This is a genomic window from Spirochaeta thermophila DSM 6578, from assembly GCF_000184345.1.
GTDB lineage: Bacteria > Spirochaetota > Spirochaetia > Winmispirales > Winmispiraceae > Winmispira > Winmispira thermophila.
In genome coordinates this window covers 977,363-1,032,947 of record NC_017583.1, presented here as the reverse complement: position 1 = coordinate 1,032,947, position 55,585 = coordinate 977,363, and the positions used below count along the sequence as shown (strand labels likewise).

Below are 55,585 nucleotides of genomic sequence, written 5' to 3'. Positions count from 1 at the left end.
CGTCGAGCCCTTCTTTCACCTCACCGGCATAGAGGAGTCGCAGGCGAGCCCTCAAGAAGAAGGCATCGGGATCCTCGGGGTTCACCGAGGTGAGTGTGGAAAGGAGGGTGAGGGCATCGGCGTATCGCTGGGCCGCTTCATACGCCCGGGCGAGCGCGCGGAGCAGATACGGATCCTTGGGATACGAAGAGAGTGCCGTCTCCCCGAGGGTGACGGCCTCCTCGTCCGTGGGAGCGGTCTCGAGCCGCAGGATGGCATAGAGGAGCAGCACCTCCTTCTTCTCCGGAGAGATCTCGTACGCCTCCCCTGCGTACGCGAGGGCCGCACTCACATCACCCTCTTCCATGCGGAGACGGGCGAGGTTGTAGAGAATCGTGACATCGCCCGGCGAGAGCTCGAGCGCCCGACGGTAGAAGTCCTCGGCGGTGTCGGGATCCCCTTTGCAGATGAAGAGGTAGGCCAGGGTGGAGAGGACCATGGTGTTCACAGGATCCCTCTCGAGCAGTCCCTCGAGGAGGGCCTCGGCCCGGTCGTACTCACCCGTCCGGATGTAGGTGCGGGCGAGGTTGTACTCGATACGGGGGGTGTGCGGGGAGAACCTCAGTGCCTGGGTATACGCCCCAACGGCCCGGGAGAAGTCTCCTTCCTCGTAGTAGGCGTTGCCGAGAGAGAAGTATGCCTCTGCGAGATCGGGCCGGGGGGAGGAGGCACAGGAGGTCATCACGAGAAGACAGAGGATCGCCGCCGGGACGAGGCCTCGTACAGCCATGAGAGGAGCCTATCCAGGCCCGCGGAGGAAAGTCAAGGGAATGCGTGGGAGGAGTCAAGACCGTCTCTTTGCAGAACCTGCCACCTCTGCGATCGCATCCAACACCTCACGGACATCTCGATCCACGTCATCGGGGGAGATGAAATCCGCGAGCACATGGTAGTTGGTCTTCGCCATTTCATTGCGTAGTCCAATCCTCTCGTAGAAGTTCTTGAACAGCGGGGCAAGGAATTCGTCACTCGCTTTGAGATCCCCACCCCATGGATCTTTGCCCAGAGTCCTCAGTGCGGCTTCGATCTCTTCAATGGCCTTCTCCATCTCTTCACGCCATCGAGCCCCAAACAGCTCGCCGCTATGACGCTTCCCCTCCGCCTCGGCATATGCGAGGAGCACCTCCTTGCGGCAGATGTAGTTCTCTATTTCCCTCTTGGACCACATGACATGTCTCAGATCGGGATCCTGAGGCAATGCTCTGTCAAGACGATCATACACGGCGATACCGACAAGATCCTGTTTGGCTTCCCGAAGTGCATAGAAGTGTTCCTCTGCTTTCCGTGGCTGATTCCCTACGTAGTGGACAAAGGGACGCTCCAACACCTTCTCAACCGGATGCCCCAGTTTCCGGGCGAGGGCCTTGAGTATAGCCAAATCCGTAGAACCTTCAAGGTACAAGACCCATCCCGTGGTCTCGGCCAGATAGTATTGGTCGTGACCGATGTCGCGCAATGCCTTCAACAGCTGGCTTCCCCGGTCATCAACTCGATGGGGCCTTCCGACGAAAGCTATGACCAGATCCCGTTGTGCTGCTTCATTGAGAAGGATTTCTGAGTGACTCGCTGCAATGATCTGACTGTTGGTTGCCTCCGAGTGTTCACACAACAACTCGTAGATCTGCCTCTGCCGGAGAATCTCAAGGTGCGCATCAGGTTCGTCGAGCAGGAGCACAGATCCTGTGTTGATCGCCATATATGCGAGCAGGAGCAGTGTCTGCTGCTCGCCGCGTCCCGTAGCCGAAATTTCGAGTACCGTGTTGGAGGGAGCAGAGTAATCGAGAGTGATCTCCCCGCGTTCCAGGTTGTACTTGGGATCGTTGAGTCTCGACCCAAAGAGACGATACATGTCTTCTTTTATCCTCTCCCACTTTTCCCTCCCGTTCTCACTTTGCAGAACTTGCCAGCATAGATTCCGTAACACCTCGGCCGTGCGGCCTTCTCCCAGCCTCACCCGTATGGATCCCAGCTCAAGACGGTCTTCCCGGGCTGCAAGACCTGACATCGGGGGAAGATAGGCGATCTGAAGATCCTTGAGATGGGCGGGTACATCGAGCCGCCGTCTGTTCGGACCGAGCGGAGGACGACAGTAGATGGATTCTTCGTTTGCATAATCGAATTCCAAACGACACTCCCACAGGTTCGTGTCCACACCCTCCACCCCAATCTCGATCCTCACATTCCGGGTCTGGGCCCTCCCTCCTATCCGCTCTCCCTCTCTCACATGGAGATCCCTCCACAATAGTTTCGCCGAGGGCACGGGGATGGATATGAGATCCTGCCGGCTGATCGTCACCCCAGCCCGTTTGGAGGGGACATCCTGGGTTCCCCTCTTCTCGAGCCATCTCTTCACGCCGAGATCCCACAAGGCGATCGCTTGGAGAGCGGAGGTCTTTCCCGAGTTGTTGGGCCCGACGAACACCACCCGCTGTGAGAGGTCGATCTCACATTCGTCCAACACTTTGAAATTCCGTACGCAGAGCTTTGTGAGCATTCCCTTCTCCTCGGCAATGGAAAGGGTACATCCCCAGTCTATCCCACGCCCCTGCACAATGCAACAGGATCCTCTCCACGAAGCCGGTCCAGTAGCGACAATCATTTTGGAAAGTTCTCTCCACTTGTTTTTCCTCTCGATACGCTCTATGTTGTATGGGTGCACCGTGCAGATTCATATTAGAGAAGGAGGAAACGGCATGACCGTACGGAAACGCGTGCTCATGGTGGCGCTCCTGACGGCAGTGGCCCTCAGCGCTCACGGATTCGGCATCGGCCTCGCATTCGGACTCGAACCGGTCGGAGGGCTCCCCGGTACCAACGCCTTCCTGTCCGTGAAACCCAACGGCTCCCCTCTCCTCTGGGGGCTCGGATTCACGGTGGGGTCCGAGCAGGTCTCCATCGGCCTCACCGGGGACTACTGGTTCACAAACGAGCAGCTCGTGGGCGTGCTCAACTACTACCTCGGGTTGGGGTTCTACGTGGGATACGCGAGGATGAACGACGAGAACGACATCCAGCTGGGGGGGAGGGTGCCCATCGGACTCAACATCTTCCCTTTGAGTCCGCTCGAGCTCTTCCTCGAGCTCGCTCCCACCTTCACCCAGAGGATCGCGGATCCCTTCAAGTTTCCGGATTTCAACTTCGGGCTCCAGGGATCCCTCGGATTCAGATTCTGGAGCAGGTGACACAGGGAGCCCCGCGTAGGCGGGGCTTTTTCGCTTGCCGGGACATGAAAAAAGCCGCCATCTCCGATGGCGGCCAGCGTCTCCTAGGGGATTCGAACCCCTGTTACAGGGATGAAAACCCTGTGTCCTAACCCCTAGACGAAGGAGACATGTATCGCCGAAGCTTGAGCCGCACAGGATTCGAACCTGTGACCCACGCCTTAAAAGGGCGTTGCTCTACCAGCTGAGCTAGCGGCCCCCCGCGACGGCGTGGACTATACACCAAGGCCTCCAGAATGTCAACATCCAGCCCCCCCTGGGCACTGTCAAGGGGGAGTGTTGAAATTGAGCTGGAGTTGATAAGGGGTGCATCTCCCCACCTCTTGTATCACCTGCATGCCCACCACGTAGAGGCCTACCACCTCATCTGCATGGGCACGGCTCATATACCCAGGATACCTCCGCAGAAAGCTCCTCATGTGACGAAACATGTTCTCCGCAAGGTTGCTCGTCCTCACCTTCTCCTTCCACTCATAGGGTAACTCCAGATAGGAGAAGAGCCGCTCCTTCCGCCACAGGAGAGCAGCCGTCATCCGGGGAGCCTTCGGCGCCCACTTCTTCACGAATGCCTCACACGCACCCTCTGCCTCCTCCTTCCCTCCTGCCTCAAAGAGCTTCCAGTACTCCGCTCGAAAAGCTCGCCTCTCCTTCTGGAGGTCTGCGTTCTTCCCCTTCCGTTCCCCCATATCCTGCAGGAGCTTCTGTTCAAGCGTCCGCTGCAGGTGCCACAGACATATCTGCTTTTTCGCCTCGGGATACACGGTCTCCACCGCCTGCCAGATGCCTTCTGCCTCATCGGCCACCACCAGCTCCACCTCCTCAAGCCCCCGCTCGTAGAGCCCGGTAAGGAGTCGCTCGTAGCTCGCTCGGTCCTCACGCGCTGCAACGATCCAGTCAAGCAGCTCGTGTGTCCCGTCCTCCTTCACCCCCACGGCACTTAAGACCACCAGCTTCTTCTGATCGCTCCCCCGCCTCTTGGCCCATACCCCATCCAGCACAAGGGCCTTCACCCCGCTGAGGGGCCGCTTCCGCCACCGCTCTTTCTCTTCGCGAAGACGTCTGATGAGCCTCAGCAGGGTCTGCGGGTGAGCCTCTCCTATCCCCAGCTCCCGTAAGAGAATGGTCCACGTCCGCGCACTCATCCCTCCCACATACCCAAGCAGAAGTTCCTCGGTGAGGGCCTTGAGCCTGTGCTCATAGGTCACCAGCCTCACCTCTTTCCCGCAGCTGGTACGGATACGCGGCACGCGTACCTCAGTAAGGGTTCCCCATGGGACCTGCACGGTCTTCCACTTCCTGTAGCCGTACCGGTAGTAGGAGACGTCCTCAGGACCTCCTCTGGCATATCGGTCTCTTCCCACTACCGCATCTCTGAGTGCCTCAAGGAGGCGCTCCAGGTAGCTCTTGTACGTCTGGAGGACGTGCTCCCGTACCTGGTCTTCCACTTGCCTCATCAGGCGAGAAAGGGTAGAGTGTGTCGCAGGTACATGTGTCATGGGGTATCTCCTCCTTAGCTGTAAGTGTGTGTTGGTGGGAGATACCCCTTATCTTTTTTCCCCGCCTTTTTCAACACTCGATGTTACAGTCCCCTCTTTCCCTGGAATACCGGAGCTTGCATATCGGCAGTGGATGGACTAGGCTCTTAATAGGGAGACCACATGATGCCATCGAGAAAAAAAATCGTCTATCTCTTCAAACACAAAAGTCTTATGAGAGACAAGGTGGAGGAGGAACTCGCCTTCCTCCGCTACTCCATGGAGGCCCTCGAGCGCATCCTCGTGCTGTATCAGGACTTTCTCATAGAGGCACCGCATCTCTCACAGGACGAGATCGAGGAAGAATCCGCCCACCTCCAGGAAGAGCTCTCCACCTACAACATCGACTTCCTCGCCCATGAAGCCGTGAGGAGCATCGAGCAGATCTCCTCATACACCTCCCATCTCTGCGAGATCTACCGTCTCACGCTCTCGCGACTTCTCAAGAAAAAGCAGTTCGGAGAGCGGCTCCTCCATGTGCGTAAGACCCGGTAGAAGGCATGTCCCCCGGAGGCTGCTCACCCTCCACGTTCCCCTCCTCGACGGGGTGCGGAGGAGAGGCCCGAGAGAGGCAAGGAAGTCCTCGCGCGGAACGGTGACCGCCCCCATTCTCAGGAGATGATCGGTGGGCACCTGGCAGTCGACGAGGGTGATGCCCAGCCTGAGGAAGAGGGCCCTGGAGAAGACGAGGGCCGCCTTGGAGGCATTGTCCACCAGGGAAAACATCGACTCGCCGAAGAAGACCCGCCCGAGGCTCACACCATAGAACCCTCCCACGAGCGCTTCCCCTCTCCAGACCTCCACCGAGTGAGCGTAACCCAGGTGATGGAGGCGGATATAGGCATCGTGCATCTCCGGTGTGATCCACGTTCCCTCCTGTCCCCGCCTGGGTACCGTCGCACAGGCGTGGATCACCTGTTCAAAGGCGAGATCTGCGGAAAACCGGAAGTCGCTGCGTCGAAGGTCACGCCTCAGACGCTTGGAGATGTGGAGGTCGTTCGACCAGAGGATGCAACGAACCTCGGGCGACCACCAGAGGATGGGATACCCCTCCTCGTACCAGGGGAAGATCCCCTGCTCGTAGGCCGAGAGAAGCACGCCAGGCGAGAGATTGCCCCCCGCCGCCACGATATCCTCGTCGGCATCCAAGGGAGAAGGAAACAAGATCCGTTCCCTGTGGGAAAGGTAGGCCACGCCCTCAAGATACGGGATCGGTCGTCTCCTCCTCATCCTCACACCTCACCACCACATCGTCGTCTTCGATGTCGGCGACGGCCTTCCCGCCCTCGGAGAGGGGACCGAAGAGCACGGCATCCACGAAGAAGCCCTTGATCTTCTCCTCTACGAGCCGGGCGATGTTCCGCGCCCCGAAGACCGGCGAATACCCGTGTTCCGCGAGCCATCGCACGCATCGATCGGTGACCTCGAGCGTGACACCCTTCTCCGCGAGCTGCTCCTGGAAGAGTCTGAGCTCCTTTCTCACTATCTGCTCCACGATCTCGGGGGCCAGACGCTTGAAGACGATGACCTTGTCGAGCCGGTTCCTGAACTCAGGACTGAAGAGCTGTTCCACGGCATGTATGATACTCTCCTCCTGCATCACACGCTCTCCGAATCCTATCATCCTCTGACCGAGCTCCCGTGCCCCGGCATTCGAGGTCATGATGAGGACGATGTTCCTGAAATCCGCCTTCTTGCCGGTGTTGTCGGTGATGGTGGCGTAGTCCATGACCTGGAGCAGGACATTGAAGATATCGGGATGGGCCTTCTCTATCTCGTCGAGGAGGAGCACGGCATGGGGATGTTTACGCACCGCATCGGTGAGAAGCGCGCCCTCCTCATATCCCACATAGCCGGGAGGGGAACCGAGGAGACGAGAGACGGTGTGCTTCTCCTGGTACTCGCTCATGTCGAACCGGAGGAGGGGCACTCCCATGATGTCGGCGAGCGAGCGGGCGAGCTCGGTCTTCCCCACCCCGGTGGGGCCCACGAAGAGGAAGGAGGCCACCGGCTTGTCGGGCCTCCTGAAGCCGGCCCGGGCCCTCTTGATGGCCTGGACCACGGCCTCCACGGCCTCGTCCTGACCGAACAGGCGTGCTTTCAGCTCCTGCTCGAGGTTCCGGAGTCGCTCCCTCTCCGACGTAGAGACCGTGCGTTCGGGGATGCGGGCGATCCTGGAAACCACCCTCTCCACATCGTGCACCGTCACTTCGACGGGCTCCCCGGCCTCGACTCCTTCGCGGTAGGTCCTCATGCGTATGTAGGCCCCTATCTCGTCGATCACGTCGATGGCCTTGTCGGGTTGATGTCGATCCGTGATGTACTCCGTGGAGAGTCGGACCGCCGCCTCGAGGGCTTCACGGGAATACCGTACGTTGTGGTATGTCTCGTATCGGTCCGTGATACCCATGAGGATCTCGAGGGTCTCCTCCGGGGTGGGCTCGGGCACGTCGATCTTCTGGAACCGGCGGGCGAGGGCCCTGTCCTTCTCCAGGAATTTCCGATACTCCTCGTAGGTGGTGCTCCCTATGCATCTGATCCTGCCTGAAGCGAGTACAGGCTTGAGGATGTTGGAGGCATCCAGGGCGCCTCCCGTGGTGGCTCCGGCGCCCACTATCGTGTGTATCTCGTCGATGAAGAGGATGGCCCGTTCCTCGGCGAGGAGGGCCTTGATGACGGCCTTGAGACGCTCCTCGAAGTCCCCCCTGAAACGGGTGCCGGCGATGAGCGCGCCCATATCGAGGGCATAGATCTTGTACCCCTTCAGGATCTCAGGGACCGTTCCCTCCGCGATCCTGAGGGCGAGCCCCTCTGTGAGCGCCGTCTTTCCCACCCCCGCCTCCCCCACGTGAAGCGGGTTGTTCTTGAACCGCCGGCAGAGGACTTGTATGGTGCGCTCGAGGAGATCCTCCCTCCCGACGAGAGGCTCGATCCCCCCTTCCCTCGCCCGCTGGACCAGATCCACGGCAAAGGCCTCCAGGGGGTTCGAGGCGCTCCGTTTCTTCCTGGGTTCCCTGTCTTCCTTGGGCGATTCCTCCACCTCGGGGGTCTCCTGCTCCTCCCTCGCCCTGGTGACCGCCTCCAGCAGCGTCACGCGCTTCACCCCGAGCTCCCGGAGGATGTGTCCCGCATAGGTGTACTCCTCGTCGTAGATCGCCACCAGGAGCATACCGACGTCGATCTCTTCGCGGGAGGCGGCTTTGGTCTGGAAGTACGCCCGATCGATCACACTCTGGAATCCGAGAGACTGTTCCGGCGGATCGTTGCTGAGCGGCACCTTGGTCGAGAGATACTTTTCGAGAGGACGGGCAAGAGCCGGGATGTCCACCTCGCAGTACTCGAACACGCGCTTCACCATCTGAAACTGAAGCGAAACATAGAGGATGTGCTCGGGGGTCACGTACTCATGGCGTCTCCCCCTCGCATCCTCATAGGCCGCATAGAGTATATCCTGTACCTCAGTACTCAGCTTCATCCTTCCTCCTACGCCTTCTCCACGGTGCACCTCAGAGGGTGACCGGCTTCACGTGCACGTCTGTGTACCTGGGCGACCTTGGTCACGGCGATGTCATAGGGGTAGGTCGCCACCTTTCCCTTGCCCGTGCGGTGTACGGTGAGCATGATCTTCGTGGCCTCCACTCTGTCCTTGTGGAAGATATCCACGAGGATGTCCACCACGAACTCCATAGGCGTGAAATCGTCGTTGAGGAGGACCACCCAGTACATCTCGGGTTCCGAAACCTCGGTCTCCTCCTCCACCGCCTCCTCTTCTTCAAAGAGCGGCGTCCATTCCTCTGCCACGGTTCCCTCCCTTGCGGCGATATCCTCCATGACGGTAGAACTGCACGTACGCACATTCCCTGGGCATGTACCTGGCCCACAGGGCATGGAATATCGTCACCTTCCTGCACTCCCTACACACCTTGAATCGACGTTCGTACACCGTGCACAGATTCGTCTCACTATTAAGATAGCGACACGGAGAAGAATAGTCTATGAAGACCGTGCCATCGGGCTGGACCTCCTTGGTGTAACAACACCTCCCGCAACGGTTGCACAGGTCCTCCCACTCCTTCCTGCCGCGGACGAGGTAGTACCAAAGAGCACCGATCATTGCGCTGGTCCGAAGTACCCCGATTCGTCCCGTCCGGAACGACTGAAGAAGCGCACCTCCACTTCCACGGGGATGAAGGAGCGGCCGAAATCGGGGTTGGAAATCGAAGTATACGAGAGCACGTATCGCCCCGAGTGCTGACTCCCGATCCTCTGTGCAAGATCGGAAAGGCCTCGGGGGGCCGAGGGATCGAACACCTCGCCGCCCGTCTTCTCGACGAGGTAAGCGAGCTCGTCGGGGATGGTGCGTCCACCCGACATGTCGACCACGTGGAGGGTGATCTCGTTCTGGAGGAAGAGGCCCAGAATGGTGTCGATGCTGTACGAGGAAAAGGCGCCGGGAGGGAAGGCACCCGAGGAGAAAAAGACCACCGCTCGTTTGCCCCGATACTTCAACACCTGGAAGGCCGCCTGCCTCAAGGCGAGATCCGGCCTCCAGCGTGAGGGGAAGGCCCCTTCCACCAGGCGGTCGGGGGAGAGCGGCTCTTCCTGACCCGACTCCGCAAGGAGGACCGGCTCGTCTTTCGCGGCGAAGACCGCCACCGATCCCTGAGAAGAGAGAGAAGGGAGAAGGGAGGCGACGAGTGAAGAGAGACGGCCCGCATACCTTCTCATTTCCGGGGAGTGCTCCAGGATCAGGGCCACCTCGCTGCGGGCGCTCCGATCCGCCTGGAAGACCAGCCGGACCTCTCCCGGGTTTCTCCCCCCCTCGGTGAAGAGGAAGTTGGAGTTCTCCAGTCCCACGAGAGGCCTCCCGTCCCGATCGCGCACGGCCACGTCCACGAACACCTGCGGGAAGTCGCGCGCATCCACCCGCTCCACGTCCACATAGAGCCCGCCGTAGACCGCCGCCACCTCCACCATGAAATGCACCTGGTTGGTATCGATGTCGCTCACCACCAGATCTCCGTTGGGGGTCCGCGCCATACCCATGAGACGCCTGGCCGAGAGCTCACCCACCCGGGCGAGGGACCCCGTGGACGGATCGTAGAGGAGCAGTCGATCGCCCGCCGTGAGGAAGAACCGTCCATCCGAAGGGTACAGGGTCTCCACCTCACGGAAGAGCCCCTTCCCCATCTCCCTCAGGTAGTTCCCCTCGGTATCGAAGACCACGATGCTCCCCCGCGCGGTATCGGCCACATACACCTCACCTCCTCGAACGGCGATCCCTCTCGGCCCCTGAAGCCCGGAGAAGTCGCTCCCTCCCGTCCCGAAAGAGAAAAGGAACTCCCCCTCGGGGGTGAACTTGCTCACCCTCCGGTTTCCCCACTCGGTGACATAGACATATCCCTGTTCATCGAACGCAAGGTACTGAGGGCCGAGAAGCGCACCCGGGCCCATCCCCCTCTTGCCGAAGCTCCGCACCCTTCGGCCGTATCGATCGAGCACGGAGATCCTGTCCGCCATGAACTCCGACACATAGAGGAACCCGTCCGGAGAGAGCTTCACATCGAAGGGGGCCGAGAATCCCCCGAGCTCGCCTTTGAAGCTCTGTATGAACCTGCCGGTGGGGGAGAGGTGTACCACCTCGTTGCTCCCGAAGGCAGCGATCCATATCGAACCGTCGGGTCCCACGTCAACACCCGCGGGGTTCCGGAAGAGGATCCGTTCCCCCTCCCTCGCCTCCTTCTGAAACACGGACACGAACGAGATCCGGTAGTCTTCCTCAAGGAGCACACCCACCCATCTCTTCACGGTTTCGTACTTGTACTGAAGGTACGGGGGTGCATGACCGTGGGAGAGGACGTACTCCCACTCTGTGAGCGCTGCGTCGTAGAAACCGGACCTGAGGTAGGCCCTCCCCAGCCAGAGATGTGCCTGGAGGAGGTCGGGGCGATAGGAGAGACTCTTCTGAAACGAGAGGATGGACTCGTGGAGGAAACCGAGATGGAAGGCCCTCACCCCCCACCTGAACTCCTCCTCGGCCCTGATGCCTTCGATGGAAACCTCCTGTGCGAGGAGACCTCCGGCGAGCCCAAGCCACAAGACGAGCCAGCGCATCCTCATGGCCTCTCCCCCACGATGATCTCGTAGTGTTCCCTTATGGTCGGAGAGTCGGGAGCAAGGGCGTGGGCCACCCTGATCACATTCCTCGCCTCCGCGAACTGACCGTTCTTGTAGAGCGCCCATGCGAGGGAGTCCTGGTACGCGGGGTTACGGGGCGCCTTCTGGACCGCCTTCCTGCAGTACTTGAGGGCGAGGGAGAGCCGCACCCCCTGTTCGGCGAGGAGGTAGCCCATGGAATTGAGGGCACTCGGGTTGTCCGGATCGAGGGAAAGCGCCTTTTCCGCGGCGCTGAGACTCTCTCTCAGCTCACCGAGCATGTACCGCACATGAGCGAGGGCGTTGTAGACCGTGGCGGACTCGAATCCCTCCTCGACCACCCGCTCGAACTCGAGCTGGGCCAGCTTGTAGCGTTCGGTAAGTGAGTAGATGTATCCGATGAGCATACGAACCTGGTACCGCTTGAGTGGATGCGTATCGGTGGTGAGAACCTGCTCCAGGTAGAGGAGGGCCTCCTCGTACTCCCCCAGACGTGCGTAACAGAGTCCCATGTAGTAGGCCTGGTCTGAGGGACTCAACCCCTCGGTTCCGTCGGAAGAGAGGAACTCCTGGAGGGCTTCCCGGTACTTCCCTTCCTGAAAGAGCTGTTTCCCGCGCTGGAAGGGGCTCTCCACCATGCGTCACTCCCCCAATCGCGCCTGAAGGGACATCAGGCTCCTGTGACATACAGGATGCACCAGAACAGGGGAAATGGAAATCCCCCCCTCGTCCACCACGCTGCAATCCAGCGGCATATCCTCTTCGAAACCGCAGCCGGGGGCTTCCGAGACGTGCACCGCGGTACCGTAGACGATGAAGTAACGGGAACCGTCCGGTCCTTCGAACCGTTGCACCGAGTCCGAGTAGACCCTCCGTGCAGGTCGGGTGACCACCACGCGGGGGGACCGGGACTGGAGGTTGGGTGCGTTGATATTGAAAAAGAGATCCGGTTCCCAGGCATCGACCAGGCGCTCCAGGGCCTCGCGTATATAGAGCGCGAACGGCTCGAACGCATAGGGCGGAGAGTCCGCAAGAGAGACCGCGAGTGCCGGGAGGTCCATGAGGGCGGCCTGGCGGGCAGCGGCCGCGGTTCCCGAGTAGAGGATGTCGGTTCCGAGGTTCGGGCCGGGGTTGATGCCGGAGACCACCACATCCGGCCTGGTCTCCGGGCTCATGCAGGCGACCACCACGCAGTCGGCCGGAAACCCCCCACACGTGTATATCCCCGGGGCGCGTTCCCTCACCCGGATGGGTGTCCTGAGGGTGATGGTCTGTGATGTGCCGCTCATCTCCTGCTCAGGGGCCATCACCACCACCTCGTAACGATCTTTCAGTGCCTCATGGAGGGCCCACAACCCCGGGCTCTCGATCCCGTCGTCGTTCGTGAGGAGCACCCGCATCAGGAGATCACCTCGACGCCATCGGAGGGTCTGCACTCATACACGTCGGCCGTGAAACCGAAGATCCGCTCGTACTCTTCCACCCTCTCACGATAGAGGGAGACGGCCCGCTCCTCCAGGAACGTCACGATGCACCCACGGAGCCCCGTCCCCACGAGTCGCGAACCGTATACATCGGGCACCTCGAAACAGCGTTTGGCGATCCAGTCGAACTCCGGGCAGGAGACCTCATAGTTGTCCCTGAGGCTCTCGTGCGACCGGGAGAGCACCCTCCCGAAGAGCACCTTGTCTCTCCTCTGAAGCGCATGCCGGGCCTCCTCCACCCTGAGGAACTCCTCCACCACGTGGAGGGCCTTCCGCCTCACGTGCTCGGGGATGCGACCCATGGAAGATCTGAGCTCCTCCACCGAAAAGTCGCGGAGCGACCGTCGCCCCTGTTCCCGGAGGAAGTCTGTGAGGAACTCTTCGAACTCCTCGTCCATTCCCCCGTACTCCTCGGTGAGGATATGCTCGGGCACATTCGCATCCGTCAGGAGAAACGTCGTCCCCGGGAATCCCAAAGGCAGCACCTCGGTCTCCCAGGTTCGGGTATCCACCATCACCAGATGATCCCTCTTCGCGTGGAACATGGTGAGGAAATCCACGCGTCTGGGCACGGTGCCGAGATACTCCTCCTCTCCCGCCTGGATGAGATCGATGAGCTGCGCCTCGGAGATGTGCACCCCGCTCAAGGTCGCGAGAGCTACCGCAAAGGCCAGTTCCATGGCGCTCGAGGAAGCCAGACCGATCTGCGGTTTCACCGTGGAATAGATGGTCACCTCGAGGCCGTGCGGGGGAGCCCCCCAGTCCAGAAGCTGTGCATAGAAACCCTTGAGATAGTTCGCCCACCGGTCCTCTTTCCTATATTTGAGGTTGGGTATGCTCGTCTTCTTCCTCTCTCGGAGGGAGGCGGAGTAGAACCTGAGGGAGGAGTCCTTTCTCCTCGAGATAGCCACATCCACCCGGTGGGAGGCGGCGAACTGGATGGCCCGGCCCTCGTGTTCCTCGGTATGTTCACCGAGGAGACTCACCACACCGGGAGCCGAGACCGCTATCTCTGGGAGGACTCCATATTCCTCTCTATGGAGCTCCCGGATATCAGACATGCCCACGTCCTCCTGGTACGCTTTTCCCCATATTACCCGAAAAAACAAATCTATTCAATAAAAAATCGTTATTCTTTTACAGTACAAGAGATTTCCAGGGGGAAACCCGATGGGGCGACCGTAGGCCACACTCTTCGCCAATAGGATCCTCGGGCCCCTCGTTCCCCAATCCCAGAGACACCACCTCATTCCCCTCTCTCCCCGAGTCTATCGAGGAGAAAGACGAGGGCCTCCGCAAGATGGGAAGAAGCGCGGCCGAGGAAGGCCGCGAAGTCCGAAGGGGCATTGCCGTCCGCCCTGTCGGAGATGATCCTGAGAAGGAGGAAGGGCGTCCGGTTCACCGTACACACCAGCCCTACGCTCGCGCCCTCCATCTCCACTACATCCCCTCCGAGCTCCTCGATGAGGTAGGCCATCCGCCCCCTCTGCGCCCCTGCCACGAACTGGTCCCCGGTGAGGACCCGCCCTTCCCACACCCTTCCCCACGAGGGCGTGAAGCCCTGCATGAAGGCACGCAGACAGGGGTCTGCCTCCAGCACGTGGTAAGGGGTGAACGGGACCTTGCCCCGAGGTATCCCCAGGGCCGTGGCGTCGAGATCGTGCTGCATGCAGTCACGAGAGACCACGAGATCCCCTATGTCGTAGGAGGGGTTGAGGGCTCCCCCTATGCCGGTGAAGATCACCGCCTGCGGTGTATATACCTCGAGGAGGTGCTGGCAGACCATGGCGGCGAGGACCTTGCCGACCCCGCTCTTCGCCACCACGAGATCGAGGGATCGATAACGCATCCGGTAGATGGGGAACCCGTTCCAGTCCTCTTCGGAGATGACATGGAAGACGTCCCGGTATGCGGCGATCTCCTCGTTCATCGCGCCGAGTACAAGATACATACCCATTCTCCCGCCGGTACCATTCCTATACGATCACCTTCCGACCTGTCAACACAGTATACGTGCCTCACCCCGCCGGAACGAGACCTCCGCCCCCTCACCCCTTCACCTCCCCCACTCCCCTATGCTACAACACCCCCATGCGCTCTCTCCACATCGCCCATATCCGCGCCCGCCTCCTCTCCGAGCTGCGCGCCTTCTTCCGCGCACACGACCACCTCGAAGTGGACACCCCCCACCTCGCCCCTTACCTCATCCCCGAGGCCCACATCCGCCCCTTCACCACCACCCACCACCCTCTCCACGACACTCCCCGTGCCCTCTCCCTCCTCCCCTCCCCCGAACTCTGGATGAAGCACCTCCTCGCCCAGGGATACGGCGACATCTTCCAGATCTCCCACGTCTTCCGGGACGCCGAACCCCCCTCTCCCCGGCACAGCCCCGAGTTCACCATGCTCGAGTGGTACACCACCGGCTCCACCGCCGACGACCAGATCTCCCTCACCGAGGAGCTCTTCGCCACACTCGCCCACTCCCTCGACGCCCCCCACCTCTCCCCCCCCTTCCACCGCCTCACCATGGAAGAAGCCTTCACCCGCTACGCAGGCTTCTCCCTCGAGGCACACCACTCCCGTGAGGCCCTCGCCTCCCACGCCACGCGACTCGGCCTGGAAGTCTCCCCCCGCGAGAGCGCGGAGGACCTCTTCCACCGCATCTTCCTCACCTTCGTGGAACCCCACCTCCCCATCGACCGCCCCCTCGTCCTCACCCACTACCCCACCCTCGTCCCCACCCTCGCACGCCCCATCCCCGACACGCCCTGGCGCGAACGCTGGGAACTCTACGCAGGGGGGATGGAACTCGCCAACTGCTATACAGAGGAGACCGACCCCGTCCGGGTGGAACGCTTCATGGAAGGCGAACTCACGAGGCGAGGCACCTCCACCCCTCCCCCCCCTCCCGACTTCCCTGCCACGTGTGCGCGGATCCCCCACCCCACGAGCGGCGTGGCCCTCGGCGTGGACAGACTCCTCATGTACCTCACCGGCGAAAAGGACATAAGGGGGGTGATCTTTTTCCCATTATCTGATACTATAGAAGAAATAGTGGACTAAAAACTTAATGATTATCGAACGGAGAAGCTGAAGGATATGATCAAGGCAGGAAGCATCGACAAAGGCATGTATCTCCTGTACAAAGGAGAGCCCTACTTCGTGGCCGAGCGGGAGTTCGTCAATCCCGGCAAAGGATCCGCATTCGTGCGGCTCAAACTCAAGCACGTGAAGACCGGGCTCGTACTCAGAGAGACCATCAAGACGAACGACTCGGTGGAAGAGGCCAACATCGAGGAACGACGCGCCCAGTACCTCTACAGCGACGGCACATCCTTCCACTTCATGGACAACGAGACCTACGAGCAGTTCGAGATCCCCATGGAAGGACACGAAGAGAAGGGTCACTATCTCAAGGAGGGCGAGGTGTACGACCTCGTCTTCTGGAACGGCGCCCCCCTCGACGTGAAGCTCCCCCCGAAGATGGTCCTGGTGGTCACCGAAGCCCCCGAGGCCCTGCGGGGAGACACGGTGAGCAACGTCACCAAGACCGTCACCTGTGAGACCGGACTCCAGGTGAAGGTGCCCATCTTCATCAAAGAGGGAGAGAAGATCCTCGTCAACACGGAGACCGGCGAGTACGTGGAGCGCGTGAACACCTGACCCAGGAAGGAACGGCGGTGCCTGCAGGCAGCACTCGGAGAAGAAGAGCACGACGGAATCTCATCGACGACATCACGGCCCTCACCGGTAACACCCCCCTCTATCGGCTCAGCCGGATCTCCGAAGAAGAAGGCAACACCCTCCTTGCGAAGCTCGAGTGGTACAACCCCACCGGTTCGGTGAAGGACCGGATGGTGGCCCACATCCTCAGCCAGGCCGCCTCCTCGGGAAGGATCAAACCGGGCGACACCATCATCGAACCCACGAGCGGAAACACCGGGGTGAGCCTCGCAGCCTTCGGAGCGGCCCGAGGCTACCGGGTCATCCTCGTGATGCCCGACACCGCCCCGGTGGAACGGCGCCACATGCTCGCAGCCCTGGGTGCCCGTCTCGAACTCACCCCCGCCGAGCAAGGGATGCGGGGGGCCATCGAGCGGGCCGAGGAGCTCGTAGAGGAGATCCCTGACAGCTACATGCTCAGCCAGTTCATCAACCCCGGCAATCCGGAAGCCCACTACCAGACCACCGGGCCCGAGATCTGGTACGACACCGAAGGACAGGTGGACATCCTGGTGGCCGGCATCGGTACAGGCGGCACCATCAGCGGAGCGGGGCGCTTCCTCAAGAAAAAGAAACCCGAGTGCCTCGTGATCGGCGTGGAGCCCGCCGAGTCCGCCGTGATACACGGCGGAGAACCGGGCAGGCACGGCATCTCCGGGATCGGAGCCGGCTTCGTCCCCAAGACCCTCGATCTCAAGGTGGTGGACCAGGTGGTCACCGTCTCGAGCGAGGAGGCGAAGGAAGGGGCGAAACGCATCGCCCGCGTGGAAGGCCTCCTGGTGGGCATCTCCTCCGGGGCCGCGCTCATGGGCGCACTCGCATATCTCTCATCTGCGGGCATCAAAGGCGCGCAGGTGGTCATCATATTCCCGGACAGCGGGATACCATACCTGAGCACGGGGTTGTACCGATGAGAATCACCACAAAAGGTCGATACGCCATCAGGGCGATGGTGAACCTCGCCCTGAGCACGGAATCCAAGCCCATACCCATCAAGAAGATCGCGGAAGAGGAGAGCATCTCCCCGGAGTTCCTCGAACAGATCTTCTTCAAACTGCGCAAGGTGGGCATCATCGATTCGGTGAGGGGGCCGGGAGGAGGATTCGTGCTCTCGCGACCTCTCGAGAGCATCACCATCAAGGACATCTTCGACGCAGTGGACGAAGGCCTCGGCATCACCCCCTGCACCGAGGAAGAAGGCAAGTCCGGGCCCGAGCTCTGTGAGAAAGCCGAACGCTGCCTGCTCTACGAAGTCTGGAAAGAGACCGCCTCCCACCTCCGTCAGTACTTCGCCTCCATCACCCTCAAGGACCTCATCGACAAGGCCAAGAAGGGCATGTACGAAGCCATCGTGGAAGGACAGGACTTTTCGATTTAGCACACCTGAAACCTGAGATTCGTTCTCTAGGGCCCCTGCAGGATACCACCTGTCTTACTCTTCCATGCCTTCGATCTTTCCAGGCAGTTTGTGGATGTACACATCCCGTTGGGGATAAGGAATCTCAATACCATTGGCCTTGAAGGCCTCCCATATCGCGAAGTTGATCCAGCTTCGGGCGGGGTACTTCTCGTCGACGTTCGAGATCCAGGTGTAGAGGGTGAAGGTGATGCCCGAATCGTCGAACGAGTTGAGGTAGACCACCGGCGGCCTGTTCTTCACCCTGTAGGGACAGCGTTCCCCCACCTCGAGGAGCACCTTCTCCACCAGGCGCACATCGCTCTTGTACGAGACCTGCACCGGATTTCGGAGCACCACCCTCCGGTCGTAGTGAGAAAAGTTGTAGACCGCCTCCTGGACGATCTTGGAATTCGGCAGGATGATGCTCTCGTTGAAGAGGGTGTTCACCACCGTGGTGAGCATACGTATCTCATGGACCGTTCCCTCTATGTCGCCGAACAGGATACGGTCTCCCTCCTTGATGGGCCGGGTGGAGATGATGATGAGCCCTGCGAAGAAGTTAGCCACCACCGACTGGAGCCCGAATCCGATTCCAAGACCGAGCACCCCGAGGAGCACCATCAGCGAGGAGAGGTTGATCCCTATGAACGAGAGTCCCACCAGAGAGACGAAGACGATCGTGAGGTAACGGGCCAGGTTCACCAGGGTGAACCGACGCGACGGATCCATTCCCTTCACACGCTGGAGGATGGAGTGCTCGAGCATCCGACGCATCAGGTTTCCACTCACCGTGGCGGCATAGAACACGGGGATGAGGAGGATGAGAGTGATGAGAGAGATGCGGGTATCCCCCGTGCTGTAGAGGGGTTCGTTAAGCACGGCGTAGATCTTCCCCAGGTACTCACCGAGCCTCGTACCGAAGAGGCCGAAGATAAGGAAGAAGGCGAGCAGTCCGAAGACCACCCGGAGCGACCGCCGGGTCCAGCGGAGGATACGCCTCTTCGTCTCCTCCTTGAAGCTGCTCCTCTGAAGAAGCCTGGCAAAGACGAAGCTGAGTACCCTGTAGAGGAGCACCGCACCAACCAAAGGGATGAGGAAGGAAAGGATCACGTCTCCTACGGTGAAGGGAAAGTCGAGTCCCCCGATGCTCAGCGGCTTCGAAAGGAAAGTGATCAACGCCTTCCACATCTCGTCCATCAGGTCTCCTCTACGAAGGCGCGCATCCTCTCCTCTTCCCCTTCGGTGATGAGCCCCATGCCCCTGCACACCGGGAGGAACTCGCGGATGTGGGCATAGGCGTGGAGACGGATACCGACCTCTTCCATCTCCTTGCGTCCCCGCACCCCGCGCTCCAGAAGTACCACGAGGTCTTCAACCACAAGGCCTGCATCCCGGAGTACCGTGGCCGCCTCGATCTTCGAGCCTCCTGTGGTGATGAGATCGTCCACCAGAAGGACGCGTTCCCCGGGCTTCCACTCCCCTTCCACCCTGTTGCCCGTGCCGTAGCCTTTGGCGTCGAGTCTCGGATAGATGAGCGGCTTCCTTAGATGGAGCGCAAGCCCCGCGGCGATGGGAAGCCCGGCCGTGGGGATCCCTGCAATACGATCGAATCCGAGCCCTCGTGCGAGCGAGGCGTAGGCGCTGATCACCTTGGGGAAGAGCTCGGGGAACGAAGGGACGCGGCGTAGGTCGATATAGAACGGAGACCGCTTCCCCGACTTGAGGACGAAGTCGCCCACCTTGAAGCACCCGGCCTCCACCAGTCCCTTCAGTACACGCTCCTTCAGCCCCTCACCCGTCCACCCGCGGCCCGCCGCCTGCGCATCCCGTATCTCCTCCACCACCTGCGCCGCCGCTTCTCCCGGATCCTCGGCCCGGGCGATCCCCCGCGCCACCACCACCAGCACCCCCAATCCCTCCGCATCCATCCCCGCCCACACCGCATCCCCCGCACTCCCCCCCTGCGCCCCCACCCCCGGGGCGAGGAACCACACATCCGGGAACCGCTCACGCAGGAGAGAAAGGGCCTCGGGCGTGTTCCCCGCCACCACGAGCCCCACCTCCCCGTCCCACCGCACCGCCTCGTCGGCCACCCTGAGGAAGAGCGGCTCTCCTTCCACCTCCAGCTCCTGGAACCGCCCGGCGGAAGGGTTGCTCGTCCGACAGAGCACGAAGACCCCCTTCCCCTCATAGGCGAGGAACGGACGTGCCGCATCCTCACCCATGTAGGGCGAGAGGGTCACCGCATCCACCCCCAGCCACTCGAAGGCCGCACGCGCGTACGCCTCGGCCGTGGCTCCGATGTCGCCACGCTTCACATCCAACACCACCAGGGCATCGGTCCGCTGGTGGACCAGTTCCACCGTATCCTTGAGCGCCCGCATCCCCTCAGTCCCCCACGCCTCGTAGAAGGCACTGTTCGGCTTGTAGGCCACTGCATAGGGGGCGGTCGCCTCCACGATGCGGAGATTCTCCCTCATGAGGGCCTCGTAGGGGTCCTGCGTTCCCTCCGGAAGACGAGGATCGAGCCCCACACAGAGGAGGGATCGTTTTTGTCTTGCCCGGTCGGAAAGTGCCTCGAAAAATCCCACGGACGCGCTCCTTTTCAGTATACTCACAGTGTAATGCTTATAACACGGAGAGCATACCTGGTGCAATGAGGAGCCGTTGCAACCCCGCGTTCCGCCTCGTTCCGGCGATGGCTGTGCTCATCGCCCTACTCTCCTGCAGAGGAGGTCCTGACGTGTCCACACATCCCACACCGGTACATCCGGATCAACACTTCATTCAGGTGGGGGAGTTGACCATCTCCTACTTCGACCTCAACCCCACAGCGAGAGGACTCCCTCTCCTCTTCATCCACGGATACAACGGCAGCGGTTACGAGGCCATCCCCCTTGCCGGCGAGCTCCGTGAACACCGGATCATCGCCCCCGACTGGCCGGGTTCCGGCTACTCATCCAAACCCACCGACCCCTCGTTCTACCGGGTCTCTTCCTACACCCCGCTCTTCATCGAACTCATGGAACGCCTCGACATTCCCCGGTACCTCGTGATAGGCCACTCCCTGGGGGGGAGGCTCGCCTCACATCTCGCCGCCTCGGCGCCCGATCGCATCCCCGCCCTCGTGCTCATCGGACCCTACGGATTCGCGGTCCAGGACGACAACTTCCTCTTCCTCCTCACGAGACTCGGTCCTCTCGTGGACCTGGGCTTTTCCTTCAACAACCCTGCGATCGCCCGTACGAGCATCAAGCAGAACGCCTTCACCTCTCCCGAGGCAGTCCCCGAGGACTACCTCGAGTACGTTCTCTCCTCACTCTTCGAACAGGGCGGAAACGAAGCCCTCAAGCTGGTCACCAAACACCTCATCCACGACGGATACCTCGAGGACGTCCTCCCCAAGATCACGCAGCCGGTGCTCCTCCTGTGGGGACGGGATGACAGAGTGATGCGGATCCACCATGCCCCGGAGTTTACGAGACGCCTCGGCCTCTGCTATTTTTATTCCATGGCACATATGGGACACATGCCACACATGGAAGCGCCCCATACCGTGGCCCGCTATATCGAGGACTTCCTCGAGCGGGTGGTGATCTTTTCCCGGGAAGAGGTGCGCCATGGATCGGGAAATGCTTGAGACTCTCCTCGAACGAGCGGCAACCTTGATCAAGACATCCTCCTACACCGTGGGATTCACCGGCGCCGGTATCTCACATGAGAGCGGGGTCCCTACCTTCAGAGGACCCGACGGCCTCTGGTCACGTTACGACCCGAAGGTACTGGAGATAGACTTCTTTTTCCGCCATTCGAAGGAGAGCTGGGAGGCCATACGGGAGATGTTCTTCTCGGTGGACCATCCCCCGGAACCCAATCCGGCCCACGTCCTCCTCGCCCGTATGGAGGCACAAGGACTGCTCCATGCGGTGATCACCATGAACATCGACAACCTCCACCACCGGGCCGGATCACGGAATGTGATAGAATACCACGGCAACACCCGGGAGGCGGTCTGCACCCTCTGCAGGAGGCGGTACACAGCCCGGGAAGTGTTCGAGATGGAGGCCCCCCCACCTGTTCGTGCGGAGGTCTCATCAAACCGGACTTCGTCTTCTTCGGCGAGGCGATCCCGGCCGAGGCCTACACCAGAAGCGTCGATGAAGCCCGCAAGGCCCAGTGCCTCCTCGTGATAGGGACCGCCGGAGTGGTGTATCCCGCTGCATCCATTCCCCACATCGCCGAGCGGGCCGGCGCCCATATCATCGAGATCAACCCGGAACCTTCGTCCTACACCGAAAGGATCACCGAGGTCTACCTCCCCTTGAGGGCGGCCGAGGCCGCCATCCTCCTCGCCCGCCATCTGGAGATCGATCTGGACCTCTAGAGAAGGAGCCCTACGGGATCATGAGCGCATGATCTCTATTGGAGTGCAGGATCGGTTCAGTCCTGGTCAAAGGAGGAGCGTCTCCCTTCACCTATCGTAACGCCTCCTTCGGGGGGCTGCGGGTCCTTCGTCGCGGACCGCCTCCGAGCCCTCCTCCACAGCCAGGTCCCCATCCCTACCGAACACACCCCCGAGAGGAACACCGCCGGGAACTCGAACGACGGATTTCCACCTGACGTCGGCCCCCCCAAGGGCAGGAGGCCGTTTTCAAGGAGCACGATGGTCATGTTGTAGGAGAAGTGGAGCACCCCCGAGGAGAGGATGGAGCCGGTGGCCGCATAGACGAGCCCGAGGGCAAGTCCCACCGCGAAGAGGGAGACCACGCCGAGAAAACTACGGTGGAACAGGGAGAACACGCCCGACGAGATGAGCACCGCTGCCCACAGAGGCATCCTTCGCTGAAGAGTCTGCTGGAAGAATCCTCGGAAGAGGAACTCCTCGCAAAAGGCGGGGGTGAGCCCCACGCTCACCGTGACGAGCACCCATTCGAGGGGACTCCCAGCCCGGTAGAGTTCCCTCGAGACCTCGAACAATTCCTCGAGCCCGGGAAAGAGCAAGATGTTCCACGAACTCAGGAACGAGGAGAGAGGAACCAAGATGGGCCCCCAGAGAAAGGCGCCCACGGTCACTCCAAGGTCGGCCTTTCCTCTCAGGGCATACTCCCACACATGAGGGGTGTGCCAGCGACGCACGAGGAGGGAGGCGAGCCCAACGAAGACTCCCCACTCCACTACAAGGGTGAGAACGAGGGAAGGGACCTTCACGGCCCGGTAGAACTCCCTGAGGAGAGAGGGAAAGTCCTCGTCCAGGAGGGAAGGACTCTCCAATCCCTTCCCCACGAGGAAGAGGAAGGCCCCCACCAGTTCGCCCACGAGCCCGCCTATCGCCAGGTACAGCCCTCCTGTGAGGAAGACGAGGATGAAGGCCCCCAACACCGGACTCTGCCCGGGGCGTTCGAAGGTAGGGATGGGGGATGCCCCTCTCTCGTTCACACGTCGCCCCCCTCGGGCGGCACGCCTGCCTCGGGTTCTACGACATCGGATGCCGGGGCGTTCTTCCGCACCGAGAGATCCACGAAGAGAAGCGCGGTGAAGACAGGAGCGAGGATGTGGGAGCCGATGAGCTGGATCCCTTCCACCACCCAGACTCCCACCCAGACCCAGGGACTGCTGTAGAAGGAGAGCATCCTGGAGACGAGATCCTCCAGGTTCCTTGGATCGGGTGAGAGGAGGATCCGAGAGAAGAGACTCAAGCTCAAAGGAGACTGGACGAGGAAACTCAGGAGAAGCCCCATGAACCCCACGAGCAACCAGAAGAGGAAGAGATACCCGAAGACCCTCCACCACGAGCCTGAGACGAGTTCCAGACTCCGACGTATACCGGCCCACGCGCCCCTGTCTTCGAAGATCACGGCATACGCCGAGAAGTTCACTGCCACCAAAAACCAGACGAGGAATACGTACCACGCCACCACGAGGAGGACGACGAGGACGGTGATGAGCACAGTGGCCACCCTCTCTTCGAGGAGGAGAGAGGCGAGGAAGCCTCCCACGGCCCCCACGACACCGAGGCCGATGAGCGAGAGCAGTACCAATCCGGCCATGACGAGCCACTGGAAGATGAGGCGTCCCAAGGCTCGGACCACCCTCACGAGCGCACCCTGGAGGTTCCCCTCAGCACGGTGGACGTGATCCCATGCGAGAAGCCCCACCACGAGTGTACCCATCCACTGAACGATCATCAACACCAGATCCCAGACCCAGAGTCTCCCGAACTGGGCGAGGACCGCCTGCATGAGGTCGAGACCCCGATCATAGTGGTGTGAGAGCTCCTCGCCCGTGAAGACGAGCGTCCTCATGATCCCGGGAAGAACCCTCGCCGTACCCGCCAGGAACACCCCGGTGAAACCCCAGAGGCATACCCATACCACCAGGAAGGGGCGCCACAACTCACCTGTCATCCGGAACGTAGTGCCGAGCATCTCGCCGAGACCGTACGTTCGAACACGTTCTTCCATGGGTCACCTCCTTAAATCCCGTATACAAAGAGCGTAGGGAATGGAAGCGCTACTGTCAAGAAAAGACGGATATCATTTGACTTTACCCCCCCTGTACCCAATACTGAATAGGAGGAGGAACCATGTCGCTGAGGATCGGATTCATTTCGTTCAGGATCTCGGGGACCGACGGGGTCTCACTCGAGACGAAAAAGTGGGCCGACGTGCTCACCCGCATGGGGTTCGAGTGCTTCTTCATGGCGGGTCAGCTCGACACCCCTCCCGACCGCTCGTACGAGGTCCCTGAGGCACACTTCCAGACCTCCGACGCAAAGACGCTCTACTACCGTTGCTTCTACCAGACGGTGAGAGATCCTGAGACCAGTCGTATGGTCCACGAGAGGAGGGAAACGCTCAAGACACACATCTACGAGTTCGTCCGGCGTTTTTCCCTCGACCTCCTCATCCCCGAGAATGTACTTGCCATTCCCCTCAACATCCCCCTCGCGCTCGCCCTCACGGAGTTCATCGCCGAGACGGGGTTCAAGGTGATAGGGCACCACCACGACTTCTACTGGGAGCGCAAGCGGTTCCTCACCAACTGCGTGTGGGACTACATCAACTGGGCCTATCCCCCCCACCTCGCGAGTGTACACCACGTGGTCATCAACAGCTCGGCGCAGAACCAACTCGCCCTCCGCACCGGCATCTCATCCACCCTCATCCCCAACGTGATGGAGTTCGAAGTGCCTCCCCCACCTCCCGATGAGTGGGCGCAGGACGTGCGGGAGGCCTTTGGCATACGCGAGGACGAACTCTTCATCCTCCAGCCCACGAGGGTGGTCCAGCGCAAGGGAATCGAGCATGCCATAGAGTTCACCGCCCGACTCGGTCTTCCTGCCAAGCTGGTGATCTCCCATGCATCGGGCGATGAAGGCCACGAGTACGAACAAAGGGTGAGAGAGTACGCTCAGATGCTCGGGGTGAATGCGATTTTTGTGAGCGACATCATAGGAGAGACGCGCGGGTACACCCCTGACGGGAGGAAGATCTACTCACTCTACGACGTCTATCCCCACGCGGATCTGGTGACCTATCCTTCCATCTACGAGGGCTTCGGTAACGCCTTTCTCGAGGCCATCTTCTTCAAGAAACCGCTCCTGGTGAACAACTACTCGGTCTACAGCCACGACATACGGCCCAAGGGGTTCAAGTGCCTCGAGATGGACGAGTTCATCACCACCGATCTCATCGATACCGCGCGGGAACTGCTCAAGAGGCCCGACGTGATACAGGAGTGGGTGGACCACAACTACGAGCTCGCGCGTCAGTACTACTCCTACAGCGTGCTCAAGACCAAGCTCACTTCCATCCTGGTGAGCCACTTCGGCTACAACAACATCAGCCCTTGTCCCGATACGGTGTGAGCCAGAGGACCTCGTAGCCGCCGAGCGAGATGGAGAAGCGGTCCTCGTCCTCTCGGTAGGGGACGAGGGTGTCCCCGCTTGTGAGCTCGGTGAACAGGTGCGCATCCGGCGCGGTTCTGAATATCGAGGAGGGGAAGACGCACTCCTGCTCGATGTGGCTCACGTTGATGAGGCAGAGCACCTCCTCTGTGGCGTCAGGGCTCCTCCTCAGGAGGGCAAACACGGTCTCAGGGGCCTCGAGCACCTCCTGCATCCCCCTGGGATCAAAGGCGCGACTCTTCCGTCGGGCGGCGAGCATGTCGAGGTAGCCCTCGAAGACCATGCTCCTCAGGCTCTCAGGATCGCGTAGCTCCTCGAGCACCCCTTCGTAGGAGAGCTTCTGCCGGTTGATCGTGCGGTTCATCCCGGTCTTCTCCACCCCTTCGCGCCAGTTTTCCGAACCCAGAAGGCTGTGGACATAGATTCCGGGCATCCCCACCAGGGAGAGCATCACGGCTTGGCTTGCGAGGAACTTCCTCGCCCGGGTCGGGCGGTCGAGGTGGCTCTCGCTGATCGCACTCAGATAGTTGATGTTGAGCTCATAGGGCACCTCTCCCTGGGGTGTACTCTTGTAGGAAATGAGCCCTCCTCTATCCTTCACCGCCTCGATCATGGCATCGATGTACTCATCAGGGAGAATGCCTCGAGCCGGAAGTACGCCTATCCCATCATGAGAGGCAAGGAAATTGAAGTAGCTCACCTTTCCGCCGTAGGTATCGATGGTACGTGCCCACTCCCTGAGGTAGGAGACATCTTTCCGGAGAAAGGCATCCAGGACGAGGGGAGGAAGGGCGAACTGATACACGAGATGGGCCTCGTCCATATCACCGAAATAGGAGATGTTTTCTTTGTGAGGCACATTGGTCTCGGTGATGATGAGGACCCAGGGGCAGACCTCCTCACAGATCGCCCTGAAGAGCTTCACCACGGCATGGGTCTTGGGGTGATGGATACAGGGAGTACCGAGTTCCTTCCACAGATAGGCGATGGCATCAAGCCTGATGATCTGGGCCCCTTGAGAGACATAAAAGAGGAAGATGTCGATCATCTCCAGGAGGACCCGTGGGTTCGCATAGTTGAGATCCACCTGATCCCGGCTGAAGGTGGTCCACACCAGTACCGGCCCCTTCGCACTCTCGAACTCGTGAACAAGGGGAAGGGCACGGGGTCTGAAGACCCCTGAGAGATCGGTGCCGGGCTCCACGGTGATGAAGAAGTCCTCGTACTCAGGATCGCCCTGGAGGAAGCGCCTGAACCACTCGCTCTTGGCAGAACAATGGTTGAGTACGAGGTCCACCATGAGGCGGAAGTCTTCGCTTATACGGCGGACATCGTCCCAGGTGCCCCATTCCGGGTTCACCCGGCGGTAGTCCATCACCGAGAATCCGTCGTCGGAGGAATAGGGGAAAAAGGGGAGGATATGGACTCCCTTCATCGTGCCGGAGAGGTACTCTCGAAGGAACTCTCCGAGGGTGGCGAGGGGGGCTTCCCCTTTTCTTCCGAACTGATCACCATACGTGATGAGCACCGCATCTGTGTGATCGAGCGGAAGGCGGCCGGAGGCATACTCCTCGTCAGGAGAAGGAAGACGGCCCCTCCACCCATCAAGAAGGGCATGAAGCGCCTCATGGGTGTCACGTCCCGTCTCCGGTCCATAGATGAACGAGAGGAGCTCTCTCATGCGATCCACAGGTTCCATACATCCTCCTCATGCGCTTCTCTATATAAAGACTATAGTAGGGGGAAACAGGGATCGCAAGTCACAAGGAAGATGAAAATCTTCAATCTTATAGATAAATTATTATTCATACACCCCTTTCTGCACTCTCACCTTCGTGATACAGGTCCGGGAGAATACTTCACGAGTGTCGATCTGGGAATAAGGATGGCTTCATTGGATGTCTTTCTTGACAGACTCGGCCCAAAAAGGAGAGTATAGGGTATACGAGAAAAGGAGCCGGTATGGCCACTGTGCAGAACATTTCGCACGACGGTGTGGTGGTCGCTCGGGAAGAGAACCGTGTCCGCATCGTCATGCAACGCTCCACCCTCTGTTCCCACTGTGCGGCACGAGGTGCCTGCACTCTGGGAGATTCGCAAGAGCAGGAACTCCTCGTCACGACGGAGGAACCGGTGGAGCCCGGCGAGCGGGTCCGCCTGGTCATAGAGGAGCGTCTGGGCTGGAAGGCCATCCTTTTGGGTCTCGCCCTCCCTGCTTTCCTCCTCCTGGGAGGGATCTTCGCGTCCTTGGCTCTGGGTGCAGCCGAGGTCGTCTCCGCGATTGTGGGACTGGGGACCGTGGCCCTCTACTACGGTATCCTCGCCCTCTTCCGGAAGAGCCTGGAACGCAGTTTCAGCGTGAGGGTGGAACGCCACTCCCATACCACACGATGAGGAGTATACCGTGACTATCATCATCGCTTCTGTCGCCACACTCGTGGTGATGGCCGCTGTGTTCGCACTGATCCTCTACTGGGCTTCGCGTAAGTTTGCGGTGGAGGAGGATCCGCGCGTGGCTGCGGTGACCGAGATGCTTCCGGGTATCAACTGCGGGGCCTGCGGTTTTCCGGGCTGTGCAGGCCTGGCCAAGGCCCTCGTGTCGGGGGCCGATAAAGGCGATACCTCTGGTCTCTTCTGTCCACCCGGTGGGCAGGAGACCATGACGCGTATCGGCGCCTTCCTGGGCGTGGAGCTCGGCGGGAAGGATATCCCGGTGGCGGTCCTACGGTGTGGCGGCTCGTGCGAGGCCGCACCTCCCAAATTTACCTATGATGGGACGCGTACCTGCAGAATTGCGCATATGGCCTCCATGGGCGAAGGAGGCTGTCCGTACGGTTGCCTCCACTACGGCGACTGCGCCGAGGCGTGTCCCTTCGATGCCATCAGTATGGACCCTGTCACCGGGCTTCCTGTGGTGGACGAAGAGAAGTGTACAGCGTGCGGGGTATGTGTGGAGGTGTGTCCCCGGAACCTCTTCGAGCTCAGGCCCAGGGGCAAGCGTGGCAGAAGGGTCTGGATCAACTGCCGGAACACGGAGAAGGGAGCCCTCGCGCGGAAGAACTGTGCGGTCGCCTGTATCGGTTGCGGGAAGTGCGTGAAGGTGTGTGAGACCGTGACCCAGGCGATCACGCTCGAGCACAACCTTGCCTATATCGACCCCGTGAAGTGCATCGCCTGCGGGAAGTGTGTGGCCGAGTGTCCCACGGGCGCCATCGCCGCCACGTTCACCCCGCCGGCACTCAAGAAGAAAGAAGAGGCCCTTCAGGGGTCGTAGGTGAATGACGAGTGTGGTACCGGGCGCCCACGAGGGGCGCCCTATCCTCTGGTTAAGGGAGCTGCTGTGAAGTACGCGACGTTTCCCAAAGGGGGGATTCACCCCCACGAGCACAAACTCACTGCACACCTTCCCATCGAACACCTCCCCTTACCCGAGCAGGTGGTGATCCCCCTGGGGCAGCACCTGGGCGCCCCGGCCCGTGCTCTGGTGAAACGGGGTGACCAGGTAAAGGTCGGCACCCGCATCGGAGAGGCTCAGGGCTTCATCTCTGCTCACGTGCATTCGAGCGTCTCGGGGAAGGTGCTGAAGGTGGACGAGATCACCGATCTGAGCGGGTATCGGAGGCCTGCGATCTTCATCCAGGTGGAAGGAGACGAGTGGGAAGAAGGGATCGACAGGTCACCCGAGCTCGTGACCACTTGTGACCTCTCCCCACAAGAGATCATCGAGCGCATCAAAGAGGCCGGCATCGTGGGGATGGGAGGTGCGGGCTTCCCCACCCACGTGAAGCTCTCCATCCCACCCGGGAAGGAGATCGATACCCTCATCATCAACGGGGTTGAGTGCGAACCCTACCTCACCGCCGACCACAGGCTCATGCTCGAGAAGACCGACGAAATTCTGGTGGGCATCTCGCTCATCCGCAAGGCCTTGGGAGGCCCTCGTGTGTTCATAGGAATAGAGGCGAACAAGCCCGACGCCATCAAAGTGATGAGGGAGCGCGTGAAGGAATGGGAAGGGATGGAAGTGCGACCTCTTAAAGTGAAGTATCCCCAGGGAGCCGAAAAACAGCTCATCAAGGCCCTCACCGGTAGGGAGGTCCCCTCCGGCAAGCTTCCCCTCGATGTAGGGTGCGTGGTGAGCAATGTGGGCACCGCCCATGCGGTCTACCGCGCGGTACAGAAAGGCATACCGCTCGTGGAACGGGTGGTCACGGTGACCGGGAAACACCTCTCCCGACCCGGGAATTTCTTCCTGCGGGTGGGGACCCCCCTGGAATGGGTATTCTCCCAGCTCGGCGGTCTCCCCGCTGATACAGGGAAAGTCATCGCAGGCGGTCCGATGATGGGCAAGGCGCTTCCCAACCTGGAGGTCCCGGTGACAAAGACCACCTCCGGGATTCTGGTTCTCCCGAGGGAGGAGGTAGTGCGAAGACCCGTGGAGCCGTGCATCCGGTGCGCGAAGTGCGTGCAGGCCTGTCCCATGGGTCTCGAGCCCTATCTTCTCGAGCGGCTCTCTGCTCGCGAACGGTGGGAAGAGGCAGAGGCCCGTGGCGTGGTCGACTGTGTGGAGTGCGGATCGTGCGCCTACATCTGCCCTGCATCGAGGCCGCTCCTCGACTATATCCGCTACGGTAAGGCTACGGTGATGATGCTCAGAAAGAAGAGGAGTGCATGATGGATCAGAAGCTCGTCGTTTCACTTTCACCCCACGCGAAGGCACCGTTCCGGGTACAGACGGTGATGCTCATCGTCATCCTTGCCCTCTTCCCCGCCCTCATCTCGAGCATCTACTTCTTTGGGATACGGGCGCTTCTGGTGGAGATTGTGTCCGTGGGCACCGCGGTATTCACCGAGTGGTTCATCCAGCGGGTACTCCTCAAGAGGCCTTCGAGTGTACACGACCTCTCCGCCGTGGTGGCAGGGCTCCTCCTCGCCTTCAACCTCCCCTCCAGCATCCCGCTCTGGCAGGTTGCTGCGGGAGCCATCTTCGCCATCGGGATCGCAAAGATGGCCTTCGGCGGTCTCGGCACCAACCCCTTCAACCCCGCCCTCGCGGGGAGGGCCTTCATGCTCGTGAGCTTTCCGGTGGAGATGACTACATGGCCGCAGCCGGTGGTCACCCGCACGCTCATGAAACCCGACGCCCTCACAGGAGCCACTCCTCTCGGGATTCTCAAGGAAGGGGTGAAGTCAGGGCTCTCCCTCGATCAGATCGCCGACAAGCTTCCCTCGAGGTGGGACCTTTTCATCGGACACGTGGGAGGCTCCCTCGGTGAGACCAGCGCCCTCGCCCTCCTCATAGGTGGACTCCTCCTTGTTCTCCTCAGAGTCATCTCCTGGAGGATCCCTGTGTTCTATCTGGGGAGCCTTGCTGCCCTCACCGGGATCTTTCACCTCATCGCCCCCTCCCGGTATGCAGACCCTTTGTTTCACCTTCTCTCAGGAGGAGTGATGCTCGGTGCCTTTTTCATGGCCACCGACCTGGTGACCAGTCCCATGACCGCTCCGGGCCAGATCGTGTATGCCCTAGGAGGTGGCCTTCTCGCAGGACTCATACGGCTGTTCGGAAGCTATCCAGAGGGTTGCTCCTACTCCATCCTCATCATGAACGCCTTTGTGCCGCTCATCGACCGGGCCTTCCCACCCTCACGCTTCGGCGCCCGTCCGGTTCAGACCCAGATGAAGGAGGCGCGCCATGGCTAAGATGTCTTCCACCCTCAAGAACATGGCAGTGGTGCTCGGAGTCATCGCCCTCCTCTCCTCTTTCCTCCTTGCCCTGGTATACCGAGGTACGGCCCCTGTGATAGAGCACGTGCAGAAAGAAAAACAGGCGGCGGCCATCAGGGAGGTCCTTCCTCTCTTCGACAACGACCCTGTGAAGGATGCCATCACCTTTGAGGATGTCCCAGAACTCGTCTTCTTTCCGGCACTCAAGGGGGATTCGCTCGTGGGCGTGGCGGTGCGCACCTATACCGACAAGGGATTCTCCGGCAGGTTCTGGCTCATGGCGGGATTTCTTCCGGATGGCACCATCCACAACGTGGTGGTGATCGAGCACAAGGAGACCCCCGGTCTGGGTGCCAACATGACCACCGAAAAGTTCAGGGCTCAGTTCCGCGGAAAGAATCCCGCGGAATTCCCCCTTGTGGTAAAGAAAGATGGCGGCCCGGTGGATGCCCTCACCGCGGCCACCATCAGTTCCAGGGCGTTCTGTGACGCCTTGCAGCGGGCGTACGATGCGCTTATGGCACACCTCCCGCAGATAGAGTCCCCACTCACCTCCAAGGAGGCTGCACAATGACCTGGAAAGAGAACCTCCTCAAGGGCTTCTTCAGGGAAAACCCCATCTTCGTCATCATGCTCGGCATGTGTCCCACCCTCGGGGTCACCAATTCCGCCATCAACGGCGTGGGCATGGGCCTCGCCACCACGGCCGTACTCCTCGGCTCTAACACGGTAATCAGCCTCATCCGCGACTTCATCCCGGAGAAGGTACGCATCCCCTCCTTCATCGTGGTGATCGCCACCTTCGTGACCATCATCGACCTGGTGATGGCGGCCTTCGTGCCCGAGCTTCACGAGAGCCTGGGACTCTTCATCCCCCTCATCGTGGTCAACTGCATCATCCTGGGGCGAGCCGAAGCCTTCGCCTCCAAGCACGGGGTCGGTGCCTCCTTCATCGACGGGCTGAGCATGGGACTCGGCTTTACCTTTGCGCTTACCATCCTCGGTTCGGTGAGGGAGATCCTCGGTTCCGGCTCGATCTTCGGCCTGTCCTTCGTGCCCGAGGGGGCGAGTACGGTCCTCCTTTTCGTGATGCCGCCGGGAGCCTTCATCGCCCTGGGACTCCTCATACCCGCGATGAACACCCTGCGGGACAAGCTCGCAAGGAAGGAGGCCTGAGGTATGGAATACATCGCCATCATCTTCGGTGCGATATTCATCAACAACATCATATTCGCCCAGTTTCTGGGGATCTGTCCCTTCCTGGGTGTGAGCTCCAGGCTCTCCACAGCCACGGGCATGGGAGCTGCGGTGCTCTTCGTGATGACTCTTGCCACCCTTGTCACCTACCTCATCCACGATCTGGTCCTCATGCCCCTGGGGCTCCACTTCCTCGTGACCGTGGCATTCATCCTGGTCATCGCCTCCCTCGTACAGTTCGTGGAGATCGTGCTCAAGAAGATCGCTCCCCCGCTCTATCAGGCCCTCGGAATATTTCTCCCTCTCATCACGACCAACTGTGCGATCCTGGGAGTAGCGCTCCTGGTGCTTCAGAAGGGCTTCTCATTCGGGGAGAGCGTGGTCTTCGCGGCCGCCACGGCCCTGGGATTCACGCTCGCCCTCGTCCTCATGGCGGGTATTCGCGAGCGCCTCGAGCTCGCCGACGTGCCAAAGCGGATGCAGGGAGGGCCCATTACGCTCATCACCGCAGGGCTTCTCTCCCTCGCCTTCATGGGCTTCAGCGGGATGATGTGAGCCCGCCGCGGAGCCCTGCTCCGCTTCCCCATATACCCGGAGGGCGGTTCGCCCTCCTTTTTTTCTGCCTCGTTCACAGGAGACACACATTCTTGTTGCCTGCTCCAGGAACTCGTACTATAATTGAGTATATCCGTTGGTTTATATTCACCATGAGTTATCGTAAGGAGGAGGTTTCCTCCTTATCATCATCCAAAGGAGGTGTTCCACATGAACGAAGAAACGATCAAACCCAGAAAGCGATGGATCACTGACTGGTGGCCCAACAAACTCAACCTCAAGGTCCTCCGCCAGAACTGTGAGACATCGAATCCCTATGGAAGGGACTACGACTACATCAGTGAGATCAAATCCCTCGATGTCGATGCAGTGATCAGGGATCTCAAGGAACTCATGAAAACACCTCAGGACTGGTGGCCGGCGGACTTCGGTCACTACGGTCCCCTCTTCATAAGACTTTCCTGGCACAGCGCAGGAAGCTATCGTATTCACGACGGACGGGGAGGCGCCCGGAACGGCAGCATCCGTTTCTCCCCGAGGATAAATTGGCCGGACAACATCGGTCTCGACAAGGCCATACGCCTCCTCTGGCCTCTCAAAAAAAAGTACGGGAAAAAACTTTCATGGGCCGATCTCATCATTCTCGCAGGCACAGTCGCCCTGGAGGACATGGGGGTCGAGATCGCTGGATTCTCTCTGGGAAGGGAAGACATCTACGAACCTGACGAGAGTCCGGATTGGGGGGCAGAGGAACAGATGCTCTCCGGCAAGAAGCGATTCAAAGAAGGGACGCTCGAAAAGCCCTATGCAGCCACGGAAATGGGTCTCATCTATGTCAACCCTGAGGGCCCTGGCGGCAACCCCGATCCCAAGGGATCGGCCGAAGAGATCCGCCTCGCCTTCGCGCGGATGGGCATGAACGACGAGGAGACAGTGGCCCTCATCGCGGGGGGACATGCATTCGGCAAGTGCCATGGTGCAGGCCCGGGGAAGCATCTCGGCCCGGATCCCGCCTCATCATCACTCGAACAGATGGGGCTCGGGTGGAGCTACGGGTATAAGACCGGCAAAGGGCCGCATGCGTACACCTCCGGCCTGGAGGTGATCTGGTCTTCCACACCCACCAAGTTCGGTCTTCAGTACCTCCAGTTCCTCTTCAAGTATGAATGGGAGCTGGAACGGAGTCCCGACGGGAAACACCAGTGGGTGGCCAAGGACGCTCCCGAGATAGTGCCCGATCCTTACGACCCTCAAAAGAGACACAAACCCAGAATGCTCACCGCTGATCTCGCCCTTCGTTTCGATCCCGTATACGCCCAGATCGCCCAGAGATTCCTCAAGAACCCGAAAGAATTCGAGAACACATTCGCAAAGGCGTGGTTCAAACTCACCCATCGGGACATGGGCCCCAAATCCTGCTATATGGGACCATATGTGCCGAAGGAAGAGTTCATCTGGCAGGATCCCCTTCCCCCACGTGGGTACGAACTCATCGATGCAGAGGATATCAAGGATCTCAAGAAAAAGCTCCTGGAATCGGGATTGAGTATCCCACAGCTCGTCTACACCGCATGGTCTTCGGCTGCCTCGTATCGACATTCAGACCGACGGGGAGGAGCAAACGGCGGGAGGATCAGACTCCATCCGATGAACCAGTGGGAAGTCAACCATCCGGAGCACCTCCAGAAGATCCTCCCGGTCTACGAAGAAATCCAGCGTTCGTTCAATGAACTCCAGGAGTCACGAGGAACCGGTAAGAAGGTCTCCATCGCCGACCTCATCGTACTCGGGGGATGTGCTGCGGTGGAAGAAGCGGCGAGAAGGGCAGGATACAACGTCGAGGTACCGTTTTCCCCGGGAAGAGTGGACGCCCGGGAAGAGCACATCGATGTGGAATTCTACAAGGAGATAGAACCTTTCGCGGATGGCTTCAGGAACTATTTCAAGGACCCCACCTCCTTCGACGAGGGAGACGTGTATACCACTCCCGAGTACTTCCTCGTGGATCGCGCCCAGCTCCTCACGCTCACTGTCCCCGAGATGACGGTGCTGATAGGAGGGCTCAGAGTACTCGGGGCCACCTATCGGTACGAACCACATGGTGTCCTCACGGACCACCCCGGTGTACTCACCAACGAGTTCTTCGTACACCTCCTCGATATGGGAGTGGAATGGAAACAGGCGGATCCCCATCGATACCTCTTTCGCGGGTATGACAGAAAGACGGGATCTCAACGCTGGACTGCTACCAGGGCGGATCTCATCTTCGGCCATCATGAAGAACTGCGTGCCGTGGCCGAAGTATATGCGGCCGATGACGGAAAAGAGAAGTTCGTGCTCGATTTCGTCGAGGCATGGAACAAGGTGATGAACCTCGACAGATTCGATCTCAAGATGCCCTCATAGCCTCGTGCTCCGAGAACCGTGCGGGCGCAGCACTCTCTCGAGAGGGTGCTGCGCTTTTTTTGAAGCAGGGAAGTGAGATCCTCTGTCATCTCGAATAGAACGCATATGGAGGCGCGTATGGAGGTACGGGAACTTCCCCCTCACGACAGACCGAGGGAGCGGCTCGTGGAACGGGGGCCGGGAGCCCTCTCGAGCGAGGAGCTCATGAGCGTGATCCTGGGAAGCGGCATCAAAGGCAAGGGCGTCCGGAAGCTCGCACGGGAGGTGCTCTCCTTCCTGGAGGCGCGGAACTTCTCCTGTTCGGTGAAGGAGCTCACCACCATCGAGGGGCTGGGGCAGGCAAAGGCCACGCTCATCCTCGCGGCCTTCGAGCTCGCGCGAAGGTATCTTGCACCTCCTTCCACCCCCATCACCACGCCGGAGATCGCCTACCAGTTCCTGAGGCCGTATGCCGACAAGAAGCAGGAGCACTTCCTCTGCCTCTCGCTCAACGGCGCCCAGGAGCTCATCGCCCTCAGGGTGGTGAGCGTGGGTCTGGTGAACCGGGCACTCACCCACCCCCGCGAGGTCTTCGCCGACCCCATCGCCGACCGGGCCGCGAGCATCATCGTGGCCCACAACCACCCGAGCGGTTCCCTCACCCCGAGCGTGGAGGACCAAGAGGTCACCCGCAGACTCAAAGAGGCGGGCGAGATACTGGGCATCCCCCTCCTCGACCATATCGTCTTCTCACAGAAGGGATACCTCTCCCTCAAACAGGCAGGCTACCTGTAGACCGCATGCCTCCTCTTCGATATGCGGGGCCTCCGCCCGTCGGGTGAGAGGCCCCGCTTTTTTATGTACAAAAAGGAGGAGCCCTCCGGGCTCCTCCTTACGATGAGCTTAAGACTCAGCCCTTGGATGCCTCAAGGGCCTGTTCCAAGTCCTCGATGATATCGTCGATGTGCTCGATACCGATGGAGAGTCGTACGAGCGAGGGGTCTATCCCGGCCGCCCGTTGCTGCTCCTCAGAAAGCTGGGAATGGGTGGTGCTCCCAGGGTGGATGGCGAGTGACTTGGCATCCCCCACGTTCGCCACATGGGAGAAGAGCTTGAGGCTGTCGATGAACCGCTTGCCGGCCTCCTTACCACCTTTGATCCCGAAGACCACCATGCCGCCAAAACCTCGTTTCAGATACTTACTCGCATTGGGATAGGAGGGATCTTCCGGAAGCCCTGGATACCTCACCCATTCCACCTGGGGATGGGCTTTCAGGTAGTCGGCCACCTTCGCCGCGTTCTCGCAATGCCGCTCCATACGCAGGTGGAGGGTCTCGAGCCCCTGGAGGAAGATCCATGCGTTGTCCGGGGAGATGGCCCCACCGAGGTTTCTCAGGGGCACGACCCTCATTCGAATGATGTAGGCAATAGGATTGAGCTCTCCGAGATCATACGCAAACCTGAGCCCGTGGTAGCTCTCATCGGGCTGGGTGAGGGTGGTAAACCGCGGGTTGTCCCAGTTGAACCTCCCTGAGTCCACCACGATCCCGCCTATTGCCGTACCGTGCCCCCCTATCCACTTGGTGAGGGAGTGCACCACGATATCCACCCCGTGCTCGATCGGTCGCAGGAGGTACGGCGTGGTGAAGGTGGAATCGGCGATGAGAGGGAGGCCGTGCCGGTGCGCGATCTCGGCGATGGCCTCGAAGTCGGGGACATCGAGGGTGGGATTCCCGATGGTCTCCACGAAGACCGCCCGGGTCTTCTCGTTGATGGCAGCCTTTACCTCTTCCAGATCATAGGGATCCACGAAGCGAACCTTGATACCGTAGTCGGGAAGGATATTGTTGAACATGGTGAAGGTGCCGCCGTAGAGATACTTGCTGGAGACCACCTCTGTCCCCGCAGTGGCGATATTGATGATGGAATAGAAGATCGCCGTGGTCCCCGAGGCCACCGCGAGAGCGGCCGCTCCGCCTTCGAGGGCCGCGACCCGCTGTTCGAGCACGTCCTGCGTGGGGTTGTGGAGCCGGGTGTAGATATAGCCCAGCTCTTTGAGGGCGAAGAGGTCGGCTGCATGATCTGCATCCCTGAACAGATAGGCCGTGGTCCTGTGCACCGGATACGCTCTGCTGGGTGGATCGAGGTCACGTGGCAGTCCTCCATGAATCGCCAGTGTTTCCAATCTCATGGTTTCCTCCTGTCGCGTTCAAGTATATGCGAGGCACGGGGATTCCGTGCGTCACGCCTCTTCTTCGAAGAGCCAGGTGCTCAGGTACCGCTCACCGGTATCGGGCACGATCACCACCACACGCTTTCCGCGGTACTCCTCCCGCGAGGCCACCTGGAGGGCGGCCCACACGTTCGCACCGGCCGAAATCCCTGCGAAGATCCCCTCCTCCTTCGCGAGTCTCCGCGCGACGGCCCCCGCATCTTCGGCCTTCACGGTGATAATCTCATCAATAAGAGAAAGATCCAGCACCTTGGGGATGAATCCCGCCCCTATCCCCTGGATGAGGTGCGGTCCGGGCTCACCACCCGAGAGTACCGGGGAATCTGCAGGCTCCACGGCCACGAGCTTCACCTCGGGGTTCCGCTCCTTGAGGTAGCGACCGGCTCCGGTGATGGTTCCCCCGGTACCCACCCCGGCGACCAGCACGTCCACCTTCCCCTCGGTATCCCTCCAGATCTCAGGCCCCGTGGTCTCATAGTGGATCTTCGGGTTGGCGAGATTCTCGAACTGCCGTGCGAGGAAGGCGTTCGGAATGGTCCGGACCAGCTCCTCGGCCTTCTCCACCGCCCCCTTCATCCCTTTCTCCGCAGGGGTGAGCACGAGCTCGGCCCCGAGAGCTGCAAGGAGCCGTCTCCGTTCGATGCTCATGCTCTCCGGCATGGTGAGGATGACCCTGTACCCTTTCACCGCCCCCACATACGCGAGGGCGATCCCGGTGTTTCCACTCGTGGCCTCCACGATGACCGCCCCCGGGGTGAGGATGCCTTCTTTCTCGGCCTCCACTACCATGGAAAGACCTATCCTGTCCTTCACGCTCGAGAGAGGGTTGAAGAACTCGAGCTTCGCCACCACCTCGGCGGGAAGGCCATCGGCCACCTTGTTGAGTCGAACCAACGGGGTGTTACCCACCAGCTCGAGGATGTCCTTTGCAATAGCCATACATACCTCCGCTATATCGTGTAATCGAGGATTCCACGTCTCCTCTTGACAAGCCCAACAAGCTCCTCAAGGGAACGTCCCTCCATCCATACCTGGATGTGCTTCTCGAGATCGGCCCAAATGGGGGCGTCGGGGCCCTCGTCCGCCTCGTGTGAAAGAGGAAAGATCACATAGGGCTCAAAGGCAGTCACGACCTCGCGTAAAGTGATCCTATGAGGAGGCCTGCGAAGCGTGTAGCCCCCACCCTTCCCCTTGGTGCTGAGGACCAGGCCAGCTGCACGAAGGTGGGAGAAAACCCCCTCGAGGAACTTCTCGGAGATGCCGTACTGCTCGGCGATCTCCTTCACCGAGACCGGACCTGCACCGTGGGAGAGGGCCAGGTGTACGAGCGCCTGTAGGCCATATCTCACTTTCGCCGGAACCTTCATACAATCTCCTACAGGTTTAATATGGTTTAAGTATAGCAACAATCGCCTTGAATGTAAAGTATTTTTGTCATAAAAAGGCGAACATTCCTCCCTTCCCTTTCCCCGAATCAGGGCCTATACTATACCAGCGAACCATACTCCAGGAGGTCGCACTATGATCGTTCGTATCATCACCATCCAGGTGGCCCCCAGCAAAGAGAAGGAATTCGAGGAGGTCACGAGACGGAACCACCGAGGCTCTGTCCAGGAACCGGGAGTTCTTCGGTTCGACGTGCTCAGGAGCCTCGACACTCCGGGGAAGTACGTGCTCTACGAGGTCTACACGGACGAGGGGGCCACGAAGGCCCACAAGGAGACGGAGCACTACAAGGAATGGAAGGAGGCGGCGGAGACCCTCACCGCAGGGCCCCGATCGGGAGAGGCCTTCGCGGTGATCGCACCGGAGGATCCGGAAAAGTGGCGGTCATGACGGGACTCAATTCTCGAGGATCGTGATCTCCACCCGCCTGTTGCGGCTGCGTCCCGCTTCGGTGGCGTTGTCCGCGATGGGGCGGGTGGCACCGTATCCTTGTATGACGATCTGCTCAGGACGTCTCACCCCCAGCTTCATGAGGAAGTCGGCCACCGCCTTCGCCCGCTCGATGGAAAGAGCGAGACGGCCTTCGGGAGTCCCGGCGAGGGCGGTATGTCCCTCCACGAGGAGGTCCCTCTCCGGATAGCGGGAGAGGATCTGTGCGATCTTTCGGAGCTTCTCCTGTTCCTCGGGGAGCAGCACCGCCGAATCGGGAGGAAACTGGATGTTCTCGAGGCGGATCGTCACCCCCTCCTCTGATGTCTCGACCTCCGCATCGGGGATCTGGAGGTCCTCTATCGCGGCCTCCACCTCTTCCCTCACCTTCTCCCTGTCGAGAGGAGAGGCCCACACCACCTCGGCGTCCGCGGTGCCGGTGAACTCGTAGACATCCCCCGTCTTGAGGGTGAGCACGAAGGCGAACTCCTCTTCGTAGTACACGAGCATCCCGCGCTCCGCATCCCAGTAGTGCCTCTGCCTCGAATAGCCATGGATACGGACGGGGGCCATCGGCGAGGGATCGGGTACGGAAGGCTCATGGAAGACCGGGTACTCAACTTTGAGGAGATGGAGGCGCCGCCCTTTCCAGTCCACTTCCCCCTCATAGGTGTACCGGACCAGTATGGGGAATCGGAACGGCCGGGTGAGGCCCAGTTCCTCGAAATCGTGCACCTCCTCGCCCTGCGCCACCCAGGAGTCACCCGGCTGTACGTCCTCCTCCGGAAAGAGGGGGACATCGCGCACCACGGGCATCACGTACTCGGGAGCGATCTCCACCTTCCCCGAAGGCGAGAGCCAGTACCGGCTTTCGTACTCGCGTTCCATGGAGTACACGTCCCAGCCGATACCCACCTGAGCCGCGGTGACGAAGCGGGCCTCACAGAAGACACGTTCCCCTTCCCGCTTCGTCACCTCTATCGCGATCCTGTTGAGGAAGGTGTTGGCGTACTCGATCTGTCCGTAACGGACCTTCTCGGAAACCCGTGAGATCACCCGGTACGCTTCACCGGGTTCGAGTTTGTAACGGAACTCGAGTCCCAGCAGGCTGCCTGCGATGATGCCGAGATAGAGTGCCACTGTGAGACGTCGCATGCTCCCTCCCCTCCCTCTATCGGCAGGAAGGCCCTTCCCCCACACCCTCTGAGATCACACCTCCTCGATGTCGAGCCTCGAGGGATCCTTCACGAATTCGGGGAAGACGTAGACGATCACCCCCGTCTTCTTCACCCTGAGTTCCGCGAACCCCTTCTCCACCAATGCATCGAGCGCGGCCCGAGCCTTCTCTATGGGGATGTCTGCCTCGAGGGCGACCTCTGCAGGGGAGGTGACCCCGTTCCCCGCGCGAGCGAGCCGCAGGATGGTCCGCTCGAGTCGCTCTCTCTTCCTGTCCGCAGGACGAGGGCCTCCAGCGGATCCCATGGAATGCGAGAGTATGTCCTCGATCTGCCTCCGTCTGTTGGCTTCCTCGACCTGATAGGGAAGGGTGAAGAAGTCGTACACAGCCCCGACCGCGCCGAGACCGAAGGTACACATGTAGAGGATCCCCGTGCCGATCTTCCCGAGATAGATGCGATGGAGTCCGAGAACCCCGAAACCGGAGACGAACCAGAGAAGGTAGGCAATCGGCAAGGAATAGTACATATACTCACTCCTACATGAGGTATTCTTTCTGATCCCTCGAGAGGATCACTCGACCCTCTCTCACCAGTTGCCGCAACTCGCCCAGGAAGTCCTTGGTGACCTGTTCCACGTCTCGCCTCTTCACTGCTCCGAGCCGGAGGTACTCGTCGGTCACCATCTGCCTGCGGCGCTCGGAGATATTCCTCATGATCCTCGCCTTCACCTCCTCGGGTTTTCCCTTGAGGAGGAGAGCGATCTCCGTATCGTCGAACTTCCTGAGGATCCCGGCGAGTTCCCTGTCGGGGATCTGCTCCAGGATATCGAGCGTGAGGAGCCGCTCTTCGAGTTTCCCCACCAACTCCGGGGATCGGTCCTTGAGGGCCTTGAGGATCTTCTCTTCTTCCTCCAGAGGGGCATGTTTGAGGATCTCGGCGAGGACCTCCACCCCGTCCACCTCCGGGACCTCGGTATCCCCCAACTCGTGGAGACGTTTCCTGAGCGCCTCCTCCACCCGAAGGAGGATCTCCTTGTCGAGCTTCCTCGGCCGGGCTATGTACTTCACGACGGACACCCTCACCTCAGGGGGGAGGAGGGTGAGCACTCCGGAGACCTTCGCGGGATCGAGATAGGAAAGGATGGCGCTGACGATCGCAGGGGCTTCCTTCTGGAGAAGGTACTTTATCTGCCTCGGAGTGAGGTCCTGCAGAAAGGAAAACGGGCGCCGCTCCGCCTCCTCGATACGGGAGAGGATCCGCCCCGCCCGCTCCTCTCCGAAGGCGGCCTCGAGAATGGTCTTCGCCACGTCCTTCCCGCCCCGGGGAGACTTCACGACCTCCCTCACGCTCCTGAACTCTTCCAGGATGTCGTGCGCCTCTCTGGGAGAGATGGCGGGGATGTTCGCGATCCGGGCGGCAACGGCCTCCACGAGGGGGGGATCGAGGTGTTTCACCACCTCGGCCGCCTGTTCCTTGCCCACGAGGATGAGGAAACGCGCGATCTTGTCGAGCTTCTCCTGCGAGAGCTTCCCCGGCGCCTCCCGCTCCTCCGGCCTCCGCCCCCTGCGGGGAAAACCCGTCCCGGAGGAATCGGCCTCTCCGGGATCGACCCCGGGCCGGGGTTCGACCTTCTGGATCCGTCTGTAGGCCTCTATCCCCCGTTTCCGTATCTCCATACCCTCCAATCCTACCCATACCGGGCGAAAGGGTCAACGTTCGAGGGACGAGGGGATGTAGGGCGAGAAGCGCGCTGGAACAGGCACCCGCACCAGATGCACGTGCTGGCTCTCATAGTAGCGTACAAAAGAGTCGAACGGCGTCTCCCTTCCGCGCTCCATCACCACGATGTGGAACCTCCCCCCCTCGTCGAAAAAAGGAAAGAAGACCGCCACATGGTAGTGTTGCCAGAGCGTGGGATCCTCCCCCCACTCCCCGTTGACGGAACCGAAGTAGAAATAACCCGGCCTTCGCACCGCCTCCAGATAGAGCACGGCGGCAAGATCCTTCACCCGGAACCCCACGTCCTCCACATACCGGAAGCCGGGGACCTCCCGCACATCATGCGCCTCCGGATCAGCCGAACCGGAGCCGGTGAGGAGCGAGTGGAGCACCTCCGCGAGAGACCTGGTCCAATCCAGACCGAAATAGGGATCCCTCACCTCCTCGTAGATACGCCCCCAGCGGCTTCCCCGTAGGGATTCGTAGCGCCTTTTGAGCGTCTCGATGTCCAGGAGACGGCCGGTTTGGACGAAGGCGATGCTGTCTCCTATCCACTTCGCGAATCCGGAACAGTTGAAACCGGCCTCATTCACCGCTTCCCCGGTGGCGATCCGCACGAATACACCTGCGGCGTCGAGGGCGCCATCGTCCGCATCGGGGAGGAGGGGGAGCACAGGCCTGACGGCATCGACCATCCCCTCCACACGACGGTCATACTCGTCCGGGACATGGGAAAACACCTCCCACGGCACGCCCGCCGAAGGGAGCCACCGATCCTCCGGCATGACGAGGAGATCCTCGAAACGATAGGGGAGGCGGAGGCCCTGCACCCAGGGGATGTCCATGACCGAGACATCCATCCTGGTCCATGTCTCCTCGGGGTAGAGCCGTATCGCGTTGCCGGGATCGCCGCCGAGGAAGATCTTGGCCTGGAGGAAGGAACCATCTTTCAGGCTCCGCTTCACCACCCAGGTCCCCGGCCCCTCGAGGACGAAACGATCGTCCCGGGAGGGAATGAACACGAGGTACCCCGCTCCCTCCTTCCTCGCGGGAAGCACCTTCACACGGTACGGGGTGCCCCGCTGCGGGAGTATCCGCTCCTCCGCAGCGAGGAATTCGTAGAGTCCTCCGAGGAGGATGTCGCTGCAGGCTGCGCGGGCTTCCCAGGACGAGGGGAACGCGTTTCCCTCACCACTCCCCGCATCCAGGCTCACCACCTGTCCCGGAAGGAGTGAGGGGATGAGGAACGCGACGAGACGAAGGACGAAGCGGAACCTGTATCCCCCCATGCTACCTCGATTCCCCCCTCTTCTTTCCATCGGCACCTCTCCCGTCTTCCATGACATCCTCGAGCGTTTCCCGGATCCGCTGCACCTCCGAGAGACAATGGAGGAGGATGCTCCTCACGAGGGCGAGCTGGAGGTGGATCTCCTCGTGCGAGGCGATCTCCTCCTCGAGGGCCTTCCTGACTCCTTCGATGGTATAGCGTTTCTCGTGGGCAAGATAGCGGATCCTCGAGATGACCTGGAGATCCGCCGTGGTGTAGATCCTCCTCCCATAGGCATCCTTCTTGGGGGAGAGGAAGGGTATCTCCGACTCCCAATACCGGAGGACATGAGGCTTGATGTTGAAGAGCCTGCACACCTCTCCTATGGTGTACACCGGCATCCTATTCCCTCAGATCGATGAAGATGGGGATGTGAGAGAATCCGAACTCCTTCCTCACCCGGTTTTCCAGATACGAGAGATACGAGGACGGGAACCCTTCTCTCCGGTTGACGAACAGGAGGAAGCGTACCGGCATGGAACTCACCTGGGTCATATACCGGACCTTGTACCGGCGCCCCTTCCGGGAAGGTGGAGGCACTTCCTCCTTCCACCGCTCGAGGGCGCGGTTGAGGGGCCCTGTCTCCACCCGCTTCCCGAGTTCATCGCGGAGCATGAGGGCCGTATCCAGGAGCTTGTCTATTCCCTCCCCCCGTCGCGCGGAGATCTTCACGATGGGCGCATAGTCCATGTGGGGGAAGAAGAAACGGATCCTCGCTTTCATGGCCTGAAACTGGTTGGGAACCGGGGTGAGGGCGTCCCACTTGTTGAGCACCAGGATCACCCCCCGTCCCCTCCTCTGGGCCACCGCCGCTATCTTCTTGTCCTGCTCGGTGAGCCCCTCCTGTGCATCGATGAGCAGGAAGACCACGTGGGCCTCTTCTATCACCTTGAGAGAGCGCCGCACGGAATAGAACTCCAGATCATCCTCTATCCTCGACCGGCGCCTGATCCCCGCGGTATCCACTATCCGGAACCACCTCCCTCTGTACTGAAAACGCCCTTCGAGGAGGTCCCTCGTCGTACCGGGGGCATCGGACACCAGGGCCCGCTCCTCGCCCAGCAGCGTGTTTAGGAGAGTGGACTTGCCGGTGTTCGGTTTCCCCAGGATTGCCACGTCGATCTCAGGGGCGGAAGGGGCGTCTCCTCCCCCCTCGGGGACGACGAGCCGCCGTTCGATCTCCTGCTCGAGCTCATCGATACCGCGTCCGTGTTCCGCAGAAGTGAAGCACACGGTATCGAACCCGAGAGAGAAGAAGTTCCACGCCATCTCTTCCCTCGCCTCATTGTCCACCTTGTTCACCACCAGGATGAGTCGCTCCTTGTAAGGCCGCAGGAGCTCGAGCAGTTCCTCATCCTCGGGAACCAGTTCCGTGACGTCCAGCACGAGAAGGAGCACATCAGCCCGATCCACCTCACGGAGCGCCCGTTCCCGGACGAGGGGTTCGAAGATCCCTCCCCGTTCGGAGGTGATCCCTCCTGTGTCCACGAGGAGGACCCGCCCCCCTCCCAGCTCCCAGGTCTCCTCCACCGCATCCCGCGTGACCCCGGGACGCGGGTGGGTGATCGCCTTGCGCCGGCCTATGAGACGGTTGAACAGGGTGGACTTGCCCACATTGGGGCGTCCCACGATCACCACCCGGGGGAGACGGGACTGCACTCCCACGGTCCTCCGGCCTTCAGTTCGCTCCGACATGACCCAGCTCCTCCATTTTCTCCCTCACCAGGCGTTCCACATCCCGATGCGACTTGAGTTGCAGGATCGCGCCTACGAATTCCTCGCACTCCGCCACGGAGGTGGAACGGACCAACCGCTTCACCTCGGGGATGCTCGCCGGACTCATGCTCAACTCGTCCAGCCCGAGTCCGATGAGCACGAAGGTGGCGAGCGGATCGCCCGCCATCTCTCCGCACATACCCACCGGGATACCCGCCTGGTGGGCGTGGTCCACCGTCATCTGGATGAGCCTGAGGACCGCCGGATGAAACGGCTGATACAGGTAGGCCACCCGCTCATTCCCCCGGTCGGTGGCGAGCGTGTATTGAATGAGATCGTTCGTCCCTATGGAGAAAAAATCCACCTTCTGGGCCAGGATATCGGCCGTGAGGGCCGCAGCAGGGACCTCTATCATGGCCCCCACCGGGATGTCCCGTTCAAAGGGAATACCTTCCCGCTCCAGCTCCTCTTTCACCTGGTCGAGGATCTCGAGGCCCATCACCACCTCCTCCTGGGAGGAGATGAGGGGGAACATGATGCTCACCTTGCCGTAGATGGAAGCCCGCAGGATGGCGCGAAGCTGAATCTTGAAGATGTGGGGATTGGCGAGGCAGAACCGGATCGCCCGCCATCCGAGGATGGGGTTGTGCTCGTCGTGGGCATCGTAGAGTCGGGGGATCACCTTCTCTCCACCCAGGTCGAGCGTACGGATGATCACCTCCCGGTCGCCCATCTGTTCGATCACCTCACGGTAGGCCGCATACTGTTCCTCTTCGGTGGGAAGGTGGCGGGAATGCATGAAGAGGAACTCGGTCCGGAAGAGACCGATGCCATCCGCACCATGGGCGAGGACCGACTCCACCTCCTCCGGGACCTCTATATTGGCCCTGAGGAAGATCCTCTTCCCGTCCCTCGTCTCTCCGGGGACTTCGTTGAGACTGAGGAGCTGAATCGCCTGCTCCTCCACCTCCCTCATACGCTGCTGGTACTGCTCCATGACTTCCGGCGTGGGGTCCACGATGACCACGCCATCCCTGCCGTCCACGATGAGGGTCTGACCGGACTTCACCTGTCTGCTTATCTCGGAGAGCCCCAGGACCGAGGGTATCTCGAACGCGCGCGCGAGGATCGCCGTATGGGACGTACGCCCACCCGCATCCATGGCGATACCCTTCACCATCCGCTTGTTCATCTGGATGGCTTCGGAGGGCAGCAGGTCGTGACACACCAGTATCACTTCCTCCTGGAGATCCGAGAGGAGTATCCGTTCCCTGTAGAGGAGGTGGTTGAGGATCCTGTTGGCGATGTCGCGTATATCGTAGATACGCTCCCTGAGATAGTCGTCGTCCGCATCCTTGAGTCTCTCCACGTAGGACTCGGTGGTCTCGAGGAGTATCCACTCGACGTTCCGCTTGCTCTCGGCCACGTCCCGTTCCACGCTCCCGGTGAACTCCGGATCCCTGAGCATGAGGAGATGGGAATCGAGGATCTTCACGGTCTCGCCCTGTTGACCTTCCTTTATCCGTTCGATCTCCTCGACGGCCCGTTCCACCGCACCCCTGAACCGCTGGAGCTCCTCCTCGACATGATGATCCTGCAGGTAATAACGAGGGATCGGAGGGAGTTCGGTGCTGTAGACGAACGCCGGGCCTATCGCGATGCCAGGGAAGACGGAAATCCCCTTAAATTTTTTCATGTGCATACTATAAGGAGTTTTCTCTCCGGTGTCAAATGCGGAGTCCCCCGGAAAGGAGAGAGGACAGGAGCCCTTCAAAGGAGCCCCTCATCTCTCCCCGGGATCCTGCCGATACACTCGGTGATGGCTCGGAAGAAGAAACAGCAGGGTTTCGGCGTGCTCTTCTGGATCGCCTCGATCCTCGTGGTGATCATCGTCTACCTCTGGAACCGTCCCACCATACTGAAGGTCATGGAGAATACCGGCTTCATAGAGGTCGTAAAGGAAAAGATCGCGAGTCCCACCCCCGCCACGTCCACCCCCACCCCCCCCGTGGCCGCTGGCCCCACCCACACGAGCCCGCCGCCCCCGTCCCCTCCGCCCACGCCATCCCCCACCCCTCACACGCCCCCGCCTCCCTCCCCCTCAGCCATCACGCGCAGCCGCACCTCGCTCCTCTATTTCGTGCAGGTCTTCGACGACGGTCGGGTGGAGCTCGTACCCGTGAAACGTCGGGTGACCTACACCGACGCGCCCCTCACCGCCACGCTCGACGCCCTCCTCCACGGCCCCACCGCGGGGGAACTCTCCGCCGGCATCCGGAGCCTCATCCCACCCGAGACCAGGCTCCTGGGAGTCCGGGTGGAGAACGGAACTGCGTATATCAACATCAGCGAATCCTTCCGGTTCAACCCGCTCGGCCAGGAGGGACTCGTCCTCCAACTCAAACAGATCATCTACACCGCCACCGAGTTCCCCACCGTGGAACAGGTACAAATACTCATCGAAGGGAAGACCGTGCGCTACCTCGGTTCCGAGGGCATCCCCATAGATCATCCCCTCTCCCGATCGTCGCTGTAGAACCACGCCTCGAGCTCCCGGAACCCCGTCGCCTCCCCCTCTCCCGTGAGCAACACGAGGAACTCCTGGTTCCCCTTCTTTCCCCTCACCGGCGAGGGGAAACACCTTCGCGGGACGAATCCCTGTCCTGCGCATGCCTCGAGGGTCTCCCGCACCACCCGATGGATCGCCTCCCGGTCCTTGAGCACGCCCCGAAACCCCTCAGGAGTCCCCCCTCCTCTCACCACCTCGAACTGCGGCTTCACGAGAAATATCCCCCACGCCTCACGAGTCAGGGAGAGCACATGCCCCGCAACCGGAACCAAGGAACGAAAGGAGAGATCCACCACGGCCGCATCGGGCACTGGATCGAGCGAACGCACCTCCCGGATGTTGGTGCGCTCGTGCACGAACACCCGCTCGTCCACCCTGAGCTTGTAGGCGAGCTGGTTATAGCCCACGTCCACCGCGTGGACAAAGGCCGCTCCATGGAAAAGCAGGCACTCGGTGAACCCCCCGGTGGAGGCCCCCACGTCCAAGAACCCCTTGCCTGCGATGTCCAGGTTCCACGCATGGAGCGCAGCCTCGAGTTTATACCCGCCTCGTGAGACATATCTCGGTATTCGCCGCTCTATGCGGACATCTTCCCGGACTTTCAGGTAGGGATCCTTCACACACACCCCGTCCACGAAGACCTCCCCACAGAGCACGTAGGCATAGAGCATGTCCCTCCGGGTGTCGGGGAAACGGGAGGCGAGCAGATCGAGGAGCACTACGCGACGCATCGCATCTAGACCCCCAGGTAGTGCCGTATCCTCTCGATGGAACGTGCCTTCCCGGACCGCACATCCACCACGATCGCCACCCCGCAGATCGTGGCGGGACTGTCGACCACTTTGAGCTGGTGGGGCACCTGCGTGGTCACCCGCTCGCTCGCAAGGGAGGGATCGAAACCGATCACCGAGTCCACAGGCCCCGTGGAGCCCAGATCCGTGATATAGGCGGTACCCCCCGGCAGGATCTTTTCGTCGGCGGTCTGGATGTGGGTATGCGTCCCCACCACGGCCGAGACCTTGCCGTCGAGGAAGAAGCCCATGGCCTCCTTCTCGGCCGGGGACTCGGCATGGAAATCCACCAGAATCACCGAGGCCTCTCTCCTCAACCGGCGGATCTCTTCCTGGGCCTTGCGGAAAGGACAGTCGGCCATCACGAGACGTTGCCGGCCGATGAGATTGAGGACCCCGACCGCGACGTCACCCTTCTCGAGGACAGTCGCCCCCTTGCCCGGTGCGCCCGGCGGATAGTTCGCCGGCCGGATCACCCTCGCGGGATCCTGCTCCATGAGGGGGAAGACCGACTCGTCGTGCCAGATATGGTTTCCGGTGGTGATCACATCCACCCCCATGGCGAAGAGGCGTTCCGCGAGCTCACGGGAGAGGCCGAAACCATCGGCCGCATTCTCACCGTTGATCACCACCACATCCGCCCCCGTGGATCGAACCAGGGAGGTGAGTCCCGAAAAAAGGGTGCGCATCCCCGGGTGTCCGATGATATCTCCGAGCATCAATATCGTCATGTCCTGAGCCATCCTCTCTCTTCCATCATGTACTATGCATCACTCAAAAACGCAAGGCTGCCCATGTCGGGGGACACAGGCAGCCTCGGCATGAAACCCCCATCCGCTAGCGGGCGTACTCGACCACCCGGGTCTCCCGGATGATGGTCACTTTGATCCGACCGGGATACCGGAGATCCTCCTCGATCTTCCGGGCTATCTCCCGAGCGAGCTCCCGGGCCCCGGCGTCGTCGACCAGGTCGTTGTTGACCATGATCCTGATCTCCCTGCCCGCCTGGATCGCGAAGGCCTTGTCCACTCCGGAGAACCCTTCCGCGATCTTCTCGAGCTGCTCGAGGCGCTTGATGTAGTTCTCGAGCGACTCCCTTCTCGCCCCCGGTCTCGAGGCGGAGATGGCGTCGGCGATCTGGACGATCACCGACTCGGGACACGTGTGCGGCACATCCCCGTGATGCGCTGCGATGCAGTTGATCACCCTGCTGTCCTCGCCCATGCGCTTGGCGAGCTCTATCCCGAGCTCGATGTGCGTGCTGTCGTCATCGGACTCGATCGCCTTGCCGATGTCGTGGAGGAGCGCCCCCCGTTTGGCGATCATGGGGTCACCTCCCACCTCGGCGGCGATCATGCCGGCGAGTACGGCCACCTCTTTGGTATGGGCAAGGACGTTCTGGCCGTAGCTCGTACGATACTTGAGGCGTCCCAGGGCCTGGACCGCCTCAGGGGGAAAATCGTGTATCCCCAGCTCGAACAGCACCTTCTCTCCTTCCTCGTAGATGGTTTGGCTCAGCTCTTTGGTCACTTTGTGGACAACTTCCTCGATACGGGCGGGATGGATCCGTCCGTCCGCGATGAGGCGCTCCAGAGAGATGCGGGCGATCTCCTTTCTCACCGGGTCGAAGCACGAGAGCACCACGGCCTCGGGCGTATCGTCGATGATGATATCCACGCCCGTGAGGGTCTCGAGGGTACGGATGTTCCGTCCCTCCCGGCCGATGATCCTCCCCTTCATCTCATCGTTGGGAAGGCTCACCGTGGTCACGGTGACCTCGGCCGTCACATCGGTGGCGATGCGTTGCATGGTGCTCACCAACACGTCACGGGCCTTGCGCTCCGCCGTGGCCCTGGCCTCCTCCTCGATCTTGTTCACGAGGATCTGGGCATCCCGCTTCGCCTCTTCCTCGAGCCGCGAGATGATGAGCGACCGGGCCTCTTCCCTGGTCAGTCCGGAAATCCGTTCCAGTTCGCTCTCGATCTCTTGTTCCCGTCGTCCAAGTTCCGTCTCTTTTTCCGCCAGCAACCTCTCTCGGTCCGCAAGGGCTTCGTTTCTCCGCTCCACCGCTGCCAGTTTTCGCTCGAGCGTCTCCTCCTTCTGCAGGAGACGCCGCTCGGTCCGCTGAAGCTCGGCCCGTCGTTCACGGAGTTCTTTCTCGAGCTGGAGCCGCTCCTTGTGGATCTGCTCCTGTGCCTCGAAAAGAATCTCTTTCTTCCGTGCCTCAGCCTCTTTTACCGCCTCATCTTTTATTCTCTCAGCCCTCTGCTCCGCAGAGGTAAGCTGAAATCTGGCATACAGCCATCGAGCTGTCCACCCCAACGCCAAACCAAGAAGAGGAAGGGCAACTGAAAGAAGAACATTCATCAGCTCCCTCCACTTTCTTGTCTAGACCCCTAGACTATGAATATATTACAGAAAAGTCAATTATTCCGTGTCATCGTGACACAGAATCGCTTTTCCGTCGCACCTTCTAAACCGGACGGCATCCCCGCCGGTTACACCACCACTTGCAGGAAGCCCCGGGCGCACCTATACTCGCACACATGGCATCCCCACCTCCCATCCTCCTCGCCTCCCGATCCCCGCGCAGGGCCTCGCTCCTCAGCTCCGCGGGCATCCCCTTCGTCCAGTGGGCGCCGGAGTATCGCGAAACCCTCCCGCCGCAGGGAACACCCGAGGAACGCATCGCCGCCCTCGCACGCGACAAACTCCGGCAGGCACTCCAGGCCGATCCCCCCACCCCCGGCGAATGGGTCCTCACCGCCGACACCGCCGTGGTGGTCGACGAACGCATCCTGGGGAAACCCCGAAACGAGGCGGAAGCCCGCGCCATGCTCACCCTCCTCTCCGGCCGATCCCACACCATCCTCACGGCCCTCTCCCTCCACCACAGGGGCGGCCTCACCCTCACGCGCACCGCCCTCACCACGGTGTGGTGGGCGCCGCTCACCGAGGAGGAGATCGACCTCTATCTCGCCTCCGGCGAGTGGCAGGACGCCGCCGGCGCCTACCGCATACAGGAACGCGGCGGCCTCTTCATCACCCGCATCGAGGGCTCCTACTCCAACGTGGTGGGCTTGCCAATCCATCTCCTTTATGGCATGCTCAAGGAAAGCGGGTACCCCTACCCGCACATCTTCCGCCCGTAGGGCGAGAAACAGAGAAGGAGACCCCACGGGGTCATCGAGGAGGTTCCCTTGGCAGTCGTGACCATGAAGAACCTGCTGGAATCCGGTGTGCACTTCGGGCACCAGAAACGCAGGTGGGATCCCCGAATGAAGAAGTACATCTTCGCCGAACGGAACGGGATCCACATCATCGACCTTCAGAAGACCATCCAGGCCATCAAAGAGGCCTACGAGGTGGTGCGGAAGACCGTGCTGTCCGGCAAGAGCGTGCTCTTCGTCGGCACCAAACGCCAGGCGCAGGCGGCCATCCAACGCGAAGCCGAACGGTGCGGCATGTTCTACGTGAACCACCGGTGGCTCGGCGGCACCCTCACCAACTTCGAGACCATCAAGAAGTCCATCCTCAGGCTCAAGAAACTGGAGAAGATGGAGGTGGACGGCACCTTCGCCACCATGTCCAAGAAAGAGGTCTCCCGTCTCATGAAAGAGAAGGCCCGGCTTCAGCGGAATCTGGGCGGTATCAAGGAGATGAAGGAGCTCCCCGGCGTGGTCTTCATCATCGACACCAAGCACGAGGCCATCGCCGTGGCCGAGGCCAAGAAGCTCGGGATCCCCATCATCGGCGTGGTGGACACCAATTGTAACCCCGAGATCATCGATCATCCCATCCCCGGCAACGACGATGCCATTCGAGCCATCAACCTCTTCACCAAGATCATCGCGGATGCGGTCATCGAGGCGGACAACGAGATGGGCCTCGAGGTCGTGGAATCCCTCCAGGAGGAAGAGCCCATCGACGAGAGCCAGATAGAGACCGGCAAGGAAGAAGAGATCGCCGAGCTCAAGGTCTCGGTGGGTGCCCGTCTCGGCAAGGAAGACGAGGAGGAGGAAGAGGGGGTTCTCGCAGGCGACTACTCCGAGTACTCCCCGGAAGAGGAAGAAGAAACCATCGAACAGATCACCGAGCTCGAATCGGACAAGTTCATAGGCGACGAAGACAAATATTACGAGGAGTGACCCATGGCTATAAGTGCTGCTGACGTAAAGAAACTCAGAGACCGCACAGGCGCGGGCATTATGGACTGCAAACGCGCACTCCAGGAGGCGGGCGGCGATTTCGAGAAGGCGGAGCGCATCCTCAAGGAGATGGGCCTCGCCGCCGCAGCCAAGCGGAGCGACAGGGCCACGGAGGAAGGCCGCGTCTTCGTCCGTGTCACCGACACCAAGGCGGGCCTGCTCGAGATCCTCTGCGAGACCGACTTCGTGGCGCGCAACCAGGACTTCGTGACCACCGGAGAGGAGATCCTCGCCCTCATTATGGACAAGGACCTCTCCATCGAGAGCCCCGAAGTCAAGGATAAGATGACCGAACTCGGCATGAAGGTGAAGGAGAACCTCAAGCTGAGGAGGGCGGACGTCCTCACCATCGGCCCCAACGAGTACGTGAGCTCCTACGTGCACGGAGAGGGACGGATCGGCGTGCTCGTGAAGTTCTCGCTCGAGAAACCCGAGCTGAAGGAGGATCCGGCCTTCAAGGAGTTCGCCTTCGACTGCGCCCTCCACGCAGCGGCCTTCGCCCCGCTCTACCTCTCCCCGGAGACCGTACCGGCCGACTATCTCGAGGAGCAGAAGGAGATCTTCACCAAGCAGGCCCAGAACCTCGGGAAGCCCGATAAGGTCATACAGGGCATCGTCCAGGGCAAGATCAAGAAACACTTCGCCGAGATCTGTTTCACCGAGCAGGCCTTCGTAAAGGACGACAAGAAGAGCGTGAGACAGAAGATGGAGGAACTCTCGAGACAACTCGGCGCGGGCATCTCCCTGGTGGATTACCGGTACTACAAAGTCGGTGAAGAGCTCTGAGCCCTTGCCATGATCCCTTGCGCACTGCTACTCTTGGAAGCAGTGCGCTTTCTTTTTTTAGGAGGAGAACATGGAACAGATCAAGATCGACGCAGAGACCAGGATGAAGAAATCGGTGCACGCGCTCAAGGATCAGCTCGCCACGATACGCACGGGAAGGGCCACACCCGCCCTCTTCGAAAAGATCACGGTGAACTACTACGGCCAGCAGACACCCCTCAACCAGGTGGCCTCCATCTCCGCACCCGAACCCCGACTCGTGGTCATCCAACCATGGGACAAGAGCGTGCTCCAGGAGATAGAGAAGGCCATCCAGTCCTCAGACCTCTCCCTCAATCCCGTGAACGACGGCAAAGTCCTCCGCATCAACATCCCCCCCCTCACCGAGGAGAGGCGAAAGGAGTACATCAAGCTGGCGAAGAACGTCGCGGAACAGAGCCGGGTGGCCATCCGGAACATCCGGAGGGATGCGAACGAGGCCCTCAAGAAGGCGGAAAAAGAGGGCCGGCTGAGCGAGGACGAACGGAAACGAGGTGAGGAGGAGATCCAGAAGCTGACCCAGAAGTACATAGACGAGATCAACAATCTCCTCGAGGCCAAGGAAAAGGAGATCATGGAAGACTGATGGACATCGGCACCTCCCTCCCCCGACACATCGGCATCATCATGGACGGCAACGGCCGCTGGGCCACCAGGAGGGGACTTCCTCGCTACAAGGGTCACGAAGAGGGCCTCAAGGCCACCAAGAGGGTGGTGAAGGCCGCCGCCGAGCGAGGTATCCCCTATCTCTCTCTCTACACCTTTTCCACCGAAAACTGGAAACGGGCACAGGAAGAGGTCTCCTTCCTCATGGGCCTGGTGAGACGCTACCTCAAGAAGGAGTTCGACTTCTACAGGGAGTACGGGATCAGGATCGTCCACAGCGGCAATCTCGAAGGCCTTCCACGCGAAATCCGCCGTGATCTCCTCGACGTGATACGGGACACCGCATCCTTCACCGGACTCACCCTCAACATAGCCCTCAACTACGGGGGAAGGGATGAAATCCTGCGGGCGATGAAACGCTGGCTCGAAGAAGGAGGAGGCCAGGAGCTCACCGAGGAGTCCTTCCGTCGCTACCTGGACGTCCCCGAACTCCCTGACCCCGATCTCGTCATCCGGACGGCCGGAGAGCAGCGCCTGAGCAACTTCCTCATCTGGCAGGCTGCCTATGCGGAGTACTATTTCACTCCGGTCCTCTGGCCGGACTTCTCGGAACGCGATTTCGACGAGGCGCTCCGGGACTATGCGAGCCGCACTCGAAAGTTCGGAGGCACCGCGTGAGCAATCTTCTTCAACGAATCCTGCTCTTCTCCATAGGGCTCCCCGCCCTCCTCGCACTCGTGATCTTCCTCCCCTACTACAACGACATAGGGATAAACCTGGTGGCGATCATGGTGGGGGGAATGAGCGGCCTCGAGATGAGGCGGATGCTGAAGGAGGAAGGACCTCGATCCGCGACATGGGCCTTCCTCCTGGGCGCGGGACTCCCTCTCGCAGCCTATCTGGGGCTCCTCTTCTCATTGGGGTGGGCCCCCGTGATCCTCGTGATCACCCTCGTGCTCCTTGCCACCCTCTCCCGGGAGACATTCGTCTCCCGGGAGAGCGACGTCCCCCACATCACTCACAGGATGAGCGCCGCGGCCTTCATACTCCTCTATCCCGGGGCCTTCCTCATGTTCGTCCCCCACATCACGGCCTTTCCACGGGGGGCACTCCTCATGGCCGTCTTCATACTCGCGGTCTATCTCAACGACTCGATGGCCTACCTGACCGGCAAGCTCTGGGGAAGAGGCGGGGTACTTTTCATAAGC

Annotated in this window: 56 protein-coding genes, 2 tRNA genes and 1 pseudogene (2 of these 59 cut by a window edge); 27 read left to right on the top strand and 32 right to left on the bottom strand. The window is 60.7% G+C overall.

The genetic code is table 11. The features are described from left to right. Together SPITH_RS04595 and SPITH_RS04590 are read right to left on the bottom strand one after the other, a co-directional pair. Window positions 1-769: the 5' portion of a tetratricopeptide repeat protein gene (locus SPITH_RS04595; protein ID WP_014624549.1), read on the bottom strand. Its footprint begins 149 nt before the window's first position; 769 of the gene's 918 nt are visible here — the first part of the coding sequence; it begins with the start codon at window positions 767-769; its stop codon lies off the left edge, out of view. A gap of 54 nt (window positions 770-823) precedes the next feature. Next, window positions 824-2,533 (bottom strand): AAA family ATPase, encoded by a 1,710-nt coding sequence (locus SPITH_RS04590; protein WP_014624548.1) that lies wholly within the window; start codon window positions 2,531-2,533, stop codon window positions 824-826. Between the two features lie 199 nt (window positions 2,534-2,732). Here SPITH_RS04590 and SPITH_RS04585 point away from each other — a divergent pair, with 199 nt between their 5' ends. Continuing rightward, window positions 2,733-3,221, top strand: a complete 489-nt coding sequence (locus SPITH_RS04585; RefSeq protein WP_014624547.1) for a hypothetical protein — start codon at window positions 2,733-2,735, stop codon at window positions 3,219-3,221. A gap of 77 nt (window positions 3,222-3,298) precedes the next feature. On the opposite strand, the gene SPITH_RS04580 is transcribed toward SPITH_RS04585, so the two are convergent. From SPITH_RS04580 to SPITH_RS04570, 3 genes are all read right to left on the bottom strand, one after another. Further along, a tRNA-Glu gene (locus SPITH_RS04580) sits at window positions 3,299-3,370 on the bottom strand. Window positions 3,371-3,386: 16 nt separating this feature from the next. Next, window positions 3,387-3,459 (bottom strand) — tRNA-Lys (locus SPITH_RS04575). Between the two features lie 67 nt (window positions 3,460-3,526). Further along, window positions 3,527-4,756, bottom strand: a complete 1,230-nt coding sequence (locus SPITH_RS04570; protein WP_014624546.1) for an IS256 family transposase — start codon at window positions 4,754-4,756, stop codon at window positions 3,527-3,529. 162 nt (window positions 4,757-4,918) lie between these two features. Here SPITH_RS04570 and SPITH_RS04565 point away from each other — a divergent pair, with 162 nt between their 5' ends. After that, window positions 4,919-5,290: a hypothetical protein gene (locus SPITH_RS04565; protein WP_041623365.1), complete on the top strand. Its 372-nt coding sequence runs from the start codon at window positions 4,919-4,921 to the stop codon at window positions 5,288-5,290. On the opposite strand, the gene aat is transcribed toward SPITH_RS04565, so the two are convergent. The 9 genes from aat to SPITH_RS04525 all read right to left on the bottom strand — a co-directional run bounded on the left by aat (window position 5,186) and on the right by SPITH_RS04525 (window position 14,386). Then, on the bottom strand, window positions 5,186-6,025 hold the full coding sequence (aat, locus tag SPITH_RS04560; RefSeq protein WP_014624545.1) for a leucyl/phenylalanyl-tRNA--protein transferase: 840 nt from the start codon (window positions 6,023-6,025) through the stop codon (window positions 5,186-5,188). The two genes, SPITH_RS04565 and aat, sit on opposite strands and share 105 nt — an antisense overlap. Beyond that, window positions 5,994-8,270, bottom strand: coding sequence for an ATP-dependent Clp protease ATP-binding subunit ClpA (clpA, locus tag SPITH_RS04555; RefSeq protein WP_014624544.1), 2,277 nt, complete (start codon window positions 8,268-8,270; stop codon window positions 5,994-5,996). The genes aat and clpA overlap by 32 nt, the downstream gene beginning before the upstream one ends. An 8-nt stretch (window positions 8,271-8,278) precedes the next feature. Continuing rightward, the gene (gene clpS, locus SPITH_RS04550) at window positions 8,279-8,626 is read right to left on the bottom strand and encodes an ATP-dependent Clp protease adapter ClpS (RefSeq protein ID WP_014624543.1); all 348 of its coding nucleotides are present in this window, start codon (window positions 8,624-8,626) and stop codon (window positions 8,279-8,281) included. Continuing rightward, window positions 8,568-8,909 (bottom strand): CxxCxxCC domain-containing protein, encoded by a 342-nt coding sequence (locus SPITH_RS11940; RefSeq protein ID WP_014624542.1) that lies wholly within the window; start codon window positions 8,907-8,909, stop codon window positions 8,568-8,570. Before SPITH_RS11940 ends, clpS begins: the two co-directional genes overlap by 59 nt. Further along, window positions 8,906-10,915: a hypothetical protein gene (locus SPITH_RS04545; protein WP_014624541.1), complete on the bottom strand. Its 2,010-nt coding sequence runs from the start codon at window positions 10,913-10,915 to the stop codon at window positions 8,906-8,908. The genes SPITH_RS11940 and SPITH_RS04545 overlap by 4 nt, the downstream gene beginning before the upstream one ends. Continuing rightward, a complete protein-coding gene (locus SPITH_RS04540) occupies window positions 10,912-11,589 on the bottom strand; it encodes a tetratricopeptide repeat protein (protein WP_014624540.1) in 678 nt (225 codons plus the stop codon). Before SPITH_RS04540 ends, SPITH_RS04545 begins: the two co-directional genes overlap by 4 nt. A 3-nt stretch (window positions 11,590-11,592) precedes the next feature. Beyond that, complete coding sequence (surE, locus tag SPITH_RS04535; protein ID WP_014624539.1) at window positions 11,593-12,351, bottom strand: 5'/3'-nucleotidase SurE; 759 nt, start codon at window positions 12,349-12,351, stop codon at window positions 11,593-11,595. Next, entirely contained in the window at window positions 12,351-13,496 is a 1,146-nt protein-coding gene (locus SPITH_RS04530; protein WP_014624538.1) for a galactokinase, read from the bottom strand. The genes surE and SPITH_RS04530 overlap by 1 nt, the downstream gene beginning before the upstream one ends. A gap of 185 nt (window positions 13,497-13,681) precedes the next feature. Further along, window positions 13,682-14,386, bottom strand: a complete 705-nt coding sequence (locus SPITH_RS04525) for a 5'-methylthioadenosine/adenosylhomocysteine nucleosidase (RefSeq protein WP_014624537.1) — start codon at window positions 14,384-14,386, stop codon at window positions 13,682-13,684. 140 nt (window positions 14,387-14,526) lie between these two features. Here SPITH_RS04525 and SPITH_RS04520 point away from each other — a divergent pair, with 140 nt between their 5' ends. Genes SPITH_RS04520 through SPITH_RS04505 form a run of 4 tightly spaced genes read left to right on the top strand, consistent with a single transcriptional unit; the run spans window position 14,527 to window position 17,539 of the window. Continuing rightward, window positions 14,527-15,501, top strand: coding sequence for an amino acid--tRNA ligase-related protein (locus SPITH_RS04520; protein ID WP_014624536.1), 975 nt, complete (start codon window positions 14,527-14,529; stop codon window positions 15,499-15,501). A gap of 36 nt (window positions 15,502-15,537) precedes the next feature. Beyond that, window positions 15,538-16,101, top strand: a complete 564-nt coding sequence (gene efp / locus SPITH_RS04515; protein WP_014624535.1) for an elongation factor P — start codon at window positions 15,538-15,540, stop codon at window positions 16,099-16,101. 17 nt (window positions 16,102-16,118) lie between these two features. Then, window positions 16,119-17,075, top strand: coding sequence for a cysteine synthase A (gene cysK, locus SPITH_RS04510; protein ID WP_014624534.1), 957 nt, complete (start codon window positions 16,119-16,121; stop codon window positions 17,073-17,075). Next, window positions 17,072-17,539: an RrF2 family transcriptional regulator gene (locus SPITH_RS04505; protein ID WP_014624533.1), complete on the top strand. Its 468-nt coding sequence runs from the start codon at window positions 17,072-17,074 to the stop codon at window positions 17,537-17,539. Before cysK (SPITH_RS04510) ends, SPITH_RS04505 begins: the two co-directional genes overlap by 4 nt. Before the next feature lie 54 nt (window positions 17,540-17,593). Here SPITH_RS04505 and SPITH_RS04500 read toward each other — a convergent pair whose 3' ends face one another. Then, window positions 17,594-18,757 carry a mechanosensitive ion channel family protein gene (locus SPITH_RS04500; protein ID WP_014624532.1) on the bottom strand — a complete coding sequence of 388 codons (1,164 nt, stop codon included), beginning with the start codon at window positions 18,755-18,757 and terminating at the stop codon, window positions 17,594-17,596. Next, the gene (pyrF, locus tag SPITH_RS04495; RefSeq protein ID WP_014624531.1) at window positions 18,757-20,151 is read right to left on the bottom strand and encodes an orotidine-5'-phosphate decarboxylase; all 1,395 of its coding nucleotides are present in this window, start codon (window positions 20,149-20,151) and stop codon (window positions 18,757-18,759) included. The genes SPITH_RS04500 and pyrF overlap by 1 nt, the downstream gene beginning before the upstream one ends. Before the next feature lie 152 nt (window positions 20,152-20,303). On the opposite strand from pyrF, the gene SPITH_RS04490 reads away from it, so the two are divergent. The 3 genes and pseudogenes from SPITH_RS04490 to SPITH_RS12385 all read left to right on the top strand — a co-directional run bounded on the left by SPITH_RS04490 (window position 20,304) and on the right by SPITH_RS12385 (window position 21,944). Next, entirely contained in the window at window positions 20,304-21,200 is an 897-nt protein-coding gene (locus tag SPITH_RS04490; RefSeq protein WP_014624530.1) for an alpha/beta fold hydrolase, read from the top strand. Beyond that, a pseudogene (locus SPITH_RS12390) lies at window positions 21,181-21,716 on the top strand (Sir2 family NAD-dependent protein deacetylase); the annotation flags it as partial. The gene SPITH_RS04490 and the pseudogene SPITH_RS12390, both read left to right, overlap by 20 nt. 30 nt (window positions 21,717-21,746) lie before the next feature. Beyond that, on the top strand, window positions 21,747-21,944 hold the full coding sequence (locus SPITH_RS12385; protein WP_245523506.1) for an SIR2 family NAD-dependent protein deacylase: 198 nt from the start codon (window positions 21,747-21,749) through the stop codon (window positions 21,942-21,944). Window positions 21,945-22,000: 56 nt separating this feature from the next. Here SPITH_RS12385 and SPITH_RS04480 read toward each other — a convergent pair whose 3' ends face one another. Continuing rightward, on the bottom strand, window positions 22,001-22,996 hold the full coding sequence (locus SPITH_RS04480; protein ID WP_014624529.1) for a CPBP family intramembrane glutamic endopeptidase: 996 nt from the start codon (window positions 22,994-22,996) through the stop codon (window positions 22,001-22,003). Then, the gene (locus tag SPITH_RS04475) at window positions 22,993-24,021 is read right to left on the bottom strand and encodes a DUF7847 domain-containing protein (RefSeq protein ID WP_014624528.1); all 1,029 of its coding nucleotides are present in this window, start codon (window positions 24,019-24,021) and stop codon (window positions 22,993-22,995) included. The genes SPITH_RS04480 and SPITH_RS04475 overlap by 4 nt, the downstream gene beginning before the upstream one ends. A 122-nt stretch (window positions 24,022-24,143) precedes the next feature. Here SPITH_RS04475 and SPITH_RS04470 point away from each other — a divergent pair, with 122 nt between their 5' ends. Next, window positions 24,144-25,427: a glycosyltransferase family 4 protein gene (locus tag SPITH_RS04470; protein ID WP_014624527.1), complete on the top strand. Its 1,284-nt coding sequence runs from the start codon at window positions 24,144-24,146 to the stop codon at window positions 25,425-25,427. On the opposite strand, the gene SPITH_RS04465 is transcribed toward SPITH_RS04470, so the two are convergent. Next, complete coding sequence (locus tag SPITH_RS04465) at window positions 25,402-27,165, bottom strand: sugar phosphorylase (protein WP_014624526.1); 1,764 nt, start codon at window positions 27,163-27,165, stop codon at window positions 25,402-25,404. The genes SPITH_RS04470 and SPITH_RS04465 overlap by 26 nt on opposite strands. Before the next feature lie 263 nt (window positions 27,166-27,428). Here SPITH_RS04465 and SPITH_RS04460 point away from each other — a divergent pair, with 263 nt between their 5' ends. The 9 genes from SPITH_RS04460 to radC all read left to right on the top strand — a co-directional run bounded on the left by SPITH_RS04460 (window position 27,429) and on the right by radC (window position 36,125). Next, a complete protein-coding gene (locus SPITH_RS04460) occupies window positions 27,429-27,860 on the top strand; it encodes a SoxR reducing system RseC family protein (protein WP_014624525.1) in 432 nt (143 codons plus the stop codon). A gap of 10 nt (window positions 27,861-27,870) precedes the next feature. Then, window positions 27,871-28,740, top strand: a complete 870-nt coding sequence (locus SPITH_RS04455) for an RnfABCDGE type electron transport complex subunit B (protein WP_014624524.1) — start codon at window positions 27,871-27,873, stop codon at window positions 28,738-28,740. A 66-nt stretch (window positions 28,741-28,806) separates the two neighbouring features. Further along, window positions 28,807-30,141 (top strand): electron transport complex subunit RsxC, encoded by a 1,335-nt coding sequence (gene rsxC / locus SPITH_RS04450; protein ID WP_014624523.1) that lies wholly within the window; start codon window positions 28,807-28,809, stop codon window positions 30,139-30,141. Then, a complete protein-coding gene (locus SPITH_RS04445) occupies window positions 30,141-31,169 on the top strand; it encodes an RnfABCDGE type electron transport complex subunit D (protein WP_014624522.1) in 1,029 nt (342 codons plus the stop codon). The genes rsxC and SPITH_RS04445 overlap by 1 nt, the downstream gene beginning before the upstream one ends. Then, window positions 31,162-31,767, top strand: a complete 606-nt coding sequence (locus SPITH_RS04440; protein ID WP_014624521.1) for an RnfABCDGE type electron transport complex subunit G — start codon at window positions 31,162-31,164, stop codon at window positions 31,765-31,767. The genes SPITH_RS04445 and SPITH_RS04440 overlap by 8 nt, the downstream gene beginning before the upstream one ends. Further along, window positions 31,764-32,369 (top strand): electron transport complex subunit RsxE, encoded by a 606-nt coding sequence (gene rsxE / locus SPITH_RS04435; protein ID WP_014624520.1) that lies wholly within the window; start codon window positions 31,764-31,766, stop codon window positions 32,367-32,369. The genes SPITH_RS04440 and rsxE overlap by 4 nt, the downstream gene beginning before the upstream one ends. 3 nt (window positions 32,370-32,372) lie before the next feature. After that, on the top strand, window positions 32,373-32,945 hold the full coding sequence (rsxA, locus tag SPITH_RS04430) for an electron transport complex subunit RsxA (protein ID WP_014624519.1): 573 nt from the start codon (window positions 32,373-32,375) through the stop codon (window positions 32,943-32,945). A 210-nt stretch (window positions 32,946-33,155) separates the two neighbouring features. Then, the gene (katG, locus tag SPITH_RS04425; protein WP_014624518.1) at window positions 33,156-35,351 is read left to right on the top strand and encodes a catalase/peroxidase HPI; all 2,196 of its coding nucleotides are present in this window, start codon (window positions 33,156-33,158) and stop codon (window positions 35,349-35,351) included. A 117-nt stretch (window positions 35,352-35,468) separates the two neighbouring features. Next, on the top strand, window positions 35,469-36,125 hold the full coding sequence (radC, locus tag SPITH_RS04420) for a RadC family protein (protein ID WP_013314070.1): 657 nt from the start codon (window positions 35,469-35,471) through the stop codon (window positions 36,123-36,125). 115 nt (window positions 36,126-36,240) lie between these two features. On the opposite strand, the gene SPITH_RS04415 is transcribed toward radC, so the two are convergent. Genes SPITH_RS04415 through SPITH_RS04405 form a run of 3 tightly spaced genes read right to left on the bottom strand, consistent with a single transcriptional unit; the run spans window position 36,241 to window position 38,930 of the window. Next, window positions 36,241-37,521, bottom strand: a complete 1,281-nt coding sequence (locus SPITH_RS04415) for an O-acetylhomoserine aminocarboxypropyltransferase/cysteine synthase family protein (protein WP_014624517.1) — start codon at window positions 37,519-37,521, stop codon at window positions 36,241-36,243. A 51-nt stretch (window positions 37,522-37,572) separates the two neighbouring features. Further along, entirely contained in the window at window positions 37,573-38,502 is a 930-nt protein-coding gene (gene cysK / locus SPITH_RS04410) for a cysteine synthase A (protein WP_014624516.1), read from the bottom strand. 11 nt (window positions 38,503-38,513) lie between these two features. Beyond that, complete coding sequence (locus tag SPITH_RS04405; RefSeq protein WP_014624515.1) at window positions 38,514-38,930, bottom strand: RrF2 family transcriptional regulator; 417 nt, start codon at window positions 38,928-38,930, stop codon at window positions 38,514-38,516. A 154-nt stretch (window positions 38,931-39,084) separates the two neighbouring features. Here SPITH_RS04405 and SPITH_RS04400 point away from each other — a divergent pair, with 154 nt between their 5' ends. Next, entirely contained in the window at window positions 39,085-39,399 is a 315-nt protein-coding gene (locus SPITH_RS04400) for an antibiotic biosynthesis monooxygenase (protein ID WP_014624514.1), read from the top strand. A 6-nt stretch (window positions 39,400-39,405) separates the two neighbouring features. On the opposite strand, the gene SPITH_RS04395 is transcribed toward SPITH_RS04400, so the two are convergent. The 7 genes from SPITH_RS04395 to ptsP are packed head-to-tail and all read right to left on the bottom strand — an operon-like array spanning window position 39,406 to window position 47,074. Continuing rightward, window positions 39,406-40,593, bottom strand: coding sequence for an OmpA family protein (locus tag SPITH_RS04395; protein WP_014624513.1), 1,188 nt, complete (start codon window positions 40,591-40,593; stop codon window positions 39,406-39,408). A 54-nt stretch (window positions 40,594-40,647) separates the two neighbouring features. After that, complete coding sequence (locus SPITH_RS04390) at window positions 40,648-41,142, bottom strand: TM2 domain-containing protein (RefSeq protein ID WP_014624512.1); 495 nt, start codon at window positions 41,140-41,142, stop codon at window positions 40,648-40,650. A 10-nt stretch (window positions 41,143-41,152) separates the two neighbouring features. Further along, window positions 41,153-42,292, bottom strand: coding sequence for a flagellar motor switch protein FliG (locus SPITH_RS04385; protein ID WP_014624511.1), 1,140 nt, complete (start codon window positions 42,290-42,292; stop codon window positions 41,153-41,155). Between the two features lie 33 nt (window positions 42,293-42,325). Then, complete coding sequence (locus tag SPITH_RS04380) at window positions 42,326-43,624, bottom strand: hypothetical protein (protein WP_014624510.1); 1,299 nt, start codon at window positions 43,622-43,624, stop codon at window positions 42,326-42,328. Window position 43,625: 1 nt separating this feature from the next. Continuing rightward, window positions 43,626-44,003 (bottom strand): MerR family transcriptional regulator, encoded by a 378-nt coding sequence (locus SPITH_RS04375; RefSeq protein ID WP_014624509.1) that lies wholly within the window; start codon window positions 44,001-44,003, stop codon window positions 43,626-43,628. Window position 44,004: 1 nt separating this feature from the next. Continuing rightward, window positions 44,005-45,357 (bottom strand): ribosome biogenesis GTPase Der, encoded by a 1,353-nt coding sequence (gene der, locus SPITH_RS04370; RefSeq protein WP_014624508.1) that lies wholly within the window; start codon window positions 45,355-45,357, stop codon window positions 44,005-44,007. Beyond that, window positions 45,341-47,074, bottom strand: coding sequence for a phosphoenolpyruvate--protein phosphotransferase (gene ptsP / locus SPITH_RS04365; RefSeq protein WP_014624507.1), 1,734 nt, complete (start codon window positions 47,072-47,074; stop codon window positions 45,341-45,343). The genes der and ptsP overlap by 17 nt, the downstream gene beginning before the upstream one ends. Window positions 47,075-47,197: 123 nt before the next feature. On the opposite strand from ptsP, the gene SPITH_RS04360 reads away from it, so the two are divergent. Beyond that, window positions 47,198-47,914, top strand: a complete 717-nt coding sequence (locus SPITH_RS04360) for a GerMN domain-containing protein (protein ID WP_014624506.1) — start codon at window positions 47,198-47,200, stop codon at window positions 47,912-47,914. Here SPITH_RS04360 and SPITH_RS04355 read toward each other — a convergent pair. The 3 genes from SPITH_RS04355 to rny form a co-directional block, all read right to left on the bottom strand. Next, on the bottom strand, window positions 47,887-48,678 hold the full coding sequence (locus tag SPITH_RS04355; RefSeq protein WP_014624505.1) for a TlyA family RNA methyltransferase: 792 nt from the start codon (window positions 48,676-48,678) through the stop codon (window positions 47,887-47,889). The genes SPITH_RS04360 and SPITH_RS04355 overlap by 28 nt on opposite strands. Window positions 48,679-48,683: 5 nt before the next feature. Further along, window positions 48,684-49,469: a TIGR00282 family metallophosphoesterase gene (locus tag SPITH_RS04350; RefSeq protein WP_014624504.1), complete on the bottom strand. Its 786-nt coding sequence runs from the start codon at window positions 49,467-49,469 to the stop codon at window positions 48,684-48,686. Between the two features lie 106 nt (window positions 49,470-49,575). Continuing rightward, window positions 49,576-51,105: a ribonuclease Y gene (gene rny / locus SPITH_RS04345; RefSeq protein WP_013314085.1), complete on the bottom strand. Its 1,530-nt coding sequence runs from the start codon at window positions 51,103-51,105 to the stop codon at window positions 49,576-49,578. A gap of 179 nt (window positions 51,106-51,284) precedes the next feature. Between rny and SPITH_RS04340 the strand changes: the two genes are divergently transcribed. The 6 genes from SPITH_RS04340 to SPITH_RS04315 form a co-directional block, all read left to right on the top strand. Then, window positions 51,285-51,890: a Maf family protein gene (locus SPITH_RS04340; RefSeq protein WP_014624503.1), complete on the top strand. Its 606-nt coding sequence runs from the start codon at window positions 51,285-51,287 to the stop codon at window positions 51,888-51,890. Window positions 51,891-51,938: 48 nt separating this feature from the next. Further along, on the top strand, window positions 51,939-52,886 hold the full coding sequence (gene rpsB / locus SPITH_RS04335; RefSeq protein WP_014624502.1) for a 30S ribosomal protein S2: 948 nt from the start codon (window positions 51,939-51,941) through the stop codon (window positions 52,884-52,886). Window positions 52,887-52,889: 3 nt separating this feature from the next. Beyond that, window positions 52,890-53,732, top strand: a complete 843-nt coding sequence (gene tsf / locus SPITH_RS04330; RefSeq protein WP_014624501.1) for a translation elongation factor Ts — start codon at window positions 52,890-52,892, stop codon at window positions 53,730-53,732. 70 nt (window positions 53,733-53,802) lie between these two features. Beyond that, window positions 53,803-54,357: a ribosome recycling factor gene (gene frr / locus SPITH_RS04325; RefSeq protein ID WP_014624500.1), complete on the top strand. Its 555-nt coding sequence runs from the start codon at window positions 53,803-53,805 to the stop codon at window positions 54,355-54,357. Next, window positions 54,357-55,055 (top strand): polyprenyl diphosphate synthase, encoded by a 699-nt coding sequence (gene uppS / locus SPITH_RS04320; protein ID WP_014624499.1) that lies wholly within the window; start codon window positions 54,357-54,359, stop codon window positions 55,053-55,055. Before frr ends, uppS begins: the two co-directional genes overlap by 1 nt. After that, window positions 55,052-55,585: the 5' portion of a phosphatidate cytidylyltransferase gene (locus tag SPITH_RS04315; protein WP_014624498.1), read on the top strand. The gene runs 303 nt beyond the window's last position; only the first 534 of its 837 coding nucleotides appear in the window; it begins with the start codon at window positions 55,052-55,054; its stop codon lies off the right edge, out of view. Before uppS ends, SPITH_RS04315 begins: the two co-directional genes overlap by 4 nt.

Bases quoted from the DNA above. Each gene is read 5' to 3' on its own strand.
- SPITH_RS04590 (WP_014624548.1), bottom strand. From the start codon at position 2,533: ATGCTCACAAAGCTCTGCGTACGGAATTTCAAAGTGTTGGACGAATGT.
- SPITH_RS04585 (WP_014624547.1), top strand. From the start codon at position 2,733: ATGACCGTACGGAAACGCGTGCTCATGGTGGCGCTCCTGACGGCAGTG.
- SPITH_RS04570 (WP_014624546.1), bottom strand. From the start codon at position 4,756: ATGACACATGTACCTGCGACACACTCTACCCTTTCTCGCCTGATGAGG.
- SPITH_RS04565 (WP_041623365.1), top strand. From the start codon at position 4,919: ATGATGCCATCGAGAAAAAAAATCGTCTATCTCTTCAAACACAAAAGT.
- aat (WP_014624545.1), bottom strand. From the start codon at position 6,025: ATGAGGAGGAGACGACCGATCCCGTATCTTGAGGGCGTGGCCTACCTT.
- clpA (WP_014624544.1), bottom strand. From the start codon at position 8,270: ATGAAGCTGAGTACTGAGGTACAGGATATACTCTATGCGGCCTATGAG.
- clpS (WP_014624543.1), bottom strand. From the start codon at position 8,626: ATGGAGGATATCGCCGCAAGGGAGGGAACCGTGGCAGAGGAATGGACG.
- SPITH_RS11940 (WP_014624542.1), bottom strand. From the start codon at position 8,909: ATGATCGGTGCTCTTTGGTACTACCTCGTCCGCGGCAGGAAGGAGTGG.
- SPITH_RS04545 (WP_014624541.1), bottom strand. From the start codon at position 10,915: ATGAGGATGCGCTGGCTCGTCTTGTGGCTTGGGCTCGCCGGAGGTCTC.
- SPITH_RS04540 (WP_014624540.1), bottom strand. From the start codon at position 11,589: ATGGTGGAGAGCCCCTTCCAGCGCGGGAAACAGCTCTTTCAGGAAGGG.
- surE (WP_014624539.1), bottom strand. From the start codon at position 12,351: ATGCGGGTGCTCCTCACGAACGACGACGGGATCGAGAGCCCGGGGTTG.
- SPITH_RS04530 (WP_014624538.1), bottom strand. From the start codon at position 13,496: ATGTCTGATATCCGGGAGCTCCATAGAGAGGAATATGGAGTCCTCCCA.
- SPITH_RS04525 (WP_014624537.1), bottom strand. From the start codon at position 14,386: ATGTATCTTGTACTCGGCGCGATGAACGAGGAGATCGCCGCATACCGG.
- SPITH_RS04520 (WP_014624536.1), top strand. From the start codon at position 14,527: ATGCGCTCTCTCCACATCGCCCATATCCGCGCCCGCCTCCTCTCCGAG.
- efp (WP_014624535.1), top strand. From the start codon at position 15,538: ATGATCAAGGCAGGAAGCATCGACAAAGGCATGTATCTCCTGTACAAA.
- SPITH_RS04505 (WP_014624533.1), top strand. From the start codon at position 17,072: ATGAGAATCACCACAAAAGGTCGATACGCCATCAGGGCGATGGTGAAC.
- SPITH_RS04500 (WP_014624532.1), bottom strand. From the start codon at position 18,757: ATGGACGAGATGTGGAAGGCGTTGATCACTTTCCTTTCGAAGCCGCTG.
- SPITH_RS04475 (WP_014624528.1), bottom strand. From the start codon at position 24,021: ATGGAAGAACGTGTTCGAACGTACGGTCTCGGCGAGATGCTCGGCACT.
- SPITH_RS04470 (WP_014624527.1), top strand. From the start codon at position 24,144: ATGTCGCTGAGGATCGGATTCATTTCGTTCAGGATCTCGGGGACCGAC.
- SPITH_RS04465 (WP_014624526.1), bottom strand. From the start codon at position 27,165: ATGGAACCTGTGGATCGCATGAGAGAGCTCCTCTCGTTCATCTATGGA.
- SPITH_RS04460 (WP_014624525.1), top strand. From the start codon at position 27,429: ATGGCCACTGTGCAGAACATTTCGCACGACGGTGTGGTGGTCGCTCGG.
- SPITH_RS04445 (WP_014624522.1), top strand. From the start codon at position 30,141: ATGGATCAGAAGCTCGTCGTTTCACTTTCACCCCACGCGAAGGCACCG.
- SPITH_RS04440 (WP_014624521.1), top strand. From the start codon at position 31,162: ATGGCTAAGATGTCTTCCACCCTCAAGAACATGGCAGTGGTGCTCGGA.
- rsxE (WP_014624520.1), top strand. From the start codon at position 31,764: ATGACCTGGAAAGAGAACCTCCTCAAGGGCTTCTTCAGGGAAAACCCC.
- rsxA (WP_014624519.1), top strand. From the start codon at position 32,373: ATGGAATACATCGCCATCATCTTCGGTGCGATATTCATCAACAACATC.
- katG (WP_014624518.1), top strand. From the start codon at position 33,156: ATGAACGAAGAAACGATCAAACCCAGAAAGCGATGGATCACTGACTGG.
- radC (WP_013314070.1), top strand. From the start codon at position 35,469: ATGGAGGTACGGGAACTTCCCCCTCACGACAGACCGAGGGAGCGGCTC.
- SPITH_RS04415 (WP_014624517.1), bottom strand. From the start codon at position 37,521: ATGAGATTGGAAACACTGGCGATTCATGGAGGACTGCCACGTGACCTC.
- cysK (WP_014624516.1), bottom strand. From the start codon at position 38,502: ATGGCTATTGCAAAGGACATCCTCGAGCTGGTGGGTAACACCCCGTTG.
- SPITH_RS04405 (WP_014624515.1), bottom strand. From the start codon at position 38,930: ATGAAGGTTCCGGCGAAAGTGAGATATGGCCTACAGGCGCTCGTACAC.
- SPITH_RS04400 (WP_014624514.1), top strand. From the start codon at position 39,085: ATGATCGTTCGTATCATCACCATCCAGGTGGCCCCCAGCAAAGAGAAG.
- SPITH_RS04395 (WP_014624513.1), bottom strand. From the start codon at position 40,593: ATGCGACGTCTCACAGTGGCACTCTATCTCGGCATCATCGCAGGCAGC.
- SPITH_RS04390 (WP_014624512.1), bottom strand. From the start codon at position 41,142: ATGTACTATTCCTTGCCGATTGCCTACCTTCTCTGGTTCGTCTCCGGT.
- SPITH_RS04385 (WP_014624511.1), bottom strand. From the start codon at position 42,292: ATGGAGATACGGAAACGGGGGATAGAGGCCTACAGACGGATCCAGAAG.
- SPITH_RS04380 (WP_014624510.1), bottom strand. From the start codon at position 43,624: ATGGGGGGATACAGGTTCCGCTTCGTCCTTCGTCTCGTCGCGTTCCTC.
- SPITH_RS04375 (WP_014624509.1), bottom strand. From the start codon at position 44,003: ATGCCGGTGTACACCATAGGAGAGGTGTGCAGGCTCTTCAACATCAAG.
- der (WP_014624508.1), bottom strand. From the start codon at position 45,357: ATGTCGGAGCGAACTGAAGGCCGGAGGACCGTGGGAGTGCAGTCCCGT.
- ptsP (WP_014624507.1), bottom strand. From the start codon at position 47,074: ATGAAAAAATTTAAGGGGATTTCCGTCTTCCCTGGCATCGCGATAGGC.
- SPITH_RS04360 (WP_014624506.1), top strand. From the start codon at position 47,198: ATGGCTCGGAAGAAGAAACAGCAGGGTTTCGGCGTGCTCTTCTGGATC.
- SPITH_RS04355 (WP_014624505.1), bottom strand. From the start codon at position 48,678: ATGCGTCGCGTAGTGCTCCTCGATCTGCTCGCCTCCCGTTTCCCCGAC.
- SPITH_RS04350 (WP_014624504.1), bottom strand. From the start codon at position 49,469: ATGACGATATTGATGCTCGGAGATATCATCGGACACCCGGGGATGCGC.
- rny (WP_013314085.1), bottom strand. From the start codon at position 51,105: ATGAATGTTCTTCTTTCAGTTGCCCTTCCTCTTCTTGGTTTGGCGTTG.
- SPITH_RS04340 (WP_014624503.1), top strand. From the start codon at position 51,285: ATGGCATCCCCACCTCCCATCCTCCTCGCCTCCCGATCCCCGCGCAGG.
- tsf (WP_014624501.1), top strand. From the start codon at position 52,890: ATGGCTATAAGTGCTGCTGACGTAAAGAAACTCAGAGACCGCACAGGC.
- frr (WP_014624500.1), top strand. From the start codon at position 53,803: ATGGAACAGATCAAGATCGACGCAGAGACCAGGATGAAGAAATCGGTG.
- uppS (WP_014624499.1), top strand. From the start codon at position 54,357: ATGGACATCGGCACCTCCCTCCCCCGACACATCGGCATCATCATGGAC.